Source organism: Streptomyces sp. NPDC001380, assembly GCF_042895785.1.
In the GTDB taxonomy this organism is placed as follows: Bacteria; Actinomycetota; Actinomycetes; order Streptomycetales; family Streptomycetaceae; genus Peterkaempfera.
This window is the reverse complement of sequence record NZ_JBIAWP010000022.1, coordinates 56,086-112,641: the sequence shown is the minus strand read 5'-3', so window position 1 is coordinate 112,641 and position 56,556 is coordinate 56,086. Positions and strand designations below refer to the sequence as shown.

At 73.3% G+C, this 56,556-nt stretch carries 36 protein-coding genes and 2 pseudogenes; 14 read left to right on the top strand and 24 right to left on the bottom strand.

The features are described from left to right. Window positions 1-92: 92 nt before the first annotated feature. Both ACFY07_RS23635 and ACFY07_RS23630 read right to left on the bottom strand, forming a co-directional pair. Window positions 93-233, bottom strand: coding sequence for a hypothetical protein (locus tag ACFY07_RS23635; RefSeq protein ID WP_390871389.1), 141 nt, complete (start codon window positions 231-233; stop codon window positions 93-95). A gap of 76 nt (window positions 234-309) precedes the next feature. Next, on the bottom strand, window positions 310-1,335 hold the full coding sequence (locus ACFY07_RS23630) for an integrase core domain-containing protein (protein ID WP_390871388.1): 1,026 nt from the start codon (window positions 1,333-1,335) through the stop codon (window positions 310-312). Between the two features lie 2 nt (window positions 1,336-1,337). Here ACFY07_RS23630 and ACFY07_RS23625 point away from each other — a divergent pair, with 2 nt between their 5' ends. Further along, on the top strand, window positions 1,338-1,664 hold the full coding sequence (locus tag ACFY07_RS23625; protein ID WP_390871386.1) for an IS3 family transposase: 327 nt from the start codon (window positions 1,338-1,340) through the stop codon (window positions 1,662-1,664). Window positions 1,665-1,738: 74 nt separating this feature from the next. Here the strand turns inward: ACFY07_RS23625 and ACFY07_RS23620 are convergent. Next, window positions 1,739-1,888, bottom strand: a pseudogene (locus tag ACFY07_RS23620) (glycoside hydrolase family 95-like protein); the annotation flags it as partial. Between the two features lie 755 nt (window positions 1,889-2,643). Between ACFY07_RS23620 and ACFY07_RS23615 the strand changes: the two are divergent. From ACFY07_RS23615 to ACFY07_RS23575, 9 genes are all read left to right on the top strand, one after another. Next, window positions 2,644-2,883, top strand: coding sequence for an MbtH family protein (locus tag ACFY07_RS23615; RefSeq protein WP_390871384.1), 240 nt, complete (start codon window positions 2,644-2,646; stop codon window positions 2,881-2,883). Next, window positions 2,883-7,760, top strand: a complete 4,878-nt coding sequence (locus tag ACFY07_RS23610) for an amino acid adenylation domain-containing protein (RefSeq protein ID WP_390871382.1) — start codon at window positions 2,883-2,885, stop codon at window positions 7,758-7,760. The genes ACFY07_RS23615 and ACFY07_RS23610 overlap by 1 nt, the downstream gene beginning before the upstream one ends. 111 nt (window positions 7,761-7,871) lie before the next feature. Next, window positions 7,872-9,206, top strand: coding sequence for an MFS transporter (locus ACFY07_RS23605; protein ID WP_390871381.1), 1,335 nt, complete (start codon window positions 7,872-7,874; stop codon window positions 9,204-9,206). 17 nt (window positions 9,207-9,223) lie between these two features. Continuing rightward, window positions 9,224-10,258 (top strand): TauD/TfdA family dioxygenase, encoded by a 1,035-nt coding sequence (locus ACFY07_RS23600; RefSeq protein ID WP_390871379.1) that lies wholly within the window; start codon window positions 9,224-9,226, stop codon window positions 10,256-10,258. Next, window positions 10,255-14,043 (top strand): amino acid adenylation domain-containing protein, encoded by a 3,789-nt coding sequence (locus ACFY07_RS23595; protein ID WP_390871377.1) that lies wholly within the window; start codon window positions 10,255-10,257, stop codon window positions 14,041-14,043. The genes ACFY07_RS23600 and ACFY07_RS23595 overlap by 4 nt, the downstream gene beginning before the upstream one ends. Window positions 14,044-14,216: 173 nt before the next feature. Next, window positions 14,217-15,188 (top strand): TauD/TfdA family dioxygenase, encoded by a 972-nt coding sequence (locus ACFY07_RS23590; RefSeq protein ID WP_390871376.1) that lies wholly within the window; start codon window positions 14,217-14,219, stop codon window positions 15,186-15,188. A 131-nt stretch (window positions 15,189-15,319) separates the two neighbouring features. Then, window positions 15,320-21,145, top strand: a complete 5,826-nt coding sequence (locus ACFY07_RS23585; RefSeq protein ID WP_390871374.1) for an amino acid adenylation domain-containing protein — start codon at window positions 15,320-15,322, stop codon at window positions 21,143-21,145. Further along, window positions 21,138-28,403, top strand: a complete 7,266-nt coding sequence (locus ACFY07_RS23580; RefSeq protein ID WP_390871373.1) for an amino acid adenylation domain-containing protein — start codon at window positions 21,138-21,140, stop codon at window positions 28,401-28,403. Before ACFY07_RS23585 ends, ACFY07_RS23580 begins: the two co-directional genes overlap by 8 nt. A 23-nt stretch (window positions 28,404-28,426) precedes the next feature. Further along, on the top strand, window positions 28,427-29,209 hold the full coding sequence (locus ACFY07_RS23575) for a thioesterase II family protein (protein WP_390871371.1): 783 nt from the start codon (window positions 28,427-28,429) through the stop codon (window positions 29,207-29,209). 111 nt (window positions 29,210-29,320) lie between these two features. On the opposite strand, the gene ACFY07_RS23570 is transcribed toward ACFY07_RS23575, so the two are convergent. The 3 genes and pseudogenes from ACFY07_RS23570 to ACFY07_RS23560 all read right to left on the bottom strand — a co-directional run bounded on the left by ACFY07_RS23570 (window position 29,321) and on the right by ACFY07_RS23560 (window position 31,454). Beyond that, on the bottom strand, window positions 29,321-29,680 hold the full coding sequence (locus ACFY07_RS23570) for an integrase core domain-containing protein (protein ID WP_390871369.1): 360 nt from the start codon (window positions 29,678-29,680) through the stop codon (window positions 29,321-29,323). A gap of 291 nt (window positions 29,681-29,971) precedes the next feature. Beyond that, window positions 29,972-30,223 carry an integrase gene (locus ACFY07_RS23565; RefSeq protein WP_390871367.1) on the bottom strand — a complete coding sequence of 84 codons (252 nt, stop codon included), beginning with the start codon at window positions 30,221-30,223 and terminating at the stop codon, window positions 29,972-29,974. A gap of 652 nt (window positions 30,224-30,875) precedes the next feature. Continuing rightward, window positions 30,876-31,454: pseudogene (locus ACFY07_RS23560) on the bottom strand (HAD domain-containing protein). Between the two features lie 856 nt (window positions 31,455-32,310). On the opposite strand from ACFY07_RS23560, the gene ACFY07_RS23555 reads away from it, so the two are divergent. From ACFY07_RS23555 to ACFY07_RS23545, 3 genes are all read left to right on the top strand, one after another. Then, entirely contained in the window at window positions 32,311-33,771 is a 1,461-nt protein-coding gene (locus ACFY07_RS23555) for a hypothetical protein (protein WP_390871365.1), read from the top strand. 346 nt (window positions 33,772-34,117) lie between these two features. Next, window positions 34,118-35,443, top strand: coding sequence for a hypothetical protein (locus ACFY07_RS23550; RefSeq protein WP_390871363.1), 1,326 nt, complete (start codon window positions 34,118-34,120; stop codon window positions 35,441-35,443). Between the two features lie 196 nt (window positions 35,444-35,639). Continuing rightward, complete coding sequence (locus ACFY07_RS23545) at window positions 35,640-36,494, top strand: alpha/beta fold hydrolase (protein ID WP_390871361.1); 855 nt, start codon at window positions 35,640-35,642, stop codon at window positions 36,492-36,494. Window positions 36,495-36,669: 175 nt separating this feature from the next. Here ACFY07_RS23545 and ACFY07_RS23540 read toward each other — a convergent pair whose 3' ends face one another. Both ACFY07_RS23540 and ACFY07_RS23535 read right to left on the bottom strand, forming a co-directional pair. After that, a complete protein-coding gene (locus ACFY07_RS23540) occupies window positions 36,670-37,005 on the bottom strand; it encodes a YrdB family protein (protein WP_390871360.1) in 336 nt (111 codons plus the stop codon). Further along, entirely contained in the window at window positions 37,002-37,367 is a 366-nt protein-coding gene (locus tag ACFY07_RS23535; RefSeq protein ID WP_390871358.1) for a hypothetical protein, read from the bottom strand. Before ACFY07_RS23535 ends, ACFY07_RS23540 begins: the two co-directional genes overlap by 4 nt. A 57-nt stretch (window positions 37,368-37,424) precedes the next feature. On the opposite strand from ACFY07_RS23535, the gene ACFY07_RS23530 reads away from it, so the two are divergent. Continuing rightward, a complete protein-coding gene (locus ACFY07_RS23530) occupies window positions 37,425-37,862 on the top strand; it encodes a MarR family transcriptional regulator (RefSeq protein WP_390871356.1) in 438 nt (145 codons plus the stop codon). A gap of 276 nt (window positions 37,863-38,138) precedes the next feature. On the opposite strand, the gene ACFY07_RS23525 is transcribed toward ACFY07_RS23530, so the two are convergent. The 16 genes from ACFY07_RS23525 to ACFY07_RS23450 form a co-directional block, all read right to left on the bottom strand. Beyond that, window positions 38,139-39,383 carry an ATP-grasp domain-containing protein gene (locus ACFY07_RS23525; RefSeq protein WP_390871355.1) on the bottom strand — a complete coding sequence of 415 codons (1,245 nt, stop codon included), beginning with the start codon at window positions 39,381-39,383 and terminating at the stop codon, window positions 38,139-38,141. A gap of 34 nt (window positions 39,384-39,417) precedes the next feature. Further along, complete coding sequence (ddaH, locus tag ACFY07_RS23520) at window positions 39,418-40,260, bottom strand: dimethylargininase (protein WP_390871353.1); 843 nt, start codon at window positions 40,258-40,260, stop codon at window positions 39,418-39,420. Between the two features lie 118 nt (window positions 40,261-40,378). Continuing rightward, window positions 40,379-41,566, bottom strand: coding sequence for an acyl-CoA dehydrogenase family protein (locus ACFY07_RS23515; protein ID WP_390871351.1), 1,188 nt, complete (start codon window positions 41,564-41,566; stop codon window positions 40,379-40,381). 1 nt (window position 41,567) lies between these two features. Next, window positions 41,568-42,074, bottom strand: a complete 507-nt coding sequence (locus tag ACFY07_RS23510) for a flavin reductase family protein (protein ID WP_230654322.1) — start codon at window positions 42,072-42,074, stop codon at window positions 41,568-41,570. Window positions 42,075-42,092: 18 nt separating this feature from the next. Beyond that, window positions 42,093-43,448, bottom strand: coding sequence for an FAD-binding oxidoreductase (locus ACFY07_RS23505; protein ID WP_390871349.1), 1,356 nt, complete (start codon window positions 43,446-43,448; stop codon window positions 42,093-42,095). Next, window positions 43,445-43,789, bottom strand: a complete 345-nt coding sequence (locus tag ACFY07_RS23500) for a hypothetical protein (RefSeq protein WP_390871347.1) — start codon at window positions 43,787-43,789, stop codon at window positions 43,445-43,447. The genes ACFY07_RS23505 and ACFY07_RS23500 overlap by 4 nt, the downstream gene beginning before the upstream one ends. Beyond that, window positions 43,786-45,084, bottom strand: a complete 1,299-nt coding sequence (locus ACFY07_RS23495; protein ID WP_390871345.1) for an ATP-grasp domain-containing protein — start codon at window positions 45,082-45,084, stop codon at window positions 43,786-43,788. Before ACFY07_RS23495 ends, ACFY07_RS23500 begins: the two co-directional genes overlap by 4 nt. Continuing rightward, complete coding sequence (locus ACFY07_RS23490) at window positions 45,081-46,154, bottom strand: FAD-dependent oxidoreductase (RefSeq protein WP_390871343.1); 1,074 nt, start codon at window positions 46,152-46,154, stop codon at window positions 45,081-45,083. The genes ACFY07_RS23495 and ACFY07_RS23490 overlap by 4 nt, the downstream gene beginning before the upstream one ends. Before the next feature lies 1 nt (window position 46,155). After that, complete coding sequence (locus tag ACFY07_RS23485; protein ID WP_390871341.1) at window positions 46,156-47,694, bottom strand: class I tRNA ligase family protein; 1,539 nt, start codon at window positions 47,692-47,694, stop codon at window positions 46,156-46,158. Then, complete coding sequence (locus tag ACFY07_RS23480; protein ID WP_230654310.1) at window positions 47,691-48,062, bottom strand: cupin domain-containing protein; 372 nt, start codon at window positions 48,060-48,062, stop codon at window positions 47,691-47,693. The genes ACFY07_RS23485 and ACFY07_RS23480 overlap by 4 nt, the downstream gene beginning before the upstream one ends. Continuing rightward, the gene (locus ACFY07_RS23475) at window positions 48,062-49,345 is read right to left on the bottom strand and encodes a lysine N(6)-hydroxylase/L-ornithine N(5)-oxygenase family protein (protein WP_390871339.1); all 1,284 of its coding nucleotides are present in this window, start codon (window positions 49,343-49,345) and stop codon (window positions 48,062-48,064) included. Before ACFY07_RS23475 ends, ACFY07_RS23480 begins: the two co-directional genes overlap by 1 nt. A gap of 170 nt (window positions 49,346-49,515) precedes the next feature. Continuing rightward, window positions 49,516-50,916 carry an XRE family transcriptional regulator gene (locus tag ACFY07_RS23470; RefSeq protein WP_390871338.1) on the bottom strand — a complete coding sequence of 467 codons (1,401 nt, stop codon included), beginning with the start codon at window positions 50,914-50,916 and terminating at the stop codon, window positions 49,516-49,518. A 164-nt stretch (window positions 50,917-51,080) separates the two neighbouring features. Then, the gene (locus tag ACFY07_RS23465; protein ID WP_390871336.1) at window positions 51,081-51,908 is read right to left on the bottom strand and encodes an isocitrate lyase/phosphoenolpyruvate mutase family protein; all 828 of its coding nucleotides are present in this window, start codon (window positions 51,906-51,908) and stop codon (window positions 51,081-51,083) included. A gap of 222 nt (window positions 51,909-52,130) precedes the next feature. After that, on the bottom strand, window positions 52,131-53,405 hold the full coding sequence (locus ACFY07_RS23460) for an MFS transporter (RefSeq protein ID WP_390871334.1): 1,275 nt from the start codon (window positions 53,403-53,405) through the stop codon (window positions 52,131-52,133). A 90-nt stretch (window positions 53,406-53,495) separates the two neighbouring features. Next, entirely contained in the window at window positions 53,496-55,274 is a 1,779-nt protein-coding gene (locus ACFY07_RS23455; RefSeq protein WP_390871332.1) for a copper resistance protein CopC, read from the bottom strand. Next, on the bottom strand, window positions 55,271-56,212 hold the full coding sequence (locus ACFY07_RS23450) for a dimethylarginine dimethylaminohydrolase family protein (RefSeq protein WP_390871329.1): 942 nt from the start codon (window positions 56,210-56,212) through the stop codon (window positions 55,271-55,273). Before ACFY07_RS23450 ends, ACFY07_RS23455 begins: the two co-directional genes overlap by 4 nt. Window positions 56,213-56,556: the final 344 nt, after the last annotated feature.

Sequence of the window (56,556 nt, the reverse complement as noted above, 5' to 3'; positions counted from 1 at the left end):
TCCTGTCGTCCCGACGCAAGTCGGAAGCCCCGACCAGAGCGATCTGGTCGGGGCTTTGTGCTGCGTACAGCAGCGAAGTACAGCAACGGGGGTCAAGGGCAGAGGTCCCCGAGGGTGCTGCCGAGCTTCCGCAGGGCCTTGCGGGTGCTCTCGGCCGGCACGTGGGTGTAGACCTCCATCGTGACGGCGATCTGCGAGTGCCGCAGGATCTGCATCGCGATCCGCGGGTGCACGTCCAGGGTCTGCAGGGCGCCAAAAGTCCCGCACGTGCGTTGACCTGGTCGTTTCTTCGGGCGGTCGTGATCTTCGTCAGGCGGTGTCGCGGTACTCGTGGATCAGTCCGCCGAGCACGTCGTGGCGTTGGATCCGCTGCGCGGGGAATGGGATGACGTCCGGGTCGTCGGCAGGGGCGCGCAGCTGCAGGGCCCGGTGCGGCCTTCCGGTGTTGTGGTGCCGCTCGTATTCGGCGAGGACGTGCCGGGCGTGCCGCTCGTTGTAGATCAGCATCCGATCCGAGCACTCCGCGCGCACGCTGCGTATGAACCTCTCGGCGTGAGCGTTCATCTTCGGCGCCTGCGGAGCGCTCTTCAAGATCTCGATGCTGTCGGCGGCGAAGGCGGCATCGAATGCCTGGGTGTAGCGGCTGTCGCGGTCGCGCAGCAGGTATCGGAAGCCAGCGGCACGTTCGCCGAGGTCGGCCAGAAGGTTGCGCGCGAGCTGGGTGGCCCAGGCCGCGGTCGGGTGGGCGGTGACGCCGAGGATGTGGACACTGCGGGTGCCGGCCTCCATGACCGCGAACGCGTACAGCCTGGTCAACCCGACGGTATCGATGGGGAAGAAGTCGGCAGCCAGGACGCCGGAAGCCTGGGCGCGTACGAACTCGCGCCAGGCCGGTCCGGTGTCCGGGCCGCGTCGGGGTGCGGGGCCCAGGCCCGCGCTGCGCAGGATGCGGCGGATGGTGGAGGCGCCGACGCGGTGGCCGAGACGCTTGAGCTCGCCTTGGATGCGGGTCGAGCCCCAGGTCGGGTTCTCCCGGGCCAGGCCCAGAATCAGGGCGGTGAGTTCCTCGGAGATCGGCGGGCGTCCGGTGCGATCCGGTTTCTGCCGCCACTTCCAGCGCACCAGGCGCCGGTGCCAGGTGAGCAGGGTGCCGGGGGGTGACCAGGCGGTGCCGACGCAGACGGCCGGGCAGCTGCCGGGCGAGGGCGGCGAGTACTGCGCGTTCCGGTAGTCTCGGGAGCACGACCGATCGTCATGCCGTGCCCACCGACGCCGCGCGACAGCGGTGACCTGAGCGACCACGGCCGGCGGCCCGAAATCCGCTCCCACCTGCATGGATGAGGTTTCCGGCAAGCGCAGCGTCGGCCGAGTCGTTCTTCGCCGCCTTGAAGCGCGAATTGGTCGATGACCGGGTCTGGCCCAGCCCGGCAGCGTCCCACTCGGCGATCTTCGAGTGGATCGAGGGCTGGTACAACATACGCAGGCTCCACAGCAGCCTCGACCACCGCAGCCCTGCCGACTTCGAGGCCGCTCTCGCGGTCCGACCAACACACCGAACGTGTCCGTCGAAGCGGAGCAAGCTCAGCGGGCCGTGCCTGTCAGCGGACGACGGACAGCCGGTACGTCGTACCGTGTGGGCTTCGAAGCTCAGGCGTGGTCGGTAACGGTCTGAACGACCTCGGCGTCGACCGCCGTACCGGTGTGGTCGGTCACCGCCACGGGCGGTGTGCCGGAGGGCCAGTCGGACGGAGAAGGAGCGGCTCCGGCTCACTTCCAGGGCGGCTTCGGTCAGGCGGCCGTCCTGCCGGCTCGGACTGACGCCGACACCGCCCGCGGCCCGGAGACCGATGATCGAGCCGACGGGCCAGGGCTGCGGTGGCGTGGGCAGCAGGCGCGGGCTGTGGGGGTAGTCGGCAGCCGCAGCAGACGGCAGGCCGCTGGGCCGCCTTCTTGCCCGCGGGTGGGCCGAACCCCATAGCGGCAGGCGGGCATAGTCGGAGAACGGTGATCAAGGCCGTGAATCGGGCAGATGACTTTTTCGCACCCGCACTGCTGGAAGCCCTCTCTCGGCTGGGAAATTGGCCATTGACATGTCCTCCGACGGCTGGCTACGATCGCGATCGTTTGTTAAGGGGGAGTAACGATGGGAGTCAAAGCCGCCGGAGGCTCTTCGGCGGGGTTATCCGGGGTGGCGTGCGCCATATTCGTGGCGCCTTGCCTGCGCACATGTGTGCGTGCATGAACTTTCGGGGGTGGGGGAAGCGGCCCTTTTTGAGGGCGTGTGCTTGATTCGTCTTTCCGATGTCGGGCATGTCGGGAATTTGGCTGCGGCCTGACGTCGCATGGGCGCCAGTAGCCCCTGTCGGTGTCCAGGTTTTCATCATTCCGTTTGCTCGACTGCTGGTTCGCTCGATGGTGTCATTTTGCGCCTTCGGGGTTGGATGATGCCCGCTGTCCATTCACCTCGGAGATCCCTCCCGGGTGGCACCGCCCTGTATTCTGGATTGCACGGAATCCCTCTGTCGATCCGGCTTTGTGGGTCATATTTCGATTTTAATTCCAGTGACGCAATCCGCCCGGGCTCATAAAGATAGCGGGGAGGGCCGACGGCCCAAATGAGATGTGTGCGAATAGTGAGGTCTTATGTCTAGCCCGTTCGACGATCCCCATGGTCGCTTCTTCGTTGTGGTCAACGGCGAGGGGCAGCATTCGCTCTGGCCGGAGTTCGGGCGGCTGCCGGCCGGCTGGACGGTCGTGCACGGGGCGGCGGATCGCTCGTCGTGCCTCGACTACGTCAACGCGAACTGGACTGACATGCGGCCGCTGAGTCTTGTCGCCCACATGGCCGAGGCGGTTCCGCGTCAGGACGAGGAGCAGTGCTGATGACTGCCGAGCACAAGGCGAACGGTCAGTCAGGTGCGGGGCCGCGGAGCGCGATCCGAAAGCGGCTCGTGTCACAGGCGCGGCTGGACCAGATGTCCTCGGAGAAGCGGGCCCTCCTGGAGAAGCGGCTCGGCGGGCGCCGCCCCAAGCCGGCCGACGACTCGATTCTCCCCGTCCCGCGCACGGCCGAGCTGCCGCTCTCCTCGGCGCAGCGGCGCCTCTGGTTCATGGACCAGGTGAGCCCCGGCAGCGCGGTCTTCAACGTGTCAGTGGCGCTCCGGTTCACCGGCCCGCTCCGGCTCGACGTGCTCGCACAGGCGGTCCGTCGGCTGTTCCTCCGTCACGAGTCGCTGCGGACGGTCTTCCCGCCCGCCGCGGACGGCTCCGGCAACCCGGTACAGCGGATCCTCCCGGACATCGGGGTGGACCTCGAACCGGTCTCGCCGGCCGACGGCTCCGAGGACGGGATCCGGGCGGCGGTGGAGGCGGAGGCGGCCAGGCCGTTCTCCCTCCAGTCCGGACCGCTCGCGCGCGCGACCGTGCTCCAGTGCTCCCCCGCTGACCACATGTTCGTACTGACTGTTCATCACATTGTCTGTGACGGTTGGTCGATGGGCCTGCTGGTCGACGAGCTGCTCGCGTCCTACACGGCCGTCGCCCAGGGCGCCGAGGCGACCCTCAGCCCCCTGACGCTGCAGTATGCCGACTACGTCGGCTGGGAGTCCCGCCCGGAGCGCACAGAGGAGCTCGCCGCAGGCGTCGAATACTGGCGCCGGACACTGAGCGGTGCCGTCCCGGTCATCGAGCTTCCCGTCGACCGCGCCCGGCCAGCCGTTCAGAGCTTCCGCGGCGAGCGACACCGCTTCGCCCTCCCGCCGGAGATCTGGCCGGCGGTGAAGGAGATCGCCCGCGCGGAGCGCGCGACCCCGTTCAATGTGCTGACCGCCGGATTCGCCGCGCTGCTGGCGCGCTACTCCGCCCAGGACGAGGTGTCGATGGTGACGCCGGTGGCCAACCGGCCGCGCGTCGAACTCGAGAGCATGGTTGGCTTCTTCGCCAACTCGATCGCCCTGCGGGTCGATGCCTCCGGCTCCCCGACCTTCCGCGAGCTGGTCGGCCGGGTGCGCGACCTCACCCAGGAGGCCATCGCACACGGCGAGGTGCCCTTCGACCGCGTGGTGGAGGCGGCGGACCTGCCCCGGGACCTGAGCCACTCGCCGATCGCCCAGGTGCTGTTCGCCCTGGTCGAGGACCCGGCGCTGGACCAGGAGCTGGGCGATCTGCGGGTCACGGTCGTCGACCACCACAACGGCACCGCCAAGTACGACCTCAGCTTGGAGGTCTGGCCGGACGCCGACGACGTCCTGCACGGCGTCTTCGAGTACGCGACGGACCTCTTCGACGAGACGACTGTGCTCCGCATGGTCTCCCATCTCGGCATCCTGCTCGGGAGCTTGACCGGCGAACCGGACACCAAGATCGGGAACGTCCCCATGCTGTCTGAGGACGAGCTGCGGGACACCGTCGTCGACTGGAACCGCACGGAGAGCCCGTTGCTCGGCGGCCTCCATGCCGTCGAGCTCTTCGAGCAGCAGGTGCGCCGCACGCCGGGTGCAACTGCGCTCGTCTCCGGCGAGCGGACCCTGACCTTCGCCGAGCTGGACCGGCTCGCGGACCGCCTCGCCGCCCGGCTGCGCCGCGTGGGCGTCGGGCTGGAGACACGGGTCGCGCTCTTCCTCCAGCGTGACATCGAGCTCGTGGTCGCGGTGCTGGCTGTGCTCAAGGCCGGCGGCGCCTACGTGCCCCTCGACCCCAAGGACCCGGCCGAACGCATCGCGTACATGCTGACCGACGCGGACGCGCGGGTCGTCCTCAGCAACAACCGCCATGCTGGCGCGCTCCCGGCGACGGAGGCGCACGTGCTCACCGTGGAGGACGTGCCGCCCGCCGCGGAAGGCGGCGAGCTGTCCGAGGTCGAACGCAGTGCCCGACCGCGGGCGGACAATGCCGCCTACATCATCTACACCTCCGGATCGACCGGCCGCCCCAAGGGCGTCGTCATCACGCACGGCGGTCTGGCGAACTACCTCGCCTGGAGCCTCGGCGCCTACCGGGTGGCTGACGGCGGGGACTCCGTGCTTGTCTCGCCGCTGCGGTTCGACCTCTCGGTGACCACCCTGTTCTGCCCGATCCTCGCCGGACGCTCGTTGACCCTCGTGCCCGAGGGCGAGGAGCTCGACACCCTGGCGGGCGCCCTTGGCGACAAGCTCGACCTCGGCCTGCTGAAGCTGACCCCGGCCCACCTCGACGCCCTGGACACGTCGATGCCGCGGGCCGGGATCGAGGCGGACGGTTACCTGGTCGTCGGCGGCGAGTCCCTGCACGGGAGCACCGTCGCCGCCTGGAGCGAGCGTGCCCCCGGCCTGCGCATGGTCAATGAGTACGGGCCCACCGAGACGGTCGTCGGCTGCTGCGTCCACGAGGTGACCGAGAGCACCGACCTCTCCGGCACCGTGCCGATCGGCCGACCCATCGCCAACACGCAGCTCTACGTACTCGACGCGCACTTGATGCCCGTCGCCCGCGGCGTGGTCGGCGAGCTGTACGTCGGCGGCGCGGGCGTCGCGCGTGGCTACTGGAAGCGGCCGGATCTGACGGCGGAGCGGTTCGTCCCCGACCCGTTCGGTGCGCCCGGCGGGCGGCTCTACCGGACCGGGGACCTCGTCCGACTGCGTCCGGACGGCGAGTTGGAGTGCCTCGGGCGGGCCGACACCCAGGTCAAGATCCGAGGCTACCGGGTCGAACTGGAGGAGATCGAGGCCGCCCTGACCCGGCTCCCGGACGTCCGCGAGGCCGTTGTGCTGCTCCGCGAGGACACACCCGGCGAGCGCAGGCTCGTCGCGTACACCACGGCGGCGGATGCCGGGGAGGCGCCGGAGGCCGAGGAACTGCGGGCCGAGCTCCGGGCCCAGCTACCGGAGTACATGGTCCCGGAGCTGTTCGTGGGGATGGATGCCCTGCCGCTGGCCCTGAGCGGAAAGGTGGACCGCCGCGCGCTGCCGCGCCCGACCGTGGAGCCCGCAAGCGGCGCCACGGCAGGCGGCCTCGTGTCGCCGGTGGAGCGGGTGGTGGCTCGGGTGTGGGCCGAGGTTTTGGGTGTGCCGTCGGTGGAGCGTGATGTGGCGTTCCTGGAGTTGGGCGGGCATTCGTTGTTGGCGGTGCAGGCGATGGCGCGTCTGCGTAAGGAGCTGGAGCTGGACCTGCCGTTGTCGGTGTTCCTGCAGGCCACGTCCGTCGCCGATCTCGCGGCGCGGATCGAGGGTGCTGCGGTGTCGCCGGTGGAGCGGGTGGTGGCTCGGGTGTGGGCCGAGGTTTTGGGTGTGCCGTCGGTGGAGCGTGATGTGGCGTTCCTGGAGTTGGGCGGGCATTCGTTGTTGGCGGTGCAGGCGATGGCGCGTCTGCGTAAGGAGCTGGAGCTGGACCTGCCGTTGTCGGTGTTCCTGCAGGCCACGTCCGTCGCCGATCTCGCGGCGCGGATCGAGGCGCGCGGTGGCCCGGGCGGCAAGCCCCAGGCGCCGGTGCAGCCGGTGCCCTTCGGGGAGGCCGGCATCGAGGGCCCGCTGAGCTTCGCGGAGGAACGTTTCTGGCTGGCCTACACACTGGAGGATCGCTCCTCGGCCTACCACGTCCCGCTCACCCTGCACCTCAGGGGAGACTTGGACGTCCCCGCGCTGACCGAGGCCCTCCGCACACTGATCGACCGGCACGCCATCCTGCGCACGCGCTACCCGTTCGACACCGAAGGCGACCCCGTCGCGGTCGTCGACGATCCCGGGCGGTTCCACCTCGACTTCGTGGACCTCGACGGGGACCTGCGGGCCGTGCTCGACCGCCTCAGCGCGGAGCCGTTCGACCTGGCGCATGGGCCCCTGTTCCGGCCCGTGCTGCTGAAGGCCGGGGACGACGAGCACTACCTCAGCCTGTTGATGCACCACATCATCACGGACGGTTGGTCGATCGGGACCCTCCTGCGGGAGCTGACGGCGGCGTACACCGCCCTGGCCTGCGGCGAGCGCCCGTCCTTCCCTGCGAACGCCCTCCAGTACCGCGACCACGCCCGGGCGCAGCGCGACCGGGCCGACCGGCTCGCCGGGCAGCTGGCGTACTGGGAGCGAGCCCTGGAGGGGGCGCCGGCCGAGCTCGGACTGCCCACCGACCGGCCCCGGCAGGAGACATCGGAAGGACGGTTCTTCACCGTCGCCTTCCCCGACCGGGATGCTCGCGAGCTGGCACGGCGGACGGGGTCGACCCTGTTCATGGTGCTGCTCGCCGCCTACTCGGCGGTTCTGGGCGGGGCCGCGGGCAGCGAGGACGTCGTCGTGGGCACGCCGGTCGCCGGCCGGGACGACCTTGCGACGGAGCCCCTGCTCGGTTGCTTCATCAACACCCTCGCCATGCGGACGGACCTGAGCGGGGACCCCACCTTCGAGCAACTGCTCGGCCGGGTGAGGGAGTCGACCCTGCGGGCGTACGACCATCAGGAGGTCCCGTTCCAGCAGGTCGCCGAGCAGGTGGTGAAGCGGGTGGAGGGTCGCAGCTCGCTGTTCCAGGTCTGGCTGGAGCTCCAGAACTACCCCGACTCGCCACTGGACATGGCAGGGCTGAAAGCCGAGGAGTTGGCCGAGGACCTGGAGACGGCCAAGTTCGACCTTGCCTTCCACCTTGCCGAGTCCGGCGAGGAGCTGCAGCTCAAGGTCAAGTACGACGCCCTGCTGTTCGACGAGCGGACGGTGCACCGCTACGCCGACCGGTTCGTCGCCCTGCTGTCGGCGGCGGCCGTGGACCCAGCCCTACGGCTCTCCGGCCTGGCGGGGTGACGGCGCCCCGATGACCCCAGCGATATCAGCCGCATCGCTCATGCAACCGCAAGAGAGCCACATGTCCTTCCCCCACACGGCGCCGATGTGCGCACCCCCTTTGGAGCGCCTGTGACGACCGCCGAGCAGAAGTCCCTCTTCCGGCACCGGAGCTTCGCCCTGCTCTGGTCCAGCCAGTCGATCTCGATGTTCGGTACGCAGATCACGTACGTGGCGCTGCCGCTCACTGCGGCTGTGGTCCTGCAGGCCACGCCGATGCAGTCCGGCCTGCTGGTCGCGCTGGAGCAGTTGCCGTTCCTGCTGTTCGGTTTCGTCGTCGGCGTCTACGTCGACCGGCGGGCGCGCCGGTCGATCATGATCGGGGCCAACGCGGTCCGGTTCGCCGCTCTGGCGTGGATCCCGGTCGCCTACTGGTTCGACGTCCTGTCGATCCACCAGCTGCTCGTGGTCGTCTTCGTGGTCGGGACGATGGCCACGTTCTTCGACCTCGCCTACCAGTCATACATCCCCGGTTTGGTCGGCCGGGACCGGTTGATGGACGCGAACGGCAAGCTCCAGGTGTCCGAATCGGTCGCGGAGGTGGCCGGGCCCGGTGCCGCGGGGGCGCTGATCGGCGTGCTCGGAGGCCCGGTGGTCATCGCGCTGGATGCCCTGAGCTACGTGATCTCCGCGCTGGCGCTGCTCCGGATGCCCCCGGACGAGGCACCCGCCGCGCCGCCGGTCCCGGTCGGCTCGGGGGAGAAGGGGCCGTCGGTCTGGGCGTCCATGCGTGAGGGCTTCCGCCTGATCGGGCGGCACACCCTGCTGCGCTGGTGCACGATCGCCGCCGTATCGGCCAACCTCTTCTACAGCGCCCTGATGGCCGTGTTCTTCCTGTTCCTCCTCCGGGAGGCCGGGATCGGGTCGGCCGAGGTCGGTGTGATCGTCGCGGTCGGCAGCGCCGGTGCGCTCGTCGGAGCGCTGTCCGCCGAGCGGATCACCGGCCTGCTCGGCGTCGGGCCCACGCTGGTGCTGTCGCTCGTGCTTCCCGGAATCGGCTACTTCGCCCTCTCGACCGTTCATGACAACTCGCTGGTGGCCGTGGTCACCGCAGGTGCCGCGACCTTCGTCGCCCTGTTCGGCATCCCGGTCTTCGACATCACCGTCATCAGCTTTCGACAGATGGTGACGCCGGACCACCTGCTGGGCCGCGTCAACGCGACCGTGCGGACGCTCGCCAGGGGCAGTCTGCCGCTGGGCGCGCTGATCGGCGGTGCGCTCGGCTCGGCGCTGGGCCTGCGAACCACCGTCGTCGTGGCGGCGGTCGGTCTGCTTCTCCCGGCGGTGATCCTCTTTCTCTCGCCGATCCGCTCCGTCCGTCAGCTCGACGGTCTGGCCGCGGAGAGCGCGTCCGAGGAGTCTGCCGGCGTGCCGGAAGACTCGCCGAGCCTGCCGTCCGCCCACTGAGACAACCAAGGAACGTCATGACAATCCCACCGTCTTCGGGTGTCCGGGCGATGCGTCGCCGGGTCGCCGTCACCGCCCAGCAGGACCTGGTGTCCGTCACGGACAGTCCGCACTCGATCCTGTCCGTCGTCCGACCGGCGGCCCCGTCGGTCGACCTGGAGCACTGGATGCGGTCCAACCGCACGCGCGTGGAGGAACTGCTGAGCGACCGCGGTGCGGTGCTCTTCCGGGGCTTCCAGCTGTCGTCGCCGGAGGAGTTCCAGAGCGTCGTCAAGGCCTGGTCACCGCAACTCCTCAACTACACCTACGGATCCACGCCGCGCAGCCGCTCCTCAGCGGCGGGCGTCTACACCTCGACCGAGTACCCGGCCGACCAGACGATCCCGCAGCACAACGAGATGGCATACGCGCGGATCTGGCCGGAGCACCTCTGGTTCTACTGCCACCAGGCGTCGCCCGAGGGCGGCGCGACGCCACTCGCCGACAGTCACCTGGTCGCGCAGCGGCTCGACCGCGCGCTGCTCGACTCCTTCGCCGAGCGCGGTGTGCGCTACGTCCGTCACTACGGCACCGGCTTCGACCTGACGTGGCAGCAAGCGTTCGAGACCGACAGCCGGGCAGAAGCGGAAGAGCTCTGCCGTGCGCAGAGGATCGAGTTCACCTGGTACGGCGAGGACAAGCTGAAGACCTCGCAGGTGTGCCAGGCCGTGATCGAGCACCCGTCGAACGGGAAGCAGCTCTGGTTCAACCAGGCCCACCTGTTCCACACCTCCGCGCTCGCCCCCGAGGTACGCGACGAACTCCGAAGCGGCGGTGGGGAGATCCCGCGCGAGGTCTACTTCGGTGACGGCGAGCCGATCCCGGACGCCGTCCTTGAGGACGTTCGGGCCGCCTTCGCCGCCGAGACGATCCGGGAGCCGTGGCAGGACGGCGACCTCATGGTCATCGACAACATGTCGGTCTCGCACGGGCGGGACTCGTATCGGGGCCCGCGCCGCGTGCTGGTGGCGATGACCGACGAGCGCAGTGGAGACGCGGGAGGACCCCGATGATCGAGCTCGAGCAGACCGAGGGCTACCAGCTCTCGCCCCAGCAACGAGCGGTCCACCTCCACGGGGACGCGCAGGCCCGCGCCACCCACCGGATCTCCACCACTTCGGTGCTCACCCCGGGTGAGCTGGCGGACCGGATGGAGGCCCTGGTGGCGGAACACGAGGTCCTCCGCACCAGGTACGCGGCGTTGCCCGGCCTGCGCCTGCCCGTGCAAGTGGTCGATCCGGCCGGCCCCGTGATGGTCGAGGAGGGCGCCGACGGCCGCACCCTGCTGCGGGCCGGCGAGCTGATCGTGGAACACACCCGGAGCCAGGACGGGACGGTCCTGCTCGTTGGACTGCCGCGCCTCAGCGTGGACCGGGCGTCGTGGAGCACCCTCACCGGCTTCCTGCTCGGCGAGTCCGCAGAGCCCGGACCGGCGGAGGAGGAACCGCTCCAGTACGCCGATGTGGCGGCTTGGCTGTGTGAGGAACTGGAGAACGCCGGGTCCGCCGCTGCCACCGCCACGGAGGAGCGGGCCCGGTCCGCCACCGGACTCCCGTTCCTCCTGCCGGCAGGCCGCCGGGACCCGGAGGCCGGAACGGTGACCGTCGTGACGACGCTGGACGGCCCGGTGCCCGCCCGGCTGCGCGCCGTCGCCCGCGAGCTCGGGGCGGGCGAGGAGGCCGTGCTGCTCGCCGCCTGGCGGTCGCTGCTCGCGCGGTACAGCGGGAACGCCGACGACCGGCTGCTCGTGGTCACCCAGGGGCGCTCCGCCGACGGACTGGCCGGCGCTCTCGGGCTGCTGGAGCGGCCGGTGGATGTGCGCCTGCCGTCCGATCCGCGGACTCCGTTCGCGCAGGCCGTGCGGGACGCCGATGAGGCACTGCTCGCCGCGAAGGAGCGGGAGAACCACGCCGATCCGGAGGCTCTCCTCACTACGGACGCCGTCTCCTTCCGCTACCTGGAGGACCGGTGGGCCGCTCTGGCCGAACCCGGCCCGGCGGGCGCGTACGAGCGCCCCGGTGCCGTCCACCTGGACTGCGTGCTGGGCCCGGAGGCACTGCTCGTGACCTTCGCGGGTCACGGCGGCCAGGTCGCCAAGCCGGACCTGGCCGCGCTCGCCGAGGCGTTCGGGAACCAGCTGGCCGAAGCGCTCGCCGACCCCGGGCGGGCCGTCGGCGTGCTGCGCCTGCTCACCTCGGCCGAGCCGGCGGACGAGCCGGACGAGCGGCACAGGAGCGTGCTGCACCGCTTCCTGGAGCATGCCGAACGGAACCCCGACCGCCCCGCGGTCCGCAGCGGGGAGCAGGTACTCACCTACGGCGAGCTGGCGCGGCGGGCCTCGGCCACCGCGGGAATGCTGCACCGCCACGGCGTGCGTGCGGGGGATTACGTCGGGGTCGTGGTTCCGGCGGTGGCCGACACCCTGGTCGCCCTGCTCGGCACATGGCTGGCCGGTGCGGCCTTCGTCCCGGTCGACCCGGCGTGGCCGCAGGAGCGCATCGAGACCGTTCTCGGCCTGGCCGACACCGCGTACGTGCTCGTGCCGCAGGCCGCCGCCGGCCTCGTGCTGCCCGTCACGCCCCTGCCGCTGCCGGCGGCCGACCCGCAGCCCGAGCAGGAGGCCGAGCCCGCGGTCGCCGGGGCGGGGGACGCCGCGTACGCAGTCTTCACTTCGGGCACCTCGGGGACGCCGAAGGGCGTCGTCATCGGTCACGGGCAGCTGGCCCACTACGCCTCGGCCGTGCTGAAGCAGCTCGGGCTGGGCGAGGGCGCCGAGTTCGCCGCCGTCTCCACCTTGGCCGCGGACCTGTCCTACACCGCCGTCTTCCCGACGCTCGCCGACGGCGGATGCGTCCACCTGGTCGACGCCGACGTGGCGACGAGCCCGCAGGCGTTGGCCGACCGGTTCGCGGCGTGCCCTGTGACTGCGATGAAGCTGGTGCCCTCGCACCTTTCCGCGCTGCTCGCCGAGGCCCGTGACCCGGCCGCCCTGCTGCCGAGCCGGGTACTGGTGCTCGGCGGCGAGATCCTGCCGCCGACACTGCTCACCCGGCTCCGTGAGCTCGCGCCTCAGCTCAGGGTGTTCAACCACTACGGCCCGACCGAGACCACCGTCGGCGTGTCCGTCCTCCCGCTGGACGGCGGGATCGACGAACGCTGCGCCTCGGTGCCGGTCGGCACCGGCATGGGGGACAACCTCCTCACCGTCGTCGATGGCGAGGGCAACCCGCTGCCGCCGTGGTGCCCGGGCGAGGTGGTGATCAGCGGACCGGGCGTGGGCCTCGGCTACCTCGCGGAGCTGCGTGAGGGCCGCACCGGATTCGGGGAACGCGGCACGACGCGGCAGTACCGCTCGGGTGACCTCGGCCGACTTGTGCCCGGCGCGGGCGTCGAGATCCTCGGACGTCTCGACGACCAGGTGAAGCTCCGCGGCTACCGGGTCCAACTCGGCGAGATCGAGGTCCTGGTGCAGCAGCAGGCCGGTGTGGCGGCGGGCGCCGTCGTGGCTCGGACGGACGACAGCGGCCTGGTCTCGCACCTGGACGCCTATGTCGTACTCACCGGGGACGCGGATGCCCCCTCGGTCAATGACCTCCAGACGGCCCTCGGCCGCCGACTGCCCACAGCCCTCGTGCCGACCGGGTGGCAGGTGCTGGACCGGCTGCCGCTGACGCGTAACGGAAAGCTCGACCGGAAGGCCCTGGCACCCGTCGAGACCGTCCGCGCCCAGGCCGCCCGGCCGCGCGACTCCGTCGAGCAGCGGCTCCTGGTGCTCTGGGCCGAGGTCCTCGGACTGGACGCCATCGGACCGGAGGACGACTTCTTCGAGCTCGGCGGACACTCTCTGCGGGCCATCAAGCTGATGTCCCGCACCAACAGTGCCTTCGGCTGCAAGCTCCCGATGTCGTCGATCTTCAAGGCCCGGACCGTGGCGGCCATGGCCCGCCTGGTGCGCGACGGCGAGACCCGGGACTCGAACCTCGTCCCGTTGCGCCCCGCTGAGGGGGGCTCGCCGGTGTTCTGCATCCACCCCGGTGGCGGCAGCACGCTCAGCTACTGGGAGCTCGCCCGGCTGCTGTCGGCGGACCGCCCGGTCGTCGGCGTCGAGTCCCTGGGCCTGCACGGTCAGGAGCCGCAACGAAGCTTCGCTGAGATGGCCGAGGGCTACGCGGCGGAGATCGCCGCCGCCACCGACGGGCCCGCCGTGATCATCGGCTGGTGCTTCGGCGGGATCATGGCGCTGGAGACGGCCCAGGCACTGCGCCGGGCCGGCCGTGAGGTGGACAGGCTGATCATCGTCGACTCCTTCGCTCCCGGGTTCGAGGACGAGGAGGACGACGGTTCACAGGACGACCTGCTGTCGGAGTCCGTCCTGATCGGCCGTTTCGCTTGGCACTACGAGCTGGATCTGCCCGAACAGATCCCCTCCGGGAAGGCTGCGTTCGACCTTCTGCTGGCAGAGATGCAGAAGCGCGGGCACCTGCCGCCCACCGCGGGAGAGGACGACCTGCAGAAGCTGCTGGACGTCTACACCTGCAACATGACGGCGATCCGGCGGCACGCCGAGACCACCGATCCGGCGGACTCGACGCCCGATTACCCGGTGCTCCTGGTCCGCGCCGAGCCGGCGGGTGTGCCGCTGGAGTCGGACCGAACCTGGGGCTGGCGCAAGCTGGTGGGCCCCGGCCTCGCCTTCACCGCCGTGGAGGCGGATCACCACAGCATCATGCGGCCCCCGGCCGTCGCCGAGCTCGCGGAGCTGGTCTCCCGGGCCCTCGACGCCCCGGCGCAGCCGTAGCGGCTGTCGTCGAACACCACCGCTCCAGCCACTGTTCGGCGCGCACCCGGCTGTCGGCCGGTAACCGCGTGCGCGCCGAGCAGGCGGCACCCGGCCGACGTCGCCGCGCTCGGTCGGCAACAGGCACCGCTGAAGACAGCACCGAAGACATCACCGAACGAATGGCTCGTGACATGGACGATGTGAAGGAATCCTGCCTCTTCCCCGAGCGGGACCGGGTGGCCCTCTACGAGGCCACCGCGCCGGGCGTGAGCCCGGTGGAGTGGGCGATGGCGAACGTCGAACGCCTCAACGCGCGCCTGGTGACCGCGGGGGCCGTCCTCCTGCGCGGTTTCGACGTGCCGGACGCATCGGTGTTCTCCGGCTTCGTCAAGGTCTTCGGCGAGGAGCTCGCCGAGTACACCTACCGGTCGACGCCCCGCAGCAAGGTGGGCGACGTCTACACCTCGACGGAGTACCCCGCCAGCGAGGTCATCCCGCTGCACAACGAGAACAGCTACACCAGCCGCTGGCCGCAGCGGCTCTGGTTCTACTCGGCGGTCGCGGCGCAGTCCGGGGGCGAGACCCCGCTCGCCGACAGCCACGCGGTCTATCAGCGCATCCCGGCCGACGTGCGCGAGCGCTTCGAGCGCCACGGCGTGCGCTACGTTCGCAACTACCGTGCGGGGATGGGCATCTCCTGGGAGGAAACCTTCCCCGGCATGGACCGCGCCGCCGTCGAGAGGTTCTGTGGCGAGCGGGGGATCGTCGTCGAGTGGCAGCCGGGCAATGGGCTACGGACCACCGAGACCTGCCAGGCGGTCGCCACCCATCCGGTCACCGGCAAGCAAGTCTGGCTGAACCAGGCGCACCTGTTCCACGTGTCGAGCCTGAACGAGGCGACCCGCCTCGCCCTGCTCGAACTCATGGCGGAGGAAGAGCTCCCGCGCAGCGCGTATTTCGGCGACGGGAGCCGCATCGACGACGCCGACCTCGCCGCGGTCCGCGGCGCGTACGAGGCGGAGACGCTCGCCTTCCCCTGGCAGGCCGGCGACCTCCTCATGGTCGACAACATGGCGATGGCCCACGGCCGGAACAGCTTCGTGGGGCCGCGCAAGGTCCTCGTGGCGATGACCGGCTCCCACGGCAGCCGGCAGACCGGCTGAGGACAGCCGCGCCCCCGGCCGCGTCCGGGACCGCCCTTCACTGGGCCGCTCCAACCCCCGGTCGATGCCGCGCTCCGGGGCTGATCGCCCCGGAGCGCGGCAAGGGACAACGGAACGAGATGAATCGAAACATGCACCGTCATGTGGTCCTGAGCGGCCATCACGCCCGACTCTCCTACTGGACAGAGCGCCTGGCGGGGGCCTTGCCCGCGCTCGAACTCGTCACCGACCACGTGCGCCCCGCGGTCCGCCGCCCCGCTACGGACGAGGTCCCCTTCATGCTCGGGCCAGGTCCGGCCGGCCGGCTCGCCGACCTGGGCCGTGAGTACGGCGTGAGCCGGTTCACTGTGCTCGTGGCGGCACTCCAGCTCGTGCTGGGCCGCTACGCGGCTGCCGCGGACGTCAGCCTCGCCACCCCGGCGCCGAACGCCGGCCTGGTGGTCCTGCGCACGTTCTGGGAGGACGCTCCGGCCTTCGCCGACCTTCTGGCCCGCGTGCAGGAGGCTCTGTCGGGCGCGTACGAGCACGTGGACGTGCCGTTCGAGGAGGTCGTGGCGGCCCTGGCGCCGCCGCGCGACCCGAGCCGCGCGCCGCTGGTCCAGGTCGCAGTGGCCATGGGCGAGGCAGTGCCACTGGCTTTCGCCCCCGCTTCGGAGGAGCCGAGCCACGCCGCCGTCCTCGACCTGTCGGTGACCTGGGAGGAAAACACTCGCGAGACGGGCGAGCTGTGCGGTTCGGTGGAGTACGACACCGAGCTGTTCGACCGGGCCACGGTCGAGCGGCTGGCGGGGCACTACCTGACGCTGCTGGAGTCCGCGCTCGCCAACCCCGGAGCCCGGGTGACGGACCTCGGGCACACCACCCCGGAGGAGCTGGCCCTGGTGGCCGCATGGGGGACGGAGGGCGGCGAGGCCCGGATCGGGAACCTCGTAGACGCCTTCCGCGTCCAGGCCGCCCAGACCCCGAACAGCACCGCGCTGGTGTTCCCGGACGGCGTCTGCACCTACGCCGAACTCCTCTCCCGATCGGAGGACTTGGCGCACGCACTGGTCGAGCTAGGCATCACACCGGAGACCGTGGTCGGGCTGGCCATGGACCGTTCGGCGGCGCTGGTCGTCGCGATGCTCGCCGTCCTCACCGCCGGCGCGGTCTACCTGCCGCTCGATCCCGGCCACCCGGAGGCGCGGCTCGCGTTCATGGTGGCGGACAGCCAGGCGCGCCTTGTGCTCGCCGACCGGGAGCTCGGCTCCGCCGGCGACGTGCCGGTCGTCCGGATCGAGGAGCTGAACCCGCGGTCCGGACCGGCCGGGGGGACCTTCCCCGGGATCCACCGGGACCAGCGCGCGTGCGTGCTCTACACCTCCGGCTCCACCGGGCGGCCCAAGGGCGTCGAGACCACGCACGCCGGGATCGTCCGACTGGTGTGCGATGCGCCCTACCTCGGCTTCGGCCCCGAGGACGTGGTGGCACAGGCGGCGAACGTGTCCTTCGACGCGGCCTCGCTGGAGATCTGGGGAGCGCTCCTCAACGGCGCCCGTCTGGTGGGCGTCCGCAAGGACGAGGTGCTCTCGCCCGAGCTGCTGCGCGCCCGGATCGAAGAGCACGGCGTGACCGCGATGTTCCTCACCACGTCCGTGTTCCATCAGTGCGTGGACGTCGCGCCCGCCACCCTGGCCTCGCTCCGAACGGTCTTCTTCGGCGGTGAGGAGGCGGACGCCCGGAGGATCGCGGCGGTGCGTCGGGCCGCCCCCGGTCTGCGCCTGGTGAACGGGTACGGCCCGACCGAAGGCACCACTTTCGCCAGCACCTTCGACCCCGTGGACCTGCAGCCGGACGCGGCGCGGGTGCCCATCGGGCGGCCCATCGCCCAGACCCGGCTGCACGTGCTCGACGCGTCCGGTCGGGAGACCGGCATAGGCGTCCCTGGAGAGCTGTACCTGGCCGGAACCGGTCTCGCCCGCGGCTACACCGGCCGCCCCGACCTGACGGCCGAGCGCTTCGTGCCCAGCCCGTTCGGCATCGGAGAGCGCCTCTACCGGACGGGCGACCTGGCCCGCTGGCGTGAGGACGGACTGCTGGAGTGCCTGGGCCGGGCCGACGCGCAGGTGAAGATCCGCGGTGTGCGGATCGAGCCCGAGGAGATCGCCAGCGTCCTCGGGACCTGCCCGGGCGTGCGCGCGGCGACCGTCGTCGCCCAGGGCAAGGCCGGGGACCTGCGCCTGGTCGCCTACATCGTGCCGGAACCGGACCGACCGCCCGTGTCAGCAATGGAGTTGCGCGCCTTCCTGGCTGCCCGGATGCCCGAGACGATGGTGCCCGCGTGGTACGTCGCGCTACCCGGGCTGCCGCTCACGCCGAACGGCAAGGTGGACCGCCGCGCGCTCCCCGCCCCGACCGCGGCGGACGGCGTCCAGGCGCAGGACCACGTGCCGCCCGCCGGCGTGACGGAGGAACTCGTCGCCCAGGTGTGGGCGGAGATCCTGGGCGTGTCGAACGTCTCCGCGTCCGACGACTTCCTCGCGCTCGGCGGCCACTCGCTGCTGGCCGCCCAGGTCGTGGCCCGGGTCGGTGCCCGGCTCGGGGTGGAACTCACCGTCCGGGACCTCTTCGAGGCGCCGACGGTCGCGGCCTTGGCCGCCCGCGTCGCCACCGCACGGCGGGCGGGCGCCGCCGTCCCGGTCGTCCCGGCCGGCCCCGGACCGCACCCCCTGTCCTTCGCCCAGCAGCGGCTCTGGTTCCTCGACCGGCTGACTCCGGGGCACCCGCTCTACAACGTGCCGCTGGTCCTGGCCATCGAGGGCGCCCTCCACGAGCAGGCGCTGGCCGAGAGCGTGCGGGCGCTCGTCCGGCGCCAGGCATCTCTACGCACCCGCCTGGTCGGGGACGGGGACAGCACTCGGCAGGTGATCGACGACGATCCGGACATCGGGGTGACGACCGTCGACCTGACGCACCTGTCCGAGGCCGCCCGGGCGGCGGAGACGCAGGCCCACGCCCTGCGCGAGGCGGAGTACCCGTTCGACCTCGCCACCGGTCCCCTGGTGCGGTTCGTCCTGCTGAAGCTCACTCCGGAGCGCCACGCGCTCCTGCTCACGATGCACCATGCGATCTCCGACGGCTGGTCCGTCGGCGTCCTGGTGCGCGACCTGGGCGCGCTCTACGCGGCGGCCCTGCGCGGAGGGCGGCCGGACCTGCCGGACCTCCCGGCCCAGTACACCGACTACGCCGTGTGGCAGCAGCGATTCCTCGACAGCGGCGTGCGTGACGAGCAGCTCGGCTACTGGAAGGAACGCCTGCGCGGCGCGCCGCCCGTGCTGGAGCTGCCGACGGACCGTCCGCGCCCGCCGGTGCCCCGCCACCGGGGTGAGGTGTTCCCGGTGCGCCTCTCTGCGGAACTCACCCGCCGGCTCGACGAGGTGAGCCGCGAGCACGGGGTGACGCGGTTCATGACGCTGTTGGCCGCGTTCCAGCTCGCACTGGGCCGCTACGCAGGTGTCCGGGACGTCACCGTCGGCTCGCCGGTCTCCGGGCGTACCCGCCCGGAGTTCGAGGGACTCGTCGGCTTCTTCGTCAACACGCTCGTGCTGCGGACCCGGTGGGAGGACGACCCGACGTTCGCCGAGCTCCTGGCCCGCGTGCGGGAGACCACGCTCGGCGCGTACGACCACCAGGACGTGCCGTTCGAGCAGGTCGTGGCGGAGCTGAAGCCGCCGCGCGACCCCAGCCGCACGCCGCTCTTCCAGGTGATGCTCGCGACGCAGAACATCCCCGGCGGCACCACGGTCCTGCCGGGGCTGTCGGTGGCCGCGAGGGAGTCGGTGAGCCGGATCGCCAAGTTCGACCTGACAGTCGCGTGGGAGGAGGCGTCCTTCGGCGCGGACGAGCTGCGCGGCTCCGTGGAGTACGACACCGACCTGTTCGACCGGGCGACGGCCGAGCGGATGACGCGCCACTACCTGACGCTGCTGGAGTCGGCGCTCGCCGACCCCGGCAGCCGGGTGTCCGGCCTCACCATGACGAGCCTGGAGGAAGCCGGCGTCACCGCCGTCGGACCGGCGGCCCCGGCCGCGCGTGCCGCGACCCTCCACGAGCTCGTGGCCGCTGCCGCCCGGCGCCACCCGGACCGGCCGGCGATCGTCCAAGGCGGCCGGACGCTCACCTATGCCGAGCTGGAGGCGCGTGCCGACGCCGTCTGTGCCCACCTCCGCGCCCGCGGGGTGCGTGCCGGAGACACCGTCGCCGTGCGGATGCCCCGTGTGCCGGAGTGGCCCGTCGCGTTGCTCGGCGTACTGAAGGCCGGCGCCGCGTACGTTCCGATGGACGTCGGCGCGCCGCGCGAGCGGTTCGAGTACGTGGTGGGTGACTCGGGTGCCGTCCTCGTCCTGGGATCGCGCACGGACGGCCCGCCGGCGGGCGGGGGAGTGCCGTGGGCCGCCGTAGAGGACGCTCTGGAGGGTCCTGCGGCGCAGGTCGCGCCGCTCCCCCAGGAGGCTCTGGCCTATGTCCTCTACACCTCCGGAACGACCGGACGCCCCAAGGGAGTCGGCGTCAGCCACGCCAACCTGGTGCACACTCTCACGGCTGTCGGGGAGCAGTACGGGCTCGGACCGGACGACCGGGTCCTGCAGTTCGCCGCCCTCACCTTCGACGTGGCCGTCGAGGAGCTCTTCGCGAGCCTGGTCCGGGGTGCCGGCGTCGTCCTCCTCCCGCCGGGACCGGTGCCCGGCATCGACGAGCTGATGGAGCTCGTCCGGGCGGAACGCCTGTCGGTGCTCAACCTTCCGGCGTCCTACTGGCACGAGTGGGTCTCGATGCTCGACCGCCACCCGGTGTCCGCCTGCCCCGCGCTGCGCCTCGTCGTGGTCGGCAGCGAGCGGGTGGACGGCGCGAAGCTCGCCCGCTGGCAGGCCGCCGCCCCGGACCGGGTGCGGTGGCTCAACGCCTACGGCCCGACGGAGGCCACCATCACGGCGACCGTCCACACGCCGGCGGAAGCGGGCCCGGGCGGGTCGGCCACCGGGGCCACCGTCCCGATCGGCCGGCCGCTGCCAGGGGTGCGCGCCTACGTGCTCGACGACGCGCTCAGCCCGGTACCGCCGGGCGCCGCGGGCGAGTTGTACCTGGCGGGCGGCGGCGTGGCGCGCGGCTACCTCGGGGACCCGGCGCGCACCGCCCAGAGCTTCCTTCCCGACCCCTGGGGCGGACCCGGCGAGCGGATGTACGCGACGCGGGACCGTGCTCGTCGGACGACCGACGGAGTGCTGGAGTTCCTCGGCCGGACCGACGACCAGGTCAAGCTGCGGGGCTTCCGCATCGAGCTCGGCGAGATCGAGGCGGCGCTCGGTTCGCACCCCGCCGTGCGCGAGGCCGTGGTGGTCCTGCGCGAGGACACCCCCGGCCGGCCGCAGCTGGCCGGGTACGTGGCACTCACGGGCGCGGCGTCGCCTGCGGACCTGCGGGCGCACGCCGAAGAGTGGCTGCCGGGATACATGGTGCCGGCCGCGATTGTCGTCCTTGACGAACTGCCGCGCAGCGAACGCGGCAAGCTCGACCGGCGTGCCCTGCCCGCACCCGGCCGTCCGTCCGGCGCGGCTGCGGCCCGGTTGCTGCCCACCGGTGAACTCGAAGTCGAGGTGGCCGCGATCTGGCGCCGGATCCTCGAGGTCGAGGACATCGGCGCCGAGGAGAACTTCTTCGAGGCCGGCGGCCATTCGCTCCTGATGGTGCGGATGCAGGCCCGGCTGTCCGAAGTACTCGGCCGGAATGTCCCCGTGGTGGATCTCTTCCGCTTCCCGACGGTGCGCTCGCTCGCGCGCTACCTCGCCGCGGGCGACACGTCGACCGCCGGGGCCCGGGGCCGTACCCGGGCCGAGGCACGAAAGACCCTGCAAGGGGCGCGAGCGCCGAGAAGGCGAGCGGGCGGCCCCAGGACGTTGGAGACGAAGAACGATGACTGATGAGACGATGACCGGCGAGAACGACCTGCCCGACAACGCCATTGCCGTCATCGGCATGGCCGTACGCGTCCCCGGTGCCCGGACCCTGGAAGGCTTCTGGCGGAACCTCCGCGACGGCGTGGAGTCCATTGCGACCTTCACGGACGAGGAGCTGCTCGCCGCCGGTGCCACACCGGAGGAGATCGCCCGCCCCGGGTACGTCCGGGCGCGTGGCGCCCTCGACGGCGTGGAGGGCTTCGACGCACGGTTGTTCGGTTTCTCCCCGCGTGAGGCGCAACTGCTCGACCCCCAGCACCGCCTCTTCCTGGAGTGCGCGTGGGAGGCGCTTGAACACGCGGGCCGCCCGTCGGAGGCGACCGACGCGGTGACCGGCGTCTTCGCGGGCGTGGGCGAGAGCTCCTACCTGCTGAACAACCTGCTTCACCGTCAGGACCTGGTCGCACGGATCGGCGAGTTCCAGACCTCGCTCGGCAACGACAAGGACTTCGCGCCAACCCGCGTCTCCTACAAGCTGGACCTGCGCGGTCCCAGCGTCAGCGTGCAGACCGGCTGCTCCACCTCTCTGGTGGCCGTGCACACCGCGTGCCAGGCCCTGATCAACGGCGAGTGCGACGTCGCCCTCGCGGGCGGCGCGACCGTCACGGCTGCGCAGCGTCGGGGGTACCAGTACGAGGAAGGCGGCGTCCTCTCCAGGGACGGTCACTGCCGGGCGTTCGACATCGACGCGTCGGGCACCGTCCCGGCCAGCGGCAGCGGCGTCGTGGTGCTGAAGCGCCTGGAGGACGCCGTCGCGGACGGTGACGTGATCCACGCGGTGATCCGCGGTTCCGCGATCAACAACGACGGCGCCCGGAAGGCGGGCTTCACCGCGCCGAGCGTCGAAGGACAGGCCGACGTCATAGCCGAGGCCCTCGGCGTCGCGGACGTGGATCCGTCGACCGTGACGTACGTGGAGGCCCACGGCACCGGCACGCCGATCGGCGACCCGATCGAGGTGGCGGCCCTGAAGGCTGTCTTCGGCGATGCGCCGCAGCGTGTCGCCCTCGGCTCGGTGAAGACCAACCTCGGCCACCTGGACACCGCCGCCGGAGTCGTCGGGCTGATCAAGACGGTCCTTGCGCTGACGGCGCGCGAGCTGCCGCCGTCGCTGCACTTCAACCGGGCGAACCCGCAGCTCGATCTGGAGGAAGGCCCGTTCTACGTGAATGCGGCCCTCGCGCCGTGGTCCGACGGGATACTGCGCGCCGGTGTCAGCTCCTTCGGCATCGGCGGGACCAACGCCCACGTGGTGCTGGAGGAGGCACCCGCACGCGTGTCGACGGCGGGCGGACGTCGTCTGCACGTGCTGCCGCTCTCCGCTGCCACGGCGACGGCGCTGCGGGCCACCGGAACGCAGCTCGCCGCGCACCTGCGGGCCCGCCCGGAGGAGAGTCTGGCCGACGTCGCGTACACCCTCCAGCGCGGTCGCTGGACGCTGGAGCACCGCGGTTTCGTCGTGGCCGGCAGCGCGGAGGAGGCTGCCGACGCCCTGGCCCTGCCGGCGTTCGACCGGTTCGCCACGCAGGAGACCGCGAAGGACCGCGCAGTCGTCTTCCTGTTCTCGGGTCAGGGCGCGCAGCGGATTCGGATGGGGCAGGCCCTCTACGAGAACGAGCCGGTGTTCCGCACGGAGGTCGACCGGGCGGCCGATCTCCTCGCGCCGGTCCTCAACGAGGACGTCCGCCGTCTGCTGTACCCCGGGGCGACGGAGGCGGAGCAGACCGAAACGATCCACCAGACCCGTTTCGCCCAGCCTGCGCTCTTCGTGCTGGAATACGCGCTGGCCCGGCTCTGGATGTCCTGGGGCGTCCGCCCGGCGGCGATGCTCGGCCACAGCCTCGGTGAGCTGGTGGCCGCGTGCCTGGCCGGGGTCATGTCGCCCGAGGACGCGCTGCGCCTCGTCGTGGCGCGCGGACGGGTCATGCAGGACGCCGCGGCCGGTGCCATGGTCGCCGTGCCGCTCCCGGAGAACGAGGTCGCGCCGCTGCTCGACGGCGAGTTGGACCTCGCCGCGGTGAACGGTCCCCGGGCCTGTGTGGTGTCCGGCCCCTTCGACGCGGTAGCCGGATTCGAGGCGCGCATGGCCGGGCAGGGCGTGGCGACCAAGCGCCTGCGGACCTCGCACGCCTTCCACTCCCACATGATGGAGGCCGCCGCGGCGGCGTTCGAGGTCGAGGTCGCGCAGGTCCGCCTGTCGGTCCCGCAGATCCCCTTCGTCTCCGGCGTGACCGGCACCTGGATCACCGACGAAGAGGCCGTCAGCCCGGTCTACTGGGCCCGGCAGATCCGTGCCACGGTCCGTTTTGCCGACGGCCTGCACACGGTGCGCCGCCCGGGCGCGCTGCTGCTGGAGGTCGGCCCGGGCCAGAGCCTGGTGCGCCTTGCGGGAGCGGGCGAGGGCGGCCGCGGAGCCGTCGCGTCGCTGCCGTCCAACGGGCCGGACAGCGACGCCGAGGCCGAGCTGCTGGCTGCCGTCGGCGAACTGTGGTGCCGGGGCGCCTCGGTGGACTGGGAGGCCTTGCACGGTGCCGAGGCCCCGCGCCGGACCGTGCTCCCCACCTACCCCTTCGAACACGAGCGGTGCTGGGTCGACGCTCCAAGCGGCGCGGCGGCGGCCCCGGTCGCCCCCGGCGCGCTCCTGGCGCGCGGCTTCCGTCGGCTGGGCCCGGTCGGCGCCCTGCGCGGCGAGGAGACCCGGGGGGTGTGGCTCGTGGTCGCGGACCGGACGGACACCGTGGACGCGGTGGTGGACCGGCTGCGTGCCCAGGGCAGGACGGTGGTCACCGCCCTGTCCGCCGCGGCCGGTGCGGACGTGCTGGCCTCGAAGGTCGACGCGGGCGTGCGGGTCGAGGGTGTGCTGGTCGGGATGCTGGACGCACACACGCTCGGCCCGGCCGGCCTGAGCGCCTGGGAGCACGCTCTGACGGAGCGCGGGGACGCGGACGCGCGGATCGTCGCACTGACGTCAGGCGCGCTCGACGTCACGGGCGAGGAGCCTCTCGTACCGTCCCGGGGAGCCCTGGCCGCCTGGGCGCAGGGCGGTCGCCGACGGACCCTGGTCGACGTCACCGTGCCGGGCACCGCGGCCGGAGCGCGCCGCCTCGCCGGCGCGCTGCTCGGTGAGCTCTGCCGCGCGGCCCACGCACCCGTGGTCGCGCTGCGCGGCGGGCACCGGTTCGCGCCGGTGCTGGAGCCCCTGCCGGAGGCGCCTCGCGAGACGCACGAGCGGTTCCGCGGCGCCCACTTCACGCTCTGGGGCGACGAGCCGCAGACGGCCCCGTTCGGCCGCGCGCTGACCCGGGCCGGCGCCTCGGTGCTGCTCGGTCCGACCGCCTCCGCGGGCCTCGCCGGGCCGGCCACCGCCGTGGTGGTGCTGGCCGCGGATGCCGCCGAGGAGGACGTTCTCGCGCTGCTCACGAATGTCGCCTCCGCCGTGGCCTCCGGGCACCGGGCAGCTGAGGTTCACCTGGTGGGCAGCACGGGGACCGACGCCGGCGAGCCCCCGCTCGCAGGCGTGGTCGAGGCTTTCCTCGCGCTGGCCGCCCGGGAGTCCGAGACCCCGTGGACGAGCTACACCTGGCTGGTCGGCGACCTCGCGAGCGTCGAGCGCCGTGCGGCGCGCGTCGTGGGCGCGGCGTCGGGGTGCCAGGTCGTCGTGACGCCGGAGGACGCGCCCGCGGACTCCGCCCCTTCGGGCGGCGAGGACATCGCCGACGGTGAACCGGCGTACGAGGACGAGACCGAGCGCGAGGTCGCGGCGATCTTCGAGGACCTGCTCGGTGTCCGGCACATCGAGCCCACCATCGGGTTCTTCGAGCTCGGCGGCCACTCCCTGCTCGCCGCCCAGTTCGCGACCCGGATGCGCGAAGTGTGCGGCATCGAGCTGCCGCTGAGCACCTTCTTCGCGGACCCGACGATCCGGGGCCTTGCCGGTGTCCTGCGCACCGCGCGCGTCCGGCCCGACGCCGCCGTCGAGCTCTGGCCCACTGTCGTGCCTGATCCCGCCGCCGCGGCGGAGCCCTTCCCACTCACCGACGTGCAGCAGGCGTACTTCGTCGGCCGGACCGGCGTCTTCGAACTCGGCAACGTGGGCATGCACGGTTACGAGGAGTTCGACGTCCCGGACTTGGACGTGCCCCGGATGGAGCGCGCATTCCGCCGTCTGATCCGGCGTCACGGCATGCTCCGCGTGGTCGTGCTCCCGCACGGCGAGCAGCAGATCCTCGACGACGTCCCCGACTACGTCATCGCGACCGAGGACGTGCGCGGCCTGGCCGAGGAGGCGGTGCAGGAGGTGCTGGAGCGGACCCGTCAGGAGCTGTCGCACCAAGTCTTCGCCCCCGACCGCTGGCCGCTGTTCGACCTGCGCGCCACCGTCATGGACGGCGGCCGGGGCCGGGTGCACTGCAGCGTCGACGGCCTGATCACCGACGCCTGGGCGTACGGCCTCTTGATGCGGGAGCTCGTCGAGCTCTACGCCAACCCCGATGCCGAGCTTCCCGAGCTGGAACTCACCTTCCGGGACTACGTGCTGGCGGAGCAGAGCCTGGAGTCGGGCGAGCGTTTCCGGCGGGCCGAGACGTACTGGCAGGAGCGCATCCCCGAGCTGGCTCTCGCCCCCGAGCTGCCGCTGGCCCGAGACCCGCGCACCATCGACACCCCGCGCTTCCACCGCACGGGCGGGGAACTGCCGCAGGAGTCCTGGGCCCGCGTCAAGGCCTCGGCCTCGCGGCGCGGCATCACGTCCACGACGCTGCTGCTGACGGCGTACAGCGAGGTGCTCGCGACGTGGTCGAAGAACCGCCGCTTCACCCTCAACCTCCCCATGGCGAACCGGCTTCCGCTGCATCCGCAGGTCGAGGAGATCATCGGCGACTTCACCTCGGTGACGCTGCTGGAGATCGACGCCGTCAGCGAGGCGCCGTTCGAGACGCGGGCGGTGGCGGTGCGTGACCGGCTGGTGGCCGACCTCGACCACCGGCTGTTCAGCGGCCTGCGCGTGATGCGGGAGATGAAGAAGGCCCGCGGTGACGCGGCGGCGGCGATGCCGGTCGTGTTCACCAGTCTGTTCGTCCATCACGGCGACGACGACCAACTCGGCGAGGTGGTCTACAGCATCTCGCAGACGCCCCAGGTCTGGATCGACGCGCAGGTGTACGAGGCCGACGGCGCTCTCGTCCTGGACATCGACGCGGTCGAGGGGCTCTTCCCGGAGGGCATGGTCGCGGCGATGCACGCCGCCACGCTGGACCTCCTGGAGTGGCTCGCGCTCGACGACGACAACTGGGGCCGTCCGGTACCCTCGCTCGTCCCCCGCACGGACCTGGCGGCGTGGGAGGAGTACAACCGGACCGACGGGCCGCTGCCCTCGGGCCTCCTCCACGAGCCGTTCTTCGCCATGGCGGCGCGCGCGCCCGAGCGGCCCGCCGTCATCACCCCGAGCCGCACCCTGAACTACGGCGAACTGGCCGCGCACGCCCGCGGCATCGCCGCGCACCTCGGCGTCGTCGGGGTCGCCCCGAACGATCTCGTCGCCGTGGTCATGGAGAAGGGCTGGGAGCAGTGCGCGGCCGTGCTCGGCATCCTCGCCGCCGGTGCCGCCTACCTGCCCATCGACCCCGAACTGCCCGACGAGCGGATCCGGCTGCTGCTGGAGCACGGACGCGTCCGCGCGGTCCTGACGCAGTCGCACGTGGCGGAGGACGGGGGCGCCCGCTTCGAGGACGTGGACACCGTGCTGCATGTGGACCGGCTCGAGCCCGCGTCGGACGCCGAGGTCGCTGCTGCTCCGTCGGTTGCGATCCGGACGAAGCCGGAGGACCTCGCGTACGTCATCTTCACATCCGGCTCCACCGGGCTGCCCAAGGGAGTGATGATCAACCACCGGGGCGCTCTCAACACGGTCGTCGACATCAACGAACGGTTCGGCGTGGGCGAGTGCGACCGGGTCCTTGCGCTCTCCTCGCTCAGCTTCGACCTGTCGGTCTACGACGTCTTCGGCCCCCTCGCGGTCGGCGGCGCGGTTGTCGTGCCGGACGCCCGGGCCCACCGCGACCCGGCGGCCTGGCTGGCACTCATGGGTGAGGCCGGGGTCACGGTCTGGAACTCCGTGCCGGCGCTGATGGAGCTGCTGGTCGAGCACATGAGCGTCAAGGGGCTGACCGGGGCCGGCGCCAACGGCGGCGGGCTCAAGCTCGTGATGCTCAGCGGCGACTGGCTGCCGGTGACACTCCCGGACCGCATCCGGCAGCTGTTCGCGGCGCCGGAGATCGTGAGCCTCGGCGGTGCGACGGAGGCCTCGATCTGGTCCATCCTGTACCCGATCGGAGAGGTGCCGCAGCACTGGGCGAGCATCCCGTACGGCCGACCGATGCGGAACCAGACCTTCCACGTGCTCGACGAGGAGCTGCGCCCGCGTCCCGTCGGCGTCCCGGGCCAGCTCTACATCGGCGGCGTCGGCCTCGCCGACGGCTACCTGCGGGACAAGACGAAGACCAAGGCCGGCTTCATCACCCACCCGGTGACCGGCGACCGGCTCTACCGGACCGGCGACCTCGGCCGCTTCCTGCCGAGCGGGGACATCGAGTTCCTCGGCCGCGAGGACTTCCAGGTCAAGGTACAGGGCTACCGAATCGAACTGGGCGAGATCGAGGCCGCGCTCATGCAGCACCCGGACATCCGCGCCGCCGTCGCGATGGTGGACGGGGACCCCCGCGGCACCAAGCGCCTGGTCGCGTTCGTCGTCCCGCAGACCGGTGGTGCGATGCCCCAGGACATCCGGGAGTTCCTCGGCGGGAAGCTGCCGGCGTACATGGTGCCGACGGTCTTCCTCGAGGTCGACGCCCTGCCGCTCACGGCGAACGGCAAGGTCGACCGGCGGGCGCTCGTGGTCCCGGAGAGTGCGGCCGACGAGACCGCGGCCCCGTACGAGGCTCCCGGTACGCCCATCGAAGAGGCCATCGCCGAGGTCTGGTCGAGCATGTTGAACGTCGAACAGATCGGCGTCAATGACAACTTCTTCCTGCTCGGCGGCGACTCGCTGATGGCGATGCGCGCGGTGGTCCACCTGCGCAAGGCGCTCGACCTGGACATCCCGATCCGCGTCATCTTCGACAGCGAGACCTTGGGGGACACCGCCCTCCTCATCGAAGACCTGCTGATCGCCGAGATCGAGGGCATTTCCGACGAGGCAGCCCAGTCGCTCCTTGCCGACGACTGAGACCATCCTGGAGAACACACATCGTGAACCGCACCGCAGCCATCGCGGCGAAGCGCGCCCACGGCTGGATCGTGGGCGCGCGGCGCCCGGTCGCACCCGCCGTCAGACTCCTGTGCCTGCCCCACGCCGGCGGCGGCTCGTCGGCCTACGCCTCGTGGGCCTCTGCCCTCGACGACACGATCGAGGTCTGCCCGGTCGAGCTGCCCGGCCGCCAGTCGCGCTGGCGCGACCAGGCCTTCACCGACTGCGAGCCGCTCGTCGACGCGCTCGCAACGGCGATCAGGGACGAACTCGGCCTACCCTACGCCCTGTTCGGCCACAGCATGGGGGCCCTCCTGGCGTACGAACTGGCGCGGGCCTTGCGCCGACGGGGCTTGCGGGAGCCATGCGTGCTCTTCGTCTCCGGTGGGCCCGCGCCGCAGCTCCCGCGCGAACAGCCCGCTGTCCACGACCAGCCCGACGACATGGTGGTCGCGAAACTCCGGACACTGGGCGGTCTTCCGGAAGACGTTCTCGCCGAGCCCGAGTTGCTGGAAGTCCTACTGCCAGCCATTCGTGCGGACTTCTCCGTGTGTGAGACGTACCGCCACCGACCGGAGCCGCCGCTCGGCTGCCCCGTAGTGGCGTTCGCCGGGGCCGAGGATGCTGAGGTGCCGCCCGCGCGCATGGAGGCCTGGCGCGAGCAGACGACGGCAGAATTCGAGCTGCACGTTCTTGCCGGTGACCACTTCTTCGTGAGGAGCTCGCAGGCGGCGATCCTCGAGACCGTCCAGGCCACCCTGGTATCCGCGTCCGGTCGCGCCTGACCACCTGCCCGGCCCGGGCACGGCCCGGCCCGGGCACTACGGGTGCCGATACATCATCCAGGCTGTTCAGGCGGCATGTTGGTACTCGTGGAGGTTTCCGCCGAGTCGATCTCATCGGTGGATGTTCAGATGTTTGATCTGTTCGGGGTCGGTGGTCGGTTCGGGCAGCGGGCGGAGCGGAGCCGCTTGCGCCAGGGCCCGGTGGGGGCGGTGGCCGTTGTCGTACGACTCGAATTCGCGCAGGGCGTGGAGCAGGTGTCGCTGGTCCCGTACGAGGGTGCGGTCGAGCAACTCGCGCTGGCAGGTTTGTATCCACCGCTCCGTGATCGAGTTCATCCGCGGAACCCGGATGCCGCTGAGGACGATCTCCAGGCCGGAGTCTGCCATCACGGCGTCGAAGGCTTTTGTGAACTTGGACTCCCGGTCGCGGATCAAGAACTTGGCCGTGCTGCCTGCATCCTGGAGGTCCATGGCGAGATTGCGCCCGAGTTGCACCACCCAGTCCGCGGTCGGGTGCGCGGTGGCTGTGGGGTTCCAAAAGTCTCGTATGGTCGCTGAGCTGGGCGTTAGCCGGATCGGCGTGATGTGGAGGCGCCGACGCGGTGGCCGAGCCGCTGTAGTTCACCCTGGATGCGGGTGCAGCCCCCCGGTGGCGTTCTCGCGGGCCAGGTGCAGGATGAGGGCGGCCAGCTCCTCGGGGATCGGCGGCCGACCGGTGCGGGCGGGTTTCTGTTTCCACTTCCAGCGGAGCAGGCGGCGGTGTCAGGTGAGCAGGGTGCGGGGGGTGACCAGGCGGTGCCGGCGCAGTCCGGCGGGCAGGTGCTGAGCGAGGGCGGCGAGCACCACGCGGTCCGGCCAGGTCGGACTGGGCCGGGCACCGAGCTGGCGGCGTAGGACCGCGACCTCATGGCGCAGCGCGAGCAGTTCAACGTCCTTGGCCGCGTCCGAACGCGACAGCAGCAGGAGCAGTCCGAGAAGCCGGACGAAGATCAGGTAGAGCACGCGCAACGCCATGCGGTCCGAGCCTGCCATGACCGATCGGAACTGCAATGCGCCTGATCAGATGCTGCGCGTGACTTCTGGCACCCTTCAGGGTTCGGCGGCCGGTCTGCCGGCCCGGGGAGCGGGCCGTGAAGGCGGCGTCCCCCCGGAACGTCGTCGCGCAGCCGGCCCCGGGCGGTGCGGAGCGCACGGTCCTCGTGCGGCAGCGGGCAGAGGACCGGCTGCTCCGGCGGCCCGGGCGGCCACGCCCGCCGACCCGGCGCCTCGACCAGCGCGACCTCCTCACGCCCGGTCGGGCGCCGCAGCGTCACCGTATCCGTCCGCGCCATGGGCGCACTCCCCCCTTCCGCGTCGGTGGGCTGTCCACCGTAGTGGCGGGCGCCGCATCGGCGGCGAACACGATGTCGTCCGCCGTCCGCGCGTGGCATGTCCCGAGGACGGTCCCGAGATCGCGGTGGCACCCGAGCCGTCGGAGCCGAGCGCCCGGGTGGCCCGCCTCGAACGGTCCCGGGACGCGCGGGGTGTCACGCGGCGGAGCCTGCGCCGGGACCACGTGCGGCGCCACGACCGGACGCCACGGTGGCCCTGTGGCCGGCGGTGCGCTGCGCCGGGACCTCGGCGGCGGTGCGGCCGGGCGGGACGTGGAGGAACCCGGTTGCGCAGGTCATCGCGCGGCGCTCCGGATCGCCCAGGCCTCCAGCGCGGCGAAGTCGTCCGTGGTGAGGCCGCGGCGCGGGTCGACGTGGTGGAGCAGGGCGGGCCGGTCGTGGCGGGCGGCGATCCAGGCGTGGTCGGCGTCGGTGAGTTCGTCGTCGACCCAGGCGAAGGCACGGCCTCGGGCCCAGTGGGCCACGTGCCTGGTCTTCCGGTGCAGGCCCTCGGGGTCCTGGCGGTGCAGGTCGGCCGAGGGCCACTCGATCACCGGAAGCTCGGGCAGACCGAGCGCCGGGGCGATTTACTCGTTCGCCTCGTGCATCCACGTGGTCGCCCAGACCAGCTCGAACGGCAGCGCCCGCAACCGCCTCCCGTGGTCGGGGTCGAGCCACACCCGCAACGGCTTGACGTACCCGGCGGCCCGCAGCCTGCCGTAGGGGCGCGAGGCCGCCGGGGAGGCCGACCAGGACGCCGGGCGCATGCGGAAGGTGGCGTAGCCCGCCGGCCGCCGCTCCGGTTTCGCGGCGTAGGGGTTGAGCGGTCCGTCCACATCCAACAGGAGCAGGGGGCGCTGCACGGACGCGGTCATGGCCTGCACGGTAGCTTCCGGCAGACCGGTCGCACACCCGGATGTCCGGCGGGTGCAGCGGCCGGGCCGACCGGCGGTGGGGTGGCCGTCCGTTCCCGGCAGGTCGGGTGCTCCCCGTGACGGTGGACACGCCTCTGGGAACTCCCGCAGGCCGTGGTGTCCGCGCCGGTGCCGGCCGCACCCGTCGACCTGGTGACCCCGAGCCGGCCGCAGGGTTCGGCGGAGGCCCGGGGGCCGCACCGGGCTCCGTGAGGTGAAGTCCGCCCGCCCGCCCGCCCGCCCGCCCGGCCGGCCCCGGCTCCGGCTCCGGCTCCGGCCCCGGCGTCGGCGGCGCGGCGTGGCCCCGCACGGTCGTCCGCCTGCGTCCGCGCAGTCGACCGTCCGGCCCGTGGACCGGGCCGGCAGGCCCATCGCGTCCCGCCGGAACCCGCCGCCGCACTTCGACGGACGTCCCCTCCCTGCTTCCCTCCCGGATCCACGGATCCGGTGGTCAGGGGCGTCCGCACTCGGAGCAACCTCGCACGCGACGTGTAGTAGTTTGCCTGCGGTCGCTGCGCGTGCATCTTCCTCTCGCCCGGTCGACACGGGGCGAGGGGGCGCTCGGGCTGCAGGGGGCGGTCCGGATGCGGCAGTCGACCTGCCCCTCCCGGCCCGGAGCGCCGGGGCGGGAAGTCCGCGGCCGGGCCTCGGGCGCCGGGGCGGCGGAACAGGTGGAGGCGAGGTTTCCAGTGGTTGCGGAGGCAGGATGACGAGCACGGCGAGCGCGGACATACCGGTCGAGGCCGGTGCAGGCATACCCCCGGCGGACGGTGGTGCGCGGCCGTCGACGCTCCGGCGCCGGGCTGCCCATCCGTACGTGTGGTTCAGCTGCCTGGTGTTCGCGCTGATGGTCCCGATCTGCCTCTGGCTGCCCTGGGGCGGCGACCTCGGCGTGCACGCGGCCACCCTGGAGCGGCTCCGGGCGAGCCTGACCCATCCCGGGAACCCCATGGTCGCCGAGCAGACGCCGAGCCCGTACTACTCGCCCTGGACGGTGTCGCTCACGCTCATCGGGAGGCTGACGGGCCTGGGGACCTTCCACCTCCTGTCCGTGGGCGGCCTGATCTCGCTGCCGGTCATGGTGTCGGGTGTCTTCCGGCTCACCCGCGCCCTGACGCCGGCCCGGTGGGCGCCCGTGCTGGCGTTCCTGTGCGTGATGCTGCTGTGGGGCCCGCAGGTGTGGAGCTGGAGCGGCTTCCTGTCGCTCACCTCCTGGGCGCTGAGCCTGTCCTACCCGAGCACCATCGGCTGGGGCCTCACCCTGCACCTGTGGGCCTTCCTCCCGCTGGTGGCGCGGCGCGGCTGGCGGTGGCCGGACTGCCTCGGGCTGGGGGCGTTCGCGGCGCTGGTCCTGCTGGTGCACCAGTTCACGGGTGCGATAGCCGTCATCGGCGCGGTCGCCTTCGCCGCGGCCTCGTGGCGCTCCCTCGACCGCCGGGCCTGCCTGCGGGTGGGGTCCGGCATCGCGCTGACGGCCGTGATCCTGGCCCTGTGGCCGTACTACCGGTTCTTCTCCCTCGGCAACAGCCCGGAGATGGACGGCATCCACAAGCCGCTGTACCAGATGCTGCTCGCCCACTTCGGCTTCGCCCTCGTCGGCCTGCCCGCGCTCTACGCCCGGGCGCGCAGGCGGCTGCTCGACCCGCTGCTGCTGCTCTTCGCGGGGTGCACGGCGGTCTACCTCGCCGGCGCGGTGAGCGGGCACTGGGCCTTCGGCAGGATCCTGCCGGGGGCTCTGATCGCCCTGCAGTTCGCCGCCGCGGTCGAGGTGGCGGAGCGCGGCGGCGGCCTCCTGGTGCGGCGCGTGCTCACCCCGCTGGTGGCCTGCGGGCTCCTGGCGGGCCTGTGGGTGCAGTGCGGCACGGTCTCCTACACCGTGACCGGCTCCTCCTCGCTGACCCGCGACACCCCCGTCCCGCACCTGGACATCCTGAGCGGCTACACGTGGACGACCCCCTACGTCCGCCGCGGCGACGTGGTGATGACCGACAGCTACCACGCGCAGCGGCGCCTGCCCGCCTACGGCGGCTACGTCGTCTTCTGCCTCTTCCCCGACCCCTTCCTCAAGGACTGGTCCGTCCGGAGGGACGACACCGTGCGCTTCTTCAGCGCCTCCGCGAGCAGGGCGCAGCGTGAGGCGATCCTCCGCAAGTACCACGTCTCCTGGGTGATCGCCGCCCAGGGCGACTCCCCGCGGCGGACCCCCGGTCTCACGCACCCGGTCGCCGTCGGGCCCCACGGCGAGAGGCTGTACCGGGTCTCCGGGTACGCCCGCTGAGTCCCGGACCCCGGGCGGCCGGTCGGGTCGGTTGCGGCACCGGCAGGCCGGTCGCGTGTGCCGGGCCGAGGTCCCGGGCCGGTGCCGGGTGCGCTGTCGGGGCGCCCGGCACCGGCCGTCCGGCCGTCCGGTCAGCAGGTCGGCCGGCCGGTGGCGATGGCGGGGTTGCGGGTGCCGGGGATCCCCTCCGCGGCCTGCGACGTGCAGGTTCCGGAGGGCGGCGGCCGCCGTGCGGGGGGCCGGAGCCCCGCATCCGGGGAGCCGGTGGTGCGACGGCCGGCCCCCGGCGCCGCGCACCCCGGTATTCGGTTGCCGTCCCCTCCCGCCCGCAGTCATGATCAGCGGCATGTTCAGACGGTCCTCCAGGAAGGAACGCCCGCCGACCCGGCCCGAGCTGGCCCGGGCCTGGGAGCAGGTGGCGGCCGGCGACGTGCCGGGCGCCCTGCGGGAACTGCGGTCGTTCACGGCGCAGCCGGAGCCGGTCGGCGACGACCTGGGCGAGCTGGCCCGGGTGGTGGCGCGGGCCGCCGCGGCCTGCGGGTTCGACGACCTCGCCACGGCCGGCACGGCGCTCGCGGAGGACTCCCGCCGGCCGCGGGCCCTGTACGACTTCGGGTACGCCTGTGTGGAACGCGGCGTGTCCTACCTGGCCGTCCCGGCCCTGAGGGAGGCACTGCGGCAGGTGCCGGACGCCCGCGGGATCAGGGCCGAGCTGGTCTCCGCGCTGGAGGACGAGCACCGCCACAGCGAGGCGGTGCAGCTCCTGGCGGAGCGCGAGGACGTGCTGGAGGACTGGCCCGAGCGCTACCTGCTCGCCTGCAACGCGCTGATGGCCGGCGACCTCGACCGGGCCGCCGGAGCCTTCCGCCGCCTGGCGCCTCCACCGGACCCGTGGCCCGGGGCCCACGGCCGCCTGGGCCGGATGCTGGAGCGTGCCGAACTCGCCCGCACCGCCTCCCCGCTGGACCGTCGGGACCTGCGCGGCTGGCACTTCGCGCTCACCGGCGGCCTGCTGGGCACCCTGTCGCCGTACGGCTTCGCCGCCGGCATGACCGGCCGCTACGCCTACCTGCAGGACAGCTACGACCTGTGCCTGCAGGGCCTGCACCGGATGCGCCTCCTGCTCGACGCCACCGGCAGCCGTCCCCGGGCCGTGGCGCTGCTGCCCGACCGCGGCAGCCGCGTCCTGGGCCTGGCCGCCGCGGAGCTCCTCGGCCTGCCGAGCGAGCCCTTCGCGCCGGACCGCGCCGATACCCTGGTGGTCGCCCACGACCTCACCGGGACCGACCCCGACGCGGCGGCGCGGCTGCGCGAGCGCGCCCCCGGACAGGTCCTCTTCGAGCACGCGTCATGCTGGACCGGTCCCCCCGCCGTCACCGCGGACATCACCACCCTCCTCCACCAGACGGCCGTCGCCCCCTGGGGGGTGAGGACGCGCTTCACGGCCGAGGGGGAGGCCGAGCGCCTGCCCGCCGACGACCGGTCCGAGGCCGAGCTGGCCGCCGAGATCCTGCGCGCCGACCCCACCCCCGACCCCGGGGACGGGGAGACCTCCGCCGACCCGGAGGCCGCGCTCGCCGCCTTCGCCGCGGCCGTGCGCGACCGGTGGCTCCTCGGCCCGCGCGACCCCGCCCGCTCGCCCGGACCGGTGCCCAGCTCCCGCTTCCGGTGAGGCCTCGCACGCCCGGCCCGGACCGCGGGCCGGGCCGCCGCGGCGTCCGCCCGGCCGGAACCGACCGGACGCTGCCGACCGGACGCCGCCGACCGAACCTGCCGCCCGCCCGGCCGGGCCGCGGTTCTCCGTCGGAGCCCCGCCGAAGCCCCGAACCCGTGGCGGACCGTCCCCGCCGTCTGCGACCATCCTGCCCATGCCGACCTTCGAAGCGCCCGACGGGACCCGCCTCGCCTACCACCGCACGGGCTCGGGGGGCGACGGTCCGCTGGTCTGCATCCCCGGCGGGCCGATGATGCCGTCCGCCTACTTCGGCGACCTCGGCGGCCTGGCCGCGCAGCGGGAGCTGGTGCTGCTGGACCTGCGCGGCACGGGGGACTCCGCCCGGCCCGCCGACCCGGCCGGCTCCCGGGTGGACCGGCAGGCCGAGGACGTGGAGGCGCTGCGCACCGCCCTGGGCCTGGAGCAGCTGGACCTCCTCGGCCACTCCGTCGCCGGCGACCTCGTGCTGGCCTACGCGGCCCGCCACCCGGAGCGGGTGCGCTCGCTCGTGCTGGTCTGCGCGCGGGCCCGCACCGCGGGGATCGACTTCCCCGTCGAGCGGCGCCGCGAGGCGCTGGAGCTGCGGCGGGACGAGCCGTGGTTCGACGAGGTCGTGCCGGCCTTCGAGCGGGCGGTCGCGGGGGACGCGGACGGCGACGACTTCGCACTGCTGGACCGGCTCGCCTACGGCCGGTGGGACGCCGCTGCGCAGGCGCACGCGGCGGCGTGCGAGGAGTGGTTCGACGCGGAGGCCGCGGACGCCTACCTGGCCCCGGGCGCCTTCGACGCGGCCGGCACCGCCCGCGCGGTGCTGAGCAGGCTCGACGCGCCGGTCCTGGTGCTCTCCGGCGAACTGGACGGCTCGCCCCGCCCGGACGCCGCCGCCGAGGTCGCCGCGCTCTTCCCCCGCGGGGAGCACGTCGTCCAGGCGGGCGCGGCGCACAGCCCGTGGGTGGACGGCCCGGAGGCCTTCGCCCGCACCGTCGCGGACTTCCTGGCCCGGGTCTGAGCGGACCACGGGCCCACCGGGTGCGGGGCGGCTCCAGCCGTCGCGCCCCCGGGTCGTGGACCGCGGCCGGCAGAACCGGGCCGCTTCCGCGTCCTCCGCGCCGGCCGGGGGAGCGCGGAGGCTGCGACCGCCCGGATCGGCAGGGCTTCGACGGGCGGACGGTCGCAGCGCCGGATCAGACGAACCGGACAGCTGTGCTCAGCAGGTAGGTCGCGGCGAACAGGAGGGCCGGGCGGCGGCCGCGCGAAGCCCACAGAGCGGCGGCCCCGCTGCCGAACCAGCAGAGCTCGAGGAGGGCGCGGGCCGGTCCGTGGACGGGGTGGGTCGCGGTGGGTGCTCCGAACAGGCCCCAGGCCAGGATGAGCAGGGCCGGGGTGCCGACGGCCAGGAGCAGCCGCTTCGGCAGGCCCCCGTCGCGGGTGAAGCCCCAGTATCCCGCGGCGGCGTAGACGGCGAGCTCGACCAGGAGGGCGAGGACCGCGTCCACGCCCTCGACGGCATGCCGGATCACCGCTGCACCGGCCAGGCGGGGACCGGGTGCAGCACGGCGAGGGCTCCTGCTCCGAGGGTCGCCCCCAGGTGGCGCCGGTGCCCGCCGGGCACGGAGTCGCCGGCCTGGGCAGGACCGGCGACGAGCAGCATCGGCGCGGCGGCGGAGCGGCCGCCGTCCGGGAGCAGCGAGGCTGCCGCAGGCCCCGGCGGCAGGGCGCGGGCGGCGCAGGTCCGGGCGGCGTGGGCCCGGGCGTGGAGGCCGGTACCGGCGGTGGCCTGCTCGCCCCGGGGCAGGCCCGGCCCCGGGCGCGGCATTCCGTCGGCACGTGATCCTGCGGAGGCCGACGCGGCGGGCGCGTCGGCGAGGAGCAGGGCGGTCATGTCGTCCCCCGTAATCATTCGAGTCGTGAATGATATGGAGAAGCTATCATTCCTGCCATGACTGACGTCAAGGGAGCAGTGGAGCTCGGGTCCACCGTCGCCTACCGGCTCGGCGCCCTGGGCTCGGTGGCGGAGAGCCGCTTCGCGGCCAGGGTCGAGCCCCTCGGGATCAAGCCCAAGCACGCGGGCCTGCTGGCGGCGCTGGCCGCCGGAGGCGCACCGTCGCAGCAGGACCTCGCGGCGCGGCTCGGTGTCGCACCCAGCCTGGTGGTGTCCCTCGCGGACCACCTGGAGGCGTGCGGCGCGGTGGAGCGCACCCGGGACAGCCGGGACCGCCGCCGTCAGGTGCTCACGCTGACCCGCGAGGGCCGCGGCCTCCTCGCCCGCTGCGCGGCGGCGGCCCGGGAACTCGACGACGAGCTCACCGCAGCCATGACGGACTCTCAGGTCGCCGCCCTGCGGGAAGCGCTGGAGCTGGTGGGGAGGGGCCTCTAGGGCCGGACGGGTCCCGGCGTCCTGGCGCTGTCCCGCACCGGGAGCTCCCGGCCTCCGCCCCCGGCACGGCCTCCCCCGGGTCGGCCATGACCGGGCCCGAGCGCCGGCCCGCTCCGGGCGGGCCGCCCCGGCCCGCACGCCGGCCGGGGGCCGGCCCCGGGGATCGGAGGCCGGCCCCCGACCGACTGTGAGGGGGAGCCCCGGCCCGGGCGCCCCGGCCGAGAAGCCCCGACGCGGCGGCGTGCCCGGGGCGGCGTGCCCGGGGCGTCGGCGCGCTCAGACGGCGGTGGTGATCCGGATCGCGTCGACCACCGCCTCGGCGTTGCGCAGGGCGTCCGCCGAGGTGGCCCCCCTGGTCATCACGGAGCCCACCCGGTCCCAGGAGCTGCGCAGCTCGTGCACGGTGTCCCCGGACTCCAGGTGCAGCGAGAGCGAGAGCACGTCCGGCCGCCGGGCCGCCTCCTCGGCGCCGTCGACCGACACCACCTCGCCGGGCGCCGCCTCCATGAAGCGGACCGCGGCGCCGCCCGCCGCCCGCCGCGGCAGCGGCTCCGGGCGGCGGCCCTGCATGACGGTGTAGAACGCCCCGGCCAGGTTGATCCGGTACGCCTCCTCGATCAGCATCGGGATGCCGTCGCCGGGGAACCGGCCGGCGCACTCCACCAGGTAAGGGCGGCCGTCGCTGACGATCCACTCGCAGTGCACCATGCCGCTGCCGAAGCCGACCGCGCGCAGCACCGCCTCGGTCCGGGACACCAGCAGCCCGCTCAGGGAGGCCGGGATGCCGGCGGCCGGCACCGTGTGCCCCAGCTCGATCGGGCGCGGCCCCGGGTAGAGCAGCTTGCCGGTGACGTTGGAGAACAGCACCTCGCCCTCGCGGACCAGCAGCTCGACGCTGTACTCCTCACCGTGGACGTACTGCTCGACCAGCATCCGCAGTTCGCGCTCCCGGTCCGGCACCCGGTTGCCCTCGTCCTGGCTGGTGCACTCCGCCCAGACGGCGTCCAGGCCGTCCAGCGAGTGCAGCACCCGGGTGCCGACGGAGGCCTGCCGGTCGGCGGGCTTGAGCACCAGCGGGCCGGGGTGGGCGGCGGCGAACTCCCGCACCCCGTCCGGGGAGGCGACCTCCCGGGACGCCGGGTTGAGGATGCCGGCGGCCCGGGTGACCCGGCGCAGCAGCGACTTGTCCCGCATGACCTGGGCCGCCCCGGACCCCGCCCCCGGCAGGCCGTACCGCTCGGCCAGCCGGGCCGCGAACGGCGTGGCGTACTCGACCAGCGGGGCCACCACGGCCGGGTCGAGGTCGGGGTGGGCGGCGAAGAACTCGTCCGCCGCGGCGGGGAGCTGGTACTCCCACTCGATCAGCCCGCGCAGCATCGCGGCGCCCTCGAGGGCGTTCTTGACGTCGCACTTGCGGATCACGTCCGGCTCGTCGACGACGATCACCGAGCCGGGGGCGAACTCCTTGATGAAGGGGAGGACGTTGACGTAGCCGACGATGATCCAGGGCCGCTCGGTCATGGTGCTTCTCCTGATACCGGGACGAAGGGAGGGGTCAGTGGCGGATCTCGAGCGTGCAGCACTTGACGCTGCCGCCCGCCTTGAGCAGCTCGGACAGGTCCACGTGGTGGGTGCGGAAGCCGTGGGAGCGGAGCCTGGCCGCCAGGCCGGCGGCGGGCTCGGGGAGGATGACGTTGCACCCGTCGGAGACCAGGTTGAGCCCGAAGACCAGGGCGTCCTCCTCGTCCGCGAGGACGGCGTCCGGGAACAGGCCCTCCAGCACCTCGAGGCTCTCCGCGTCGAAGGCGCCCGGGTAGTACACGACCTCGTCGTCGTCGAGCGCGGCCAGCGCGGTGTCCAGGTGGTAGAAGCGCGGGTCGACCAGTCTCAGGCCGACCACCGGGCGGCCGAACAGGGCCTCGGCCTCGGCCTGCGAGCGGGGGTCGGAGCGGAAGCCGTTGCCGGCCAGGACCGCTCTGCCGGTCGTCACGTAGTCGCCCTCGCCCTCGCTCGTGAAGGCGGCCCGGACCACGTCCGTGTACCCCTGCTCCCGGAACCACTCGGCCCAGAGCCCGGCCTCGGCCCGGCGCTCGGGGTGGCGGAACCTGGAGACCAGGACCTTGCCGTCCACCACGAGCGCGCCGTTCGCGGCGAACACCATGTCCGGCAGCCCGGGGGCGGCGTCGATGGTCTGGACGTAGTGGCCGAGCTCGACGAACAGGGTGCGCAGGCTCTCCCACTGGGCGACGGCCAGGGCCCGGTCGGTGGGCTTCCCGGGGTCCATCCACGGGTTGATGCTGTAGCTGACCTCGAAGTGGTCGGGGCGGCACATCACGTAGTTCCGGATGCGCGCCTGGCGCCGGGCCGGGGCGGCCTCGGGTGCGAGGAGTTCGGTCACGGGGGAGTCCTTCCGGGGTGTGGGGGGCCGCGGTCCGGGCGTGCGGAGCCGGGACCGGGAGCGGGAGCGGGGGCGGGGCCGGGGCGCGAGGGCCGGGACGGGGGCGGGTCCTCCGGGGTCAGCCGGTGATCCCGAGGCTGAGCGGGAAGCTCGGCCTGCCGCCCAGGAGGTGGGCGCCGGCGGACTGCAGGATCCTGTCCTGGGCCACCACGTGCTGGCACATCGTCATGGTGTCGCGGAGCCACCGGTCGAGCGGGCTGGGCTTGTAGATCGACGCGGTCTGCATCAGGTCGTAGAGCCGCATCACCACGGAGCGGGCGGTGCGGAAGGCGTGCAGCCGGGAGAGGGGGAGCGCGGCGCGCTCCTCGGGGGTGAGGTCGTCGAGGGTGCCGCCCGCCTCCAGCACCTCCCACTGGCGCCGCATCGCGCCGTAGACCGCGCTGCGGGTGGCGTTGAAGTCGGCCTCGCACTCGGCCAGGGTGACCTGCACCCGCCAGGTGTCCGCCCAGCCGCCCCCGCCGGCGGGGGACTTGGCCACCACCTGGGCGCGCACCCAGTCCAGCGCGGCCCGGGCGACGCCGAGCGGGACACCGGGCATGTTGCGCATGTGCACCTCGGGCTGGGCCAGCGGGCCCTCGCCGTTGCGGACCGTGCCGAAGGTGAGCGTCCGCCCCTCGGGGACGAACACGTCGTGGATCGCGTAGTCGCAGCTGCCGCTGCCGGAGAGGCCGGTGGTGTTCCAGGTGTCGATGATCTCGACGTCCGCCTGCGGCACCATCAGCAGGAGGGAGTCGTGCGCGCCGTCGGCCAGGAGGGGTTCGCCGTCCTCGTAGAGGAAGGCGCCGGAGATCACCCAGTCCGCGTGGGTGATGCCGCTGCCGAACTGCCACCGTCCGGACAGGCGGTAGCCGCCGTCCACCCGTTCGGCCCGGCCGGTGGGGAAGAGCAGGCCGGCGGTGGCCGTGTCCAGCCGGGGGAACATCTCCTTGGCCACCGTCTCGTCGAGGAACGAGGCGTAGAGGCCGGAGTCCATCCCGATCATCACGGCCCAGCCGGCCGAGGAGTCGCCGTAGGCCAGGGCCTCGACCACCTCGGTCTGCTCGGCCGAGGTCAGCTCCGGACCGCCCCACGCCTTGCTGAAGCCCATCCGGAACGCGCCGGTGGAGCGGACCAGCTCGACCACGTCGGCGGGCAGGCGCCGGTTCTGCTCGATCTCGGCCGCGCGCTCCCGCAGCTGCGGGGCCAGCGCCTTCGCGGCGGCGAGGATCTCGGCTGCGGTGTTGGGGACCGCCCGGGTGTGCGTCATGTCAGGACTCCTTGGTCGCGGCGGTCGCCAGCGGGTGGAAGCTGCCGTGCAGGAAGAGCAGGGGGGGCTGGTGGTCGCGGACGCCGGTGGAGACCACCTCGCCGATCACCATCGTGTGGTCGCCGAGGTCGAAGCTGTCCCAGAGCACGCACTCCAGGCTGCTCTGCGCGTCCAGCATCAGGGCCCCGGTGGCCGGTCCGGGGTTGGCCCGGAGGGCGGCGACCGCCTCGGCGCGGTCGTCGCGGCCCCGGGCGAGCCGGCGGGCCAGCGGCTCGGCGCCGCTGTCCAGGATGGAGACCGCCCACTTCCCGGTCTCGAGCAGATCGCCCAGGAACTGGGAGTCGCGGTGCAGCGAGAGCGAGACCAGCGGCGGGTCGAGCGACACCGAGGTCAGCGAGTTGAGCGTCACCGCGTCGTGGCGGCGGAGGCCCTCGCGGTCCGCGTAGGTCGTGGCGACGCAGACGCCGGTGGCGAAGTTGCGCATCGCGCCGCGCAGATCTGGTGACATGACGGCTCCTCCTCGGGGCTAGACGGCCTGGCTGAAGGTGAAGACCCGCTCGGGGTCGTAGCGCTGCTTGACCTCGCGGAGCCGGTCCAGGTTGGGGCCGAAGTAGGCGGCCTGGGCCTCGGACAGGTCGGGGTCGGCGAAGTTGACGTACGAGGCGTCCCGGGCGTGCTCGCCCATCGCGGCGTGCAGGCCGGTCAGCCACTCGAGGTTGGCCCGGCGCACCTCCTCCGGGTCCTCGGCGGACCAGGACGTGTCCATGGAGACGAGGAAGAGCACGTCCCGGTGGGGGAAGGCGGTCTCGGTGACGGGCACCCGGTTGATGGCGCCGCCCCAGGTGAACAGGGCGACGCCGGCCCCGTCCGGATTGCTGCTGCCGGGCCACTTGCGCAGGGCGGTCAGGACGGTGTCCACGCCGGCCTCGGTGAGCGGCTCGCCGACGGTCCGGGTGCGGACCGCGAACGGGTCCCCCGACGTCTCGTGGCGCAGGTAGTCCTTGGCCTCCCAGTAGCCGCGGTCCTCGATGTCCACCGTGGACGGCGAGCCGACCTCCAGCGCGGGCGCCAGCAGTCCGCGGAGCTCCGAGGCCGGGCCCAGGTGCTGGCCGATCACCGAGACGGTCCCGTCGTCGTGCCCGGACCGGTTCACGCCGATCCGGGCGGCGAACCGGTCCGGCGCGTCCCGCATGATCCGCTGCATCACCGGCAGCACCGCCTCGGCGTCGTCCAGGGGCCACAGCACGAGGCAGGTGGAGCCGGCGACCGTCGGCCGGGCCTGGAAGGTGAAGGAGGTGTTGACCCCGAAGTTGCCGCCGCCGCCGCCCCGGCAGGCCCAGAACAGGTCGGCGTGGTCGGTCTCGTTGCACGTGACCAGCGTGCCGTCGGCGAGCACGACCTCGGTCTCCACCAGGGAGTCGCAGGTGAGGCCGAACGCCCGGGAGACCGCGGTCACGCCGCCGCCGAGGGTGAGGCCGCCGATGCCGACCTCGTCCGAGTTGCCGAGCGGCACCGCCAGGTCGTGGCGCTGGAGCTCGGCGTACAGCTCGCCCGAGCGGACCCCGCCGGCGACCGTGACCAGCTCCCGCTCGCGGTCCACCGTGATGGTGTCCAGACCGTGCAGGTCGAGCACCAGTCCGGTGGTGGCGGCCTGGCCGGCGTAGCTGTGGCCGCCGCCGCGGGCCACCACCGGCAGCCCCTGCGCCCGGGCCCAGGCGATCCCCCGGGAGACGTCCGCGACGCTCGCCACCGAGAGCACCCCGGCCGGGCGGATGTCCGCGTAGCGCCTGTTGAACGCGCTGCTGGCCTCGTCGAAGCCGGGATCCCCCGGCAGCCGCACCGTTCCGTCGACCTGCCCGCGCAGGCCCTGCCAGTCGGTCATCCCGTTTCCTCAGCTTCCGTGACCTCCGCCAGGTACGAGACGCCGGTCTCGGCGTGCGGCCCGTACCGCTCCCACTCCTCGCGGAGCAGCAGACCGCCGCCGGCCCCCTGCTCCGGGGTGTTGACGCTGCGTCCGGCGATCACGTCGCCGCCGTCCAGCACCATCGTGTAGACGAGCCGCAGGGTGCCGTCCGGACCGCAGACCCCGTTCACGCTCCCCCGGCGGACCGGGCCGCCGGCGAAGTCCGCCCAGACCAGGTCGCCCTCCTGGTGGTAGCGGGCCGTCACCCCGTCCGTGGAGGCCGCCTTCCGGAACCGGCGGCCGTCGTAGTCGATGGTCATCCGTCCACGTCCAGCAGTCCGGCGGGCATCTCCAGCCGCGCGGCCACGTCCTTGCGCTCCAGCGGCTCCGCGTCCAGTCCGACGGCCGCGACGGCGTCGGCGAGGCGCTCCCGGCAGGTCTCCCGGTCCTCGCCGGTGCAGACCACGAAGGAGTGCCGGGCCAGGTACCCGCCGGGCGGGAGCCGCAGCTCGGTGCCCGGCTCGACCATCGGCGAGGCGGTCACCAGCCCCGGCAGGCCGGTCGGCACGCGCACCTCGCGGACGGTGGCGTCCTCCGGCGGGTAGCCGAAGCGGATGCCCGCGACCCCGTGCCGGGTGAAGGAGGTGTCCGGGCGGTGCCCGGCCGCGACCTCCACCAGCAGCTCGCCGGGGTCGATCCCGGTGGCGATCCGGCCGAGGAAGGGGATCAGGTCCCCGCCGAGCCGGCCGTTGATCTCGATGATCACCGGGCCGAGGGAGGTGAGCCTGACCTCGGTGTGGGTCAGCCCGTTCTCGACGCCGAGCACCTCGTGCGCCTTGGTCAGGACGTCGATCAGCCGCTGGTCCTGCAGCAGCGGGTCGGCCGCGTCCACGACATGGCCCACCTCCTCGAAGTACGGGTGGAGCCCGGTCTCCTTGCGGGCCACGAACATCGCCCGGTACTCGCCCCGGTGCACCACGCCGTCGACGCTGATCTCGGGGCCGACGGCGTATCCCTCCACGATCGCCCCGCCCCGGAACGGCTCGTCCCCGACCAGGCTGGCGTTCGAGGCGACCAGGTAGGCCTGGTCCAGCTGCGTCTCGTCCTCGGCGAGGACGACGCCCATCGAGGCGCCCAGCGCCCGCGGCTTGACGACCACCGGGTACCCGATCCGGGCGGCCGCCTCGCGGGCCTGCTCCGGCGTGTCGGCCAGCTCGAAACCGGGCTGGGGGAGGCCGGCGGCGGTCAGCGCCGACCGGGTCCGGTGCTTGTCCCGGCAGCCCTGCACCCCGGCCAGCCCCAGGCCCGGGACCCCGAACTCGGCGGCCAGCTCGGCGGCCGGCATCACCAGCGGCTCGTCGTAGCAGAACAGCCCGACCACGGTCCGGCGGCCCGCGATCTCCCGGGCGGCGGCGCGGAGCTCCTCGTGGTCGAACACGTTGACCACGGTGATCTCGTCGAAGTGGTCCTGCTGCCAGGTGGGCCTGAGGTTGTTGACCAGGACCAGCTTGAGGTCCAGCTCGGCCGCCCGGCGGGCGGCGGACTCGATCAGGTACTCGCGGTACACCTTGAGCCCGCTGCCGATCACCAGCAGCACGCGGTCCTCGGTGGTCATATCGTCTCCCCTCGGAAGTCTGTGGTCAGTGCCTCGAGAATCCGTTCGGCGACCAGCGGTGCGGTCCGGAAGCCGTCGCCCCCGCTGGCCGTCCGGGCCCAGGTGCTCGGGCCGATCCGGACGAGGTGGGCGGCGCCCGTCTCGGCGTCCACCAGGTAGTGGCAGCGCTTCACCGCGATCACGGAGTAGCGGTCGGGGTCGGTCAGGAACCGCTCGGCGAGCACCTGCTCCGCCCACCGGCGCTCCTCCACCGCGGAGCCGGTGGTGACCGCGTCCGCCTCCCGGCAGACGGAGGCCGAGCTCACCTTGAGCAGCGTCCCGTCGCCCGGTGGCAGCAGCCAGGCCAGGCCCGAGGTGCCGATCCGGCCGATGCCCGGGGTGTTCTCCCAGGCCGAGGCCAGCTGCTCCGGCGGCTTGAGGTAGACCAGGGTCTGCCGGTGCAGCACCATCGGCAGGTCGACCAGGTCCTTCGACCAGGGGCCGGTGGCGATCAGGGTCAGGTCGGCGTCCAGGAACTCCGCGTCGGGCAGGTACACCCGGCCGGTCTCCGGGTCCACCGCCTTGACCTGCTGCCAGGGGCGGAGCGTCACGTTCGGCTGCTCGTTCAGCCAGCGGACGAGCACCTGGAGCGCGTGGTCGGCGAGCAGGACGCCGCCGTGGCGCTCCAGCACCCCGACCGTGCCCTCGGGGAACCGGACGTGGGGCACGGTGGCCGGGTCGACCAGGCCCACCGGGAGGTCGGCGGCGGCCGCGGCGTCCATCACCGCGTCCACCTCCCCGGCCGACCAGGCGGTGATCATGCCCACCCGGCGGTAGAACTTGGATCCGGTCAGGGCCTCCAGCGCCATCCAGCGGCGGTGCGCCACCGCCACCCGCCGGGAGGCGGCGAGGTCGGCCAGGTCGAGTGCGCGGACGGCCCGGTGCTGGTCGAAGGAGGTGGAGCCGGGGTTGGGGATGGCGTCCCGGTCCAGCACGGTGACGCGGTGCCCGGCCAGCGCGCACCGCACCGCCGAGAGCAGTCCGGTCACCCCCGCGCCGACCACCACGACCCGTCGCGCGTCGGTGGGCATCTCACACCGCCCCGCCGTCCAGCCGCGGCAGTTCCCTCACCGTGATCCCGGTCGTCCGGTCGCCCCGTCCCAGCCGGGTGCCGACCCCGGCCTGCTCGGCGAGGTCGATCAGGATCGGGGCGGCGTTGCGCAGCACCGTCTCCACCTGGTGGCAGAAGTCGCCCGCCTCCGCGTCGGACACCTCCCAGCGGTCCAGCCGGCCCAGCTGCTCGGCCAGCGTCTCCGCCGCCCGGCCGAGGCTGAAGGAGTCGAGCCCGTAGGCGGCGGCGAACCGCTCGGTGATCCGGTCGGCGGCCTCGCGGGAGGCGGCGGAGACCGGCAGGGTCTGCCCGGCCCACCGCCCGGCCTTCGCGGCCACCCGGTTCCACGGCTCGACCAGCCGGGCCCCGGTGACGGCGGCGACCGCCGCCCAGCCGAAGTTGGTGCGCTGGTGCTCCGGACTGGTGGCGGCCAGGTGGTAGCGGCCGACGTCCCGCGGCAGCCGGTCCGCGAGCTCCTGCCCCCAGACCAGGTGGCCCCGGCTGGTGGAGAACTTCTGGTGCTCCAGCTCGTAGAACTCGTTGGTGACGAACCGGGCCGGCAGGGCGTACCGGTCGTGCAGGGCGAGCAGCATGGCCGCCCCGGCGACGGCGAACGGGAAGGTGTTGTCGAAGCCGAGGAAGTAGACGACCTCGGTCCCGGACTCCGGCCACCAGAGCTGGTCGTCGGCCGACAGCACCTCGCCGCGCGCCTCGGCGGACAGGGCGGTGGTGTAGACGGACCAGGCCATCGTCTCGGCGTTGGGGTTGATGCACTGCCCGGCGGTCTCGGGGAACGGGGCGGGGATGCCCCAGGAGACCGGGTAGGTGACCGGGAAGTCCGGCAGCGGACGGGCGAGCATCTCCGCGACGGCCTGGGCCATGTGCGGCCGCAGCGCGGCGCCGGACTCCGCGAAGTACGCCTGCAGCCGCTCCCGGTACTCCTCCAGCGGCAGCACCAGGACCGGGACCTCGCGCAGCTCCAGGACCTCCTCGGGGTTCTCCGTGGAGCGGGGGTCGATCAGGTCGCCGGCCGCCAGCGGGTGGCCGCAGCTCTCGCAGAGCCCGGCGCAGCCCTCCGCCAGGCAGTTCGGGCAGCCGCCCCGGACGAAGCCGTCGACCAGGTACTCCCCGGTGCCGGGCGCGTAGGGGAACCGGGTGGGCCGCAGGACCAGCCGCCCCTCGTCGTGGAGCCGGCCCATGAACCTCAGCACCTGCTTGGTGAAGCGCTCCTCGTCCCGGGTGAAGCCGTCCACCGCGATGCCCATCGCGGCGAGCGTGGACTCGATCCTGGCGGTGGAGTCGGCGACCAGGGCCTCGGGGGTGGTGCCCAGCCGGCGGGCGGTGGTGACCACGAAGGTGGAGGTGTCCTGGGCTCCGGTGCCGAGGACGGCCTCCCGGCCGACGGCGCGCTGGTAGCGGGTGAAGACGTCGGCGGCCAGGAACGGGCCGGCCAGGTGGCCGAGGTGCAGGTCGCCGTTGGCGGTCGGGGCGGGTGAGATCACCGCCACACGCTTGCTCATGCCGTGCTCCCCTTCTGGTGGCGGGTCAGGAAGGTCACCGACATGTCGGCGTCCCACCAGATCCCGTAGTACTCGAAGTCCGCGGAGGAGGCGTTGACCACCTTGTGGGTGCAGCCCGGCGGCAGGTGGACGATGTCGCCGGCGGCGAACTCGTGCTCGACGCCGTCCACCACCAGGGCGGCGCTGCCGCTCATCGCGATGAAGATCTCGTACTCGTGGTGGTCGTGCGGGGTGGACTCCCCGCCGGCCCGGACCACGCACCACGCTCCCTCGAAGGGGGCGTTCAGCGCGTCCCAGGGCTGCAGGCGTTCGCCCTCGATGCCGTAGGCGGGGGTCAGGTTGGCTCGGTCCAGACGGCGGATCTCCATCAGCGGGCACCCGCCGTCGCGGCGACGCTGCGGCGGTCCAGCAGGTCGGTGGTGATCTCCTGCGACCGCTGCGCGAGCACGCTCAGCAGCGAGTCGGATATGCCGTGGGTGGCCTCGTTGAAGCCCTGCAGGTAGAGGCCGGCGCGGGCGTCCTCGCCGAGGTCCACCCGGTAGCGGCGGTTCACCTCGATCCGCTCCAGGCCCACCTGGTCGGCCAGGCCCCGGACCATCGCGGGCATGCGCTGGTCGTAGCCGGTGCCGAGCAGGACCAGGTCGCAGCGGAGCGCCTCCACCCGGCCGGTCTTGCGGTCGCGCAGCTCCAGGACCACCTCGCCGTCCTCCTCGCGGGCGGCGAGCACCTCGGTCATCGGCCGGACGGCGGAGCGCTGCGAACCCGTCAGCTTCTGCTCGTAGAGCATCAGGTAGGTCTCGTCCAGGAACGGTGCGGCCAGGCCGGCGTAGTTGGTCAGGCGGACCTCGTCCAGGATCTGCCGGCGCGCCTCCGGGGGGCTCGCGTGGAACTCGTCGATGAAGGACGGGAAGAAGAGCTCGTTCACGAACTTGCTGGTCTGGTAGTTCATCAGGCCGACCGAGCGGTGCACCAGGGTCGGCTGGCTGAGCGGCAGGTCCTGGTGGACCGAGACGAACATCTCGGCGGCGCTCTGCGCGGCGCCGATCACCACCACCCGCACCGGGCGGTCGATCGGGTACTGGGCGATCCGGGTGGAGTACTGGGAGCTGTGGATCACCCGGTCGTGCGGCAGGCCGGCGAACTCCGCGGGGACGTGGGCGTCGCGGCCGGTGCCGACCACCAGGTCGCGGGTGTCCACCGTGTCGCCGTCGGCGAGGGTCGCGCGCCAGCCGGTCACGGTGCCGTCGTCGGCCCTGCGCGGGGCGACGCTCCGCACCCCGGCGTTGTAGCGGACCCCCACGTGGTCGAAGGAGTTGGCCACCCACTGGAGGTACTCGGAGATCTCCCGGCGGAAGGGGTTGAAGGTGCCGAGGTTGACGAACTCGTCCAGCCGGCCCTTGGCGTGCAGGAAGGAGAGGAAGGAGAAACGGCTCCGGGGGTTGCGCAGGGTCACCAGGTCCTTGACGAAGGAGACCTGGCTCCGGGCGAACGGCAGCAGCAGGTTGCGCTGCCACTGCACGTCCGGGTGCTGCTCCAGGACCAGGGTGTCGGCCGCCAGGCCGGTGGCGCCGGACTCCTCGATCGCCACCGCCAGGGCCAGGTTGGACGGGCCGGCGCCGATCGCCAGGACCTCGACCTCGTGGTTGGTCATGTTCTGCCACCTCGCTACTCGTCCTACCGCCCGTTCGAGCGAGCAGGTGAACGGCCCGTGCTGCTGTTCGGACCCGTTCGGTAGGACGAGTACACCGAGGGCGGCTGTTGATCGACAGGCTTGTCCGGAGCGGACAATCAACCTGCGGGGGAGCGGGGTTGACCGGCAGGTCAGGTCAGCTGCCGGACACCGGCCCCGGGCCGGATCCGGGGGAACGGCACGGAGCGGCGGGGCAGCAGGTTGTGGGCCGGATCGCGGTCCGCGACGAAGGCCCGCGCCAGCGGGTCGAGCCGGTACGCGCCGAGCCGCTCGGTGGGCCGGAGCATGCCCGCCTCGACCAACTCGTCGATCAAATGGTCGGCCCCGGCCAGGATCGACTCGTCGGCCCGCAGCTCCGGCTGCGGCAGGTCCGCCAGCCGGTCGAGCAGGTCGGAGGCGGGGTCGCCGAGCTGGACGTGGGCCGAGTTGAGGACCTCGCGCAGGGAGAGGTCGCCGACGCTCAGCCAGTCCAGCAGCGCCGCGGGCCGGTCCAGCCGGTTGACGGCCCAGCGCAGCGAGGTCTCGGGGTGGGCGAGCAGTCTGCGGGTGGCGATGTCCAGGGCCAGCGGCAGGTCGCCGCAGAGCTCGGCCAGCCGGTCGGCGCTCACCGGGTCGGCCTGGGCGCGCTCCGGCAGCCTCCGGACGATCAGCGCGACCGAGTCGGCCCGGCGGAGCGGCTCCAGCCGGACCCGGTGCACGTCGCGCAGGCCGAGCAGCGAGGAGCGGCCGACCACGATGGTGGTGCTGGTCGCCGAGTCGGCCAGCAGCGGGCGGACCTGCCGCTCGCAGTGCACGTTCTCCAGCAGCACGAGCACCCTGCGCCGGGCGATCAGCGAACGGTAGAGCCCGGCCCGCTGGTCCGCCGCCGCCGGGATCTGCCCGGGGGGCACCCCCAGGGCCGCGAGGAACTCGGCGAGCAGGCCCGACACGTCGTACCCGCCCGCGGGCACCGGGCCCACGTCGGCGTAGAGCTGGCCGTCCACCATGGCCGGGGCCAGGTTGTGCGCGTGGTGCAGGGCCAGGTCGCTCTTGCCGACGCCGACCGGACCGCTGATCACCACCGGACCGGCCGGGGCCGAGGCGAGCCGGGCCAGCTCCTCGCCGCGGCCGACCGACCCCTGCGGACGGGGCGGCAGCTGGAACGGCTTCGGCAGCGCCGGCGCGGCGGCCCGCGGCGCCTGGTGCACCGCCCGGGCCGCCGGCTCCCGGGGTGCCGACCCCCGCGCCGCCGGCTCCTGTGCCGCCGACGGCCCGGGCGGCGCGGCCGGGCGCGGCGGCACCGCCGGTATGCCGCTGCCGGCCGCCGCCAGCCAGCGCCGGCGCCATTCCTCCCGGTCGCCGCCGCAGGCGGCCACGTACGCCAGCGCGACCTGCAGCGTGGGCAGCCGGTGCCCGTTGGCCGCGCTGGACAGCACCGAGGCCGAGTACATGGCGGTTGCGGCCATGTCCCGGTACGTCGGGCTGCCGGCCTCGATCCGTAGGCGGCGCAGGCGGCTCGCGAACTCCGCGACCGCTCCGCCCGATGCGTCCACTGGTTTCTCCGGCCTGCCCATTCCCATCCCCTGATCTCTCGTATGCATCGCGGATGTTTCGTGTACACGTGGAGACATGGGGAGCGGGCCGGTCCGATGTCTCCGGCCGACCCGCACCCCGTGTCCGGGCATCTCCTCGGGCTGCGGGGCTCCCCCCGCACGCCTCAGCGGCTGAAGCTGCCGTTCAGCGCGCCGAAGTCGAGCGCGCCGGCCAGCTCGTCGTACGTGCCCCTGTCGACCAGCTCGGCGGCGGCCCGCCGGGCCAGCGTGTAGGCGGCCTGGGCGACGGCGGTGCCGACGCTGACCCGGCGCACGCCGGCCGCCTCGAACTCGGCCACCGTCGGCGCGCCGGGACCGGCCATCACGTTGACCGGCAGCGGCTGGCCCTTCACCAGCTCGGCGATCACCGCGAGGTCGAGCAGGCCCGGCACGAACAGGCTGTCCGCCCCGGCCTCGGCGTAGACGGCCGCGCGGGCCAGCACGTCGGCCTGCCGCCCCTCGGGCGCGCCGATCTGGAAGAGGAACACGTCGGTCCGCAGGTTGACCACCAGCTCCGGGAGTCCGGCCTCCTCCGCCGCCCGCCGGGCGGCGCGGATCCTGGCGGCCTGCTCCTCGGCCGTGAAGAGCGTGCCGTCCGGCCTGGAGTCCTCGAGGTTCACGCCGACCGCGCCGGCCTCGACCACGGCGGTGACGGTCGCCGCCACGTCCTCGGGCGCGGGCCCGTACCCGCCCTCGATGTCGGCGGTCACCGGCACCTCCACGGTGTCGGCGATCCGGCGCACCAGGGCGGCCATCTCGTCCCGGGTGAGCGCCTGCTGGTCCGGCTTCCCCGCCGACCAGGCCACGCCGCCGCTGGTGGTGGCGATGGCCCGGGCGCCGCCCTGGGCGATGAGCGCCGCGCTGCCGGCGTCCCAGGCGTTCGGGAGCACCAGCACGCCCTTCTCGTGCAGTTCGCGGAGGAGGACGGCCTTGGCCTGCTGACTGTGCGCCATGACGGCACCTTTCATGGAGGGGTGTTGAACCGACATACTTCTGGAGCGGGGAGAAAACGGTCCACGCGGTCACGCGGACTCCGTCACGTTGCGGCCCGCCGCCCGCCGCACGCGGCCCGCGGCCGGTCCGGGGGACCGGGGTGGCGCCTCCGGTGGAGCCGGGGGAGGCGCCACCTCCGGAGCGGAACGGGACGGCCCGGGTGCGGTGGGGCGGGCGGACGGTCAGGCGAGCGCGGGCTCCTCGAGCCGGGTCTCCTGGACCGCCGGACGCCTCGTCCCCACGGACAGGAGCGCCGCGCCGACGCTGAGGGCGCCCGCGACGTACCACGCGGGCGCGTAGGTGCCGAAGCTGTCCCGCGTGATGCCGGCCACGGTGGCGGCGGAGGCGGCGCCGAGCTGGTGCGCGGCGAAGATCCAGCCGAACACGATCGGGGCGGACATCCCGAAGTGCTCCCGGCACAGGGCGACCGTCGGCGGCACGGTGGCGATGAAGTCCATGCCGTAGAAGACGACGAACACGACCATGAAGCCGGTGACCTGCTTGTCGAACAGCTGGGGCAGGACCAGCAGCGACAGGCCGCGGAGCACGTAGTAGGCGGCCAGCAGGACCCGCGAGTCGTAGCGGTCGCTGAGCCAGCCGGACAGGACCGTGCCGATGAGGTCGAAGATCCCGATCATGGCGAGCAGGCCGGCGGCGGTGACCGTCGGCATGCCGTGGTCGTGGGCGGCGGGGATGAAGTGGGTGTTGACCAGGCCGTTGCTGGTGGCGCCGCAGATCGCGAACGCGGTCGAGAGGAACCAGAACGTCCTGGTGCGGGCGGCGCTCTTCAGGCCGTCGACGGCGAGCCGCGCCGCGTTGCCGGTGGCGGGCGGCGCGGGCACGACCTCGTCCGCCCCGTACGGCGGGATCCCGAGGTCGGCGGGGTGCTCCCGGAAGAACAGCAGCACGAGCGGCACCGTGGCGAGGGCCACCAGGGACACCACGATCGCGGCGGTCCGCCAGCCGCCCGGCGCCTCGGAGAGCTTCGCCACCAGCGGCAGGAACACCAGCGAGCCGGTCGCGCCGCCCGCCGAGAGCAGGCCGGTGACCAGCCCCTGGCGCTTGACGAACCAGCGGGTGCCGATCGTGGCGACGAAGCCCAGGGAGATGGAGCCGGCGCCCAGGCCGACCAGCACGCCCCAGAGCATCACGAGCTGCCAGGACGCGGTCATGAAGACGGTCAGTCCGCTGCCGAGGGCGATCAGCGTCATGGCGCCCGCGGTCACCTTGCGCACGCCGAAGCGCTCCATCAGCGCGGAGGCGAACGGCGCGGTGACGCCGTAGAGGGCGAGGTTGACGGACATGGCGAAGCCGATGGTCCCGGTGGACCATCCGAACTCGCGTTGCAGCGGCTCCACCAGGGCGCCGGGGGTCGCCCGGAACCCAGCCGCCGCGACCAGTGCGACGAATCCGATGGCCGCGATCATCCACGGCCAGACGTGCTTGTGACGAATCATCTGCCCAGCGTGATCGATGCCGCACCGGCCCGGGAAGCGGAGCGGGGACACCCTGTCAGGTCCGCTGCGGCCGCCGGTCCGCCGGGGCGCTCAGCCGCCGACCGTGAGCTGCCGCGCCGACGTCGCCTCGTCGATGTCGGACGAGCGCACGGTCACCGCGACCGTCCAGTCGCCCGCCGGCGCGAGCCGGACGGCACCCGACCAGCGTCCGGCGCCGTCCCGCCGGAGCGCCGGCCGCAGCGGCCCGAGGTCCCGGGCGGGCAGCGTGAAGGCCAGGCGGACCTCCGGCTCGTCCGCCGGCCCCCCGCCCGCCTCGGCCAGCCGCAGCCGGACGGTCCAGCCCCCGGCCGCCGCCGGGACGAGGACCACCGTCGCCGTGCCCCTGGCGTTCGCGGTCCGGCCGCCCGTGTCGAACGGGATCCTCAGCGTGGCGGTCCGGCCCGGGGCGGCGTCGGCGGCCGGCGCGGCCGTGCTGCGCGGGGCGGACCCGCCCGCCGCGGACGCCGTCCGCCCGGGCGGTGAGGAGGTGAGCACCGTGGTCACCGCGAGCACCACCACGGCCACGGCCGACTCCGCCAGGACGGAGCGCCGCAGGCCCGCCCGCGCGGACCCGCCCTCCCGCGCCTCCGCGCCGGTCCGCAGGCGGGCGAGGCGGGACCGGGAGACCCACGCCGCCGCGACCATGAGGGCCACGCATCCGATCTTGACCAGCAGCAGCCGCCCGTACCCGGTGCCGGACAGGGCGCCCCAGGAGCCCACCTCGCGCCAGGACCGGTACAGCCCCGTCAGGACCAGCACCGTCACCGAGACGAGGGCCACCCGGGAGAAGCGCTCCACCGCCGCGGGCACGATCCCCTGGCGGAGCCCGGCCGCCAGCGTCGCCAGACCGCCCAGCCAGGCCGCCATCGCCAGCAGGTGCAGTGCGGTCACCGGCAGGGCCAGCCAGACCTGGGCGCCCTCGGAGGAGTGGTCCGTCACGACCCAGGTCGCCGACAGCCCGACCGCCAGCGCCAGTCCGGCCGTGCCGAGCCGTGACCGGGACCGCCCGGCCGCCTCGGTCCCGGGCCGGCCCAGCTGCCCCACGAGCAGCACCAGGAACACGCCGCCCGCCGCGAGCAGCAGCAGCCTGGCCGCCAGCGCGAGGTAGATCCGCTCGTCCACGGGGACGTGGACGTGCGCCGACGCGGGATCCGCCGACGGCGCGATCCCGCCGCCCTGTTCGTACGGGCCGCGCAGCATCATCAGCACCACGGTGGAGCCCAGCAGGCCGATCCAGCCGGCCGCCAGCAGCCGCTGCACCTGCGGGACGGACGCGCCGGCCGGCCAGCAGACCAGGACGAATGCCACCGCCCCCGCCAGCAGGGCGAACGCGGCGTACGCGACCGCGCGTCCGGTGCCGTACAGGAAGGCGACCAGGCCGTCCGTCCGGGGGCCCCGGAGCGCCGCGGCCGGGACGGAGCCGGCCGACGGCGCCCCGACGGAGAACGTGAAGGCGCCGCCGAGCGGGTGCGAGTCCTCGGAGACCACCCGCCAGGCCACCGTGTAGGTGCCGTCGGCGAGTCCGCCGCGCAGGGCGACCCGCACGGTGTCGGCCCGGCCGCCGGGGTGCCCCGGGGCGCCCGCGTCGACCCGCCCGCCCGCCGGGTCGAAGACCCGGAGGGAGTCGGCGGGCAGCGTCACCCCCTCGCCGAAGGTGAGCGTGACGGCGGACGGCGGCCTCGGCACCACCGACTCCTGCGCCGGGCCGGTGGAGACGAGCGCCGCGTGCGCGGACGCCGTGCCCGCCCCGCCGAGCACGCCCAGCACGGCCGCGAGCACCGCGACCAGCGCCCCGACGGCCCGGCGCACCCGCACGGATCCCGTGGTCATACCTGACTGCTCCCCCGTCGGTGGACGACCGGCCCGTCCGGCTCCCCCGCGGGGGACGGCGACGAGCCCTGCCCGTGGACGGGCGCCCGCAGCCGGTCCGCGGTCCCGGGTGCCGACGGGCCCTGACATGATGACAGCCGCCCCGCCGGCGGGTTGTCCAGCGTCAGGGCGGTGCAGCGGATCCCGCCGCCGCCCTTGGCCAGTTCGGACGTGCCGAGTTCGACCACCTCCAGGCCGCGGTCGCGCAGGGCGGCGGCCAGCCGCGGTGCGCCCCGGGTCATGGTCACGGTGGTCCCGTCGCTGACGAGGTTCAGCGCGAACCGCGCCGCCTCCTCGGCGGACACCTCGACCAGGTCGGGCCCGAGCCTGCGCAGGGTCCGCTGACTGCGTGCCTCGAGGGCCTCCGGGCAGTACGCCAGGATGTCCGGGGAGACGACGCCGACGGCCAGGTCGAGGTCGTACCAGCGGGGGCCCGCCGTGCGCAGCGGCACCACCTCGTAGTCCAGCTCGCGGGCGAGCAGCGGGAGCATCCGCACGTCGGTGCGCTGGCCGTACGCCGCCAGCAGCAGGTCGCCGCAGGCCAGCGCGTCGCCCTGGCCGCTGAAGGCGTGGGGCGCCCCGACGACCTCGAACCCCCGGTCGGCCAGCCACTCCCGGAAGTACGGCACCTCGTTCCTCCGCTCGGGCGGCGGGCAGCCCAGGACGGCCCGGTCGCCGCGGACCACGGCGGCGTTGGCGGTGAACACCATGTCCGGGCACTCCGGTGCGGACGGCAGGTACTCGACCTTGCGGCCGGCCGTGAGGTGCGCGGCCACGATCGCCTGGTGCTCGGCGAGCGCCGCCTCGGTGTCGGGCTGGACCGCGGTGTCCATGTAGGGGTTGATCGCGTAGTCGACCCGGAAGTGGCTCGCGTCGGAGACAAGGAGTTCGCTGTTCACGGTGCCCTCACTCTGATGGTCTGCTGGAGCCCGCCCGGCCGGGCGGGCCCGGGGCGGAGCCAGTCCGGGGTGTCGTCCGGCCCGGCCGCGGCGACGCCGCACGCACCGGGCCCGCGGACCGGGCCGGGCCGGACCTCGCGCGGCCCCGCCGGCCGGGCCGACGGCGGACTCCGGTACCGGATCGGGACGATCGGCGTCCGCGTCGACCGAGTCCACCAGCGCGTCGGATTGATCGCGAGCCCCGGACGGCAGGAGCAATCAAGTCCGCGACGGGGTGCGTCCGTCCGCCGCCGGGGTATTTCCCGCACACACGCGGAACCGCCTCCGGACCTGACGGAGTCCGC

Coding starts and splice junctions, on each gene's coding strand:
- ACFY07_RS23630 (WP_390871388.1), bottom strand. CDS start 1,335: ATGCAGGTGGGAGCGGATTTCGGGCCGCCGGCCGTGGTCGCTCAGGTC.
- ACFY07_RS23625 (WP_390871386.1), top strand. CDS start 1,338: ATGAGGTTTCCGGCAAGCGCAGCGTCGGCCGAGTCGTTCTTCGCCGCC.
- ACFY07_RS23615 (WP_390871384.1), top strand. CDS start 2,644: ATGTCTAGCCCGTTCGACGATCCCCATGGTCGCTTCTTCGTTGTGGTC.
- ACFY07_RS23610 (WP_390871382.1), top strand. CDS start 2,883: ATGACTGCCGAGCACAAGGCGAACGGTCAGTCAGGTGCGGGGCCGCGG.
- ACFY07_RS23600 (WP_390871379.1), top strand. CDS start 9,224: ATGACAATCCCACCGTCTTCGGGTGTCCGGGCGATGCGTCGCCGGGTC.
- ACFY07_RS23595 (WP_390871377.1), top strand. CDS start 10,255: ATGATCGAGCTCGAGCAGACCGAGGGCTACCAGCTCTCGCCCCAGCAA.
- ACFY07_RS23590 (WP_390871376.1), top strand. CDS start 14,217: ATGGACGATGTGAAGGAATCCTGCCTCTTCCCCGAGCGGGACCGGGTG.
- ACFY07_RS23585 (WP_390871374.1), top strand. CDS start 15,320: ATGCACCGTCATGTGGTCCTGAGCGGCCATCACGCCCGACTCTCCTAC.
- ACFY07_RS23580 (WP_390871373.1), top strand. CDS start 21,138: ATGACTGATGAGACGATGACCGGCGAGAACGACCTGCCCGACAACGCC.
- ACFY07_RS23570 (WP_390871369.1), bottom strand. CDS start 29,680: ATGGACCTCCAGGATGCAGGCAGCACGGCCAAGTTCTTGATCCGCGAC.
- ACFY07_RS23565 (WP_390871367.1), bottom strand. CDS start 30,223: ATGGCGTTGCGCGTGCTCTACCTGATCTTCGTCCGGCTTCTCGGACTG.
- ACFY07_RS23550 (WP_390871363.1), top strand. CDS start 34,118: ATGTTCAGACGGTCCTCCAGGAAGGAACGCCCGCCGACCCGGCCCGAG.
- ACFY07_RS23545 (WP_390871361.1), top strand. CDS start 35,640: ATGCCGACCTTCGAAGCGCCCGACGGGACCCGCCTCGCCTACCACCGC.
- ACFY07_RS23535 (WP_390871358.1), bottom strand. CDS start 37,367: ATGACCGCCCTGCTCCTCGCCGACGCGCCCGCCGCGTCGGCCTCCGCA.
- ACFY07_RS23530 (WP_390871356.1), top strand. CDS start 37,425: ATGACTGACGTCAAGGGAGCAGTGGAGCTCGGGTCCACCGTCGCCTAC.
- ACFY07_RS23525 (WP_390871355.1), bottom strand. CDS start 39,383: ATGACCGAGCGGCCCTGGATCATCGTCGGCTACGTCAACGTCCTCCCC.
- ACFY07_RS23515 (WP_390871351.1), bottom strand. CDS start 41,566: ATGACGCACACCCGGGCGGTCCCCAACACCGCAGCCGAGATCCTCGCC.
- ACFY07_RS23510 (WP_230654322.1), bottom strand. CDS start 42,074: ATGTCACCAGATCTGCGCGGCGCGATGCGCAACTTCGCCACCGGCGTC.
- ACFY07_RS23505 (WP_390871349.1), bottom strand. CDS start 43,448: ATGACCGACTGGCAGGGCCTGCGCGGGCAGGTCGACGGAACGGTGCGG.
- ACFY07_RS23500 (WP_390871347.1), bottom strand. CDS start 43,789: ATGACCATCGACTACGACGGCCGCCGGTTCCGGAAGGCGGCCTCCACG.
- ACFY07_RS23495 (WP_390871345.1), bottom strand. CDS start 45,084: ATGACCACCGAGGACCGCGTGCTGCTGGTGATCGGCAGCGGGCTCAAG.
- ACFY07_RS23490 (WP_390871343.1), bottom strand. CDS start 46,154: ATGCCCACCGACGCGCGACGGGTCGTGGTGGTCGGCGCGGGGGTGACC.
- ACFY07_RS23485 (WP_390871341.1), bottom strand. CDS start 47,694: ATGAGCAAGCGTGTGGCGGTGATCTCACCCGCCCCGACCGCCAACGGC.
- ACFY07_RS23480 (WP_230654310.1), bottom strand. CDS start 48,062: ATGGAGATCCGCCGTCTGGACCGAGCCAACCTGACCCCCGCCTACGGC.
- ACFY07_RS23475 (WP_390871339.1), bottom strand. CDS start 49,345: ATGACCAACCACGAGGTCGAGGTCCTGGCGATCGGCGCCGGCCCGTCC.
- ACFY07_RS23465 (WP_390871336.1), bottom strand. CDS start 51,908: ATGGCGCACAGTCAGCAGGCCAAGGCCGTCCTCCTCCGCGAACTGCAC.
- ACFY07_RS23460 (WP_390871334.1), bottom strand. CDS start 53,405: ATGATTCGTCACAAGCACGTCTGGCCGTGGATGATCGCGGCCATCGGA.
- ACFY07_RS23455 (WP_390871332.1), bottom strand. CDS start 55,274: ATGACCACGGGATCCGTGCGGGTGCGCCGGGCCGTCGGGGCGCTGGTC.